Source organism: Acinetobacter sp. ANC 4470, assembly GCF_002135335.1.
Taxonomy (GTDB): Bacteria; Pseudomonadota; Gammaproteobacteria; order Pseudomonadales; family Moraxellaceae; genus Acinetobacter.
Window position 1 is genome coordinate 1 of sequence record NZ_NEGC01000012.1, and the last position, 57671, is coordinate 57671.

Below are 57671 nucleotides of genomic sequence, written 5' to 3' on the forward strand. Positions count from 1 at the left end.
AAAAGCGAAGGCATACACTGAAAAGTGAATAAATAAGACCCAAGCAAGTATCCATAAACAGTTGTGCTGGCGACAATAGCAAGAGTGAACCACCTGATCCCTTCCCGAACTCAGAAGTGAAACCTCTTCGCGCTGATGGTAGTGTGGGGTTACCCATGTGAGAGTAAGTCATCGCCAGCTCATTATTCCTAAAACCCCCTCAGTTAATCAACTGAGGGGGTTTTTTTATGGGGCTAAAGAATAAGTCAAAATAAAAGGCTCTTTTAGAGCCTTTCAATACCCCATTATTAAGAGCTGTAGTGTGTATCCGCTTCTAAAATCTTCTCAGAACATCTTTTAATTGAAAAAAGTAATTGAGGATCGGGGATTTAAAATCTATAGAGGTTTTATATTAAATCTATAATGCACTTTTCAAAGTTTTTCGATGTTGTTGTACTTGATTTGCATATTTTTTACCTTGGTGCTTCATTTTCCAGCTTGAGTGATAGCCCGTTGGACCAACATTATAATAGGCCAATGCTTTAGGCCAATTGCCTGCTTTACTGTTATAAGAGGCTAAGATATATGTACCACAATTAATATTATTATTTTCCTCTATCAGATCTCCAGAACAGATTTGTTGCCAGTAACGAGGAATAATTTGAGTGAGTCCGACGGCACCTGCGGATGAAATAGCGTAGTTTCTATAACTTGATTCTTGTCGAATCATGGCGGCTAAAAGTAATGGATCAACATTATACTTGTCAGCACTTTGAACAATCATAGGCGATACACGCCTTGCTGTATTGGGTTCAACAGAATAAGCTTTTTGTATACCAGCAGATAATTTAGCAGAGCGTTTAGCAATTGAGCCACTACCTAAAGATGAACAACCTGTAAAAGCTAGAGCAATAAGAGTTATAGCTGTGAATTTAAATGTACAGAAATGAGTATTTAATAATTGTGATCGTAAGTGAGATGTAATCAACAAGGTGAGAAACCAAAAGTAAAATTTTATTGAAAGTTATGCTAGTGGCCTCAGTAGCTAGAGTCAATAGTTGATGTTTTGTATTATTTATTCAATTTGTGAAGAATACTGATATTAAAATTATAGGCTGATTTTGAAAAGTAGATTATTTCATATAAATAGAGCATCTTATCATTTTGATGCAACTTATTCGTTAAAGAGTATTTTAACTGTTTAATTCTTTTAAGATGGCTTCATTAAAAGCTGGAATATCATCTGGGCATCGTGACGTAATCAAAGGCCAGTTGTGGGTATTACAACAATGAACATCTTCATCCACCCAGTTTCCGCCAGCATTTTCTAGATCTAATTTGATACTTTTATAAGATGTTAAATTTTTATCTTTAATGCATCCAGCATTGATTAAAACCCAAGGTGCATGACAAATAGTGGCAATAGGTTTTGCATTATCTGTGAAGTATTGAATAATTCTATGTGCATCTTGATTTAGCCTAAGTGTATCAGCATTTATAGTTCCCCCAGGAATGACCAAAATATCATAATCTTGTGCTGAAACTTTAGCTAAAGTGGTTTGTGGGATATAAGCGGTTGTAGATTCTTTACCATTTTTAACCGTATGTACTTCCTTTTGTTCTTCAGCAGCATGAATCACTTCAATGCCTTTTGATTGTAAAAATTCCAGTGGTTTGACCAGTTCATCGTGTTCTATACCCACATTAGAGGTAATAAATAATGCTTTTTTAGACATGTTAATGATCCTGAATCATGTATTAGAATTTTGACATTAACAAAGTGTCTTAGATGGAGTTGTACAAATTTTAGCTTGTTCTTGTTAAAGTTTGAAAAAATTAAGTGAAAAATAAGCCCCATACGTGATGAGGCTTATTTTATATAGATTTCAAATTAGACCATTTTCTTACTTTTATGCATCCTGCTTACGTCGTTTATTATTTTTATTGTTGGAAGCATCCTACTTCCTGATAATTTAAGCATATGTTTTTGGATCTATCTCAACCAGCCGTGATTGCATATTTTTGTTGTAAGCAATCACGGACAGGAATGTAGATAATTAGCCGATAAAGTAAAGTCAAAGGATGACATAATTTTCTATCACTCTAATATTTAAAAGTATATTAAAGCAATTTTTGCATCCAAATTTCACAAGCATGGCTATGTCCAGTATTGCCTTTAGGTTGGTCTAAATATTTAAAACCTAATTTTTCATACAGTTTGACTGCTTGCCACAATTCTTTGGTTGTTTCTAAATAACAAGATTTAAAACCCTGCTGTTGAGTAAATTGAAAACTTTTTTCGAGTATTTGTTTAGCAAAGCCTAAACTGCGAATTTCAGGCAAAAAGTACATTTTTTGAATTTCTAGTATGGTTTTATCACCTGTTAGTTCAGATAAACCGCCACCACCAAATATTTGACCATGTTCATTTTCAATGATCCAGTACTGGCTGTTTTCCTGTGAATATACAGTGTATAAATCATCTAAAATTGGATCAGCTACGGCAAAACCAGATTCAGCAGCAAGTCCGAATTCTTTGGAAACTTCGCGAATAATGTGTGCAATTTCAATATTGTCTGAGGCCTGAATGGGTCTGATGTGATACATAAACTTAAATCAATAACAATAAAAAAAGAGATGGATTTTTATAACAAAAAATCCATCTCTTGTAAGCTCTTTATCGATTAAAAAATCACAAAACTATTTTAATTCACTTGAACTTTTACCTAATTCACGACGTGCAATAATGAGTTGTTGGATTTGTTGTGTACCTTCAAAAATATCGAGAATTTTTGAGTCACGTGCCCATTTTTCTAATAACTCATCTTCGTTATAACCAACGCTTGCAGCCAATTCGACACATTTTAACGTGATTTCATTGCAAATTCGTCCTGCCTTGGCTTTTGAAATAGACGCTTCACGAGAGTTTGGTTTTTTATTATCAGCCATCCACGCGGCTTTCATGGTCAGTAAGCGTGCAGCTTCCCATTCTGCTTCCATCCGATAAATTTGTGCGGCTATATAGGATGTCTGTAAATAGGGGGTAGCATAATTTTCATCTAATTGATCTTTAAAAATTTCTTTAATTTTTTCTAGAGATGCTTTAGCACAGCCGACAGCCATGGCAGCGACCAAAGGGCGAGTGTTATCAAAAGTTTCCATTACACCAGCGAAACCTTTTGCTATGTCAATTTCGGCATGACCCAATAAATTTATACTGGGTACACGACAGTCAATAAAGCTAATTACGGCCGTATCGGATGCTTTAATACCGAGTTTATGTTCCAGACGTTCTACTTTCATTCCCGCAGTTCCTTTCGGAACGACAAAGGATTTAATCGCAGCTCGACCTTGTTTTTTATCTAAGGTTGCCCAAACGACAACAGAGTCAGCACGTTCACCTGAAGTCACGAAAATCTTTTCACCATTTAAAATATAATCATCGCCATCTTTGGTTGCTGTGGTTCGGATCGCGGCGGAATCTGAACCACAGCCAGATTCGGTAATTGCCATTGCTGCCCATGTGCCTTTAAAGCGTTCTAGTTGTTCATCGTTTGCGACAGCGGCTATTGCAGAATTACCTAAACCTTGACGAGGCATACTGAGTAATAATCCAGTATCGCCATAACACATTTCAATTACACCCAGTGCCGTGGACATATTGACACCATTTTTATTTCCGGCTTCTGTGTTGCCACGTTTTCCGACGGCAGCACCTGCATTCATGCCTTCACCACCATCGTTCATTCCATCAAGGATTGAGGCAAACATATCGAGTTCTTTGGGATAGCTATGTTCGGCTTTATCGTATTTACGTGAAATGGGACGTAGTACATTGACAGCAGTTTCATGTGCTTGATCTATCAGTAGCTTAAATTTTTTAGGATTTTGTAAGTTCATGTGCTTTATTCCTTATTTTGATAGTTTAAGCATGTAAGCCTGAATGTAAGATTGCTGTTGCACGTAAATCACGATACCAACGTTCTACGGGGTGTTCTTTGGTAAAGCCATGACCACCTAAAATTTGCACGCCATTCGTTCCAATTTGCATGGATTTTTCTGCACAGAGTAACCGTGCTAAATAGGCTTCGCGATGAAAAGCTTGACCTGCTTCTGCAAGACTTGCAGCATTTAAAATCAACATACGCATAGCATCAATTTCGATCGCCATATCGGCAATCATAAATGCCACACTTTGACGGTGTGAAATAGGTTCACCAAAAGCAGTACGTTCATTGGCATATTGAATACAGTAAGTTTTCACTGCTTCACAAGTGCCGACAGCCATAGCGCACCACATTAAATTACCTAAGTCCAAGAAAGCTGGGTAATTAAAGTCTTCATCACCTAACAATTCGGCAGGAGTTTGATTGAATTTTAAAGTCACAGTTTCGACTGCTTTCATCCCCATAGCTGTGCTTTTTTTGGCGGTAATGCTGTTATCACGTTTTACAATGAAAACCTCTGGCGAGCCATTAAGTTCAGCATTCACTAGCAATAGATCAGCAGTTTCACCTAAGATCACCAAGGTCTTTTCTCCATCAATGGTGTATTTTCCATTGTTTGAAATTGCCTTAGTTTTTAAATTGAATGGATTAAATGCAGGGGTTGCTTCTTGTATCGCAAATGTTGCTTGAATATCGCTATCATTGGCAAAGTTAGGTAAGTAGGTCGATTGAATTTTTTCAGAACCCCATTGTGTAATGGCATTAATGGCACTGAATGTGGAAAGTAAACCCGCAGTTAGTGTGAAATCACCTCTGGCCAAATGTTCAGCAATTAAAATATTACTTAAAATATTTTTTTCTGTTGCCACACCACCTAAGGCTTCAGGAAGCACATAGTAATTTAATCCTAGATCCGTACCATGTTGCCAAAGTACAGTCGGAAATTTTTCATCTTGATCCGCTTGATGTGCCAAAGGATAGAGAACTTCAGATGCGAACTGATCCATCGCATCGCAGGTCATTTGTTGTTCTTCGGTGAGGTTTAGATCGAAGAGTGATTTTTGTTGATTAGGTAACCGCTGCTTATGGATATTTGTATCAGCTTTAAATACCTTCTGGGTTTTACTTAAGGTCTTAAAGCTGATTTTTGAGCCTTGATATAGAGATTTTTCCAGAAATTTACGTAGCTTGAGCTGATCCAGAACATCACTACCTGCAATTTTGGTGATCAGTGAAAGCCCAAATCCTTGTGCTTTGTTTACCATATTGGTCATTATTATCGTCCATCAGTTTTTGATTCTTTGTATTTTTATGCTGACACGTGAACATAGAAAAGACTATGTCATCGCTGACAATTAAAATTGACTTAGATGAATGGTTTTATATTTTTTAAAAGTTCATTAAGTTATTGAATAAGATTTATTTTTTTAGATTTTTATTTTGGGTTTTAAATAGGGGGTTGACTAGAATGACAATAAGTTCATTCTAGTCTAGATCGCTTTATAAGAATTTTTCGACCATTTTACGGACATTGGTTTTTGCATCGATCACCGTCATAAAAGTGTATGCACCAATGAATTTTCGACTAATAAACATAAATTCTTTAGGCGGTACACTGAAATAACGTGATGCCATGGATTTAGATGCACGCTGCATTACCCGACTATGTAACTGGCTTTTTTTCCAATCGTAACGCTGTTGTTCATCCATAACCCCTTCAGGTAAGTCTGGATTGTTTGTGGTTGTACTAAAGGCTTCAGTGGCTAACAAAAAGACTTTCGCCATATCGGGTTTAATGCTTTGTGGAATTGAATCAAAGAATTCATAACCTGTCATCGCATTGATCATTTCATCAATATTATGATGATAACCCGCTTGAATTAAATTACGCGCAACGCTGAGCAAATGCTCATCAAATTGACGAATCGCACCAAAATCTAACAGTACAATTTTATCTTTGTTGTCTACGCCATTGCCCAATCGCACCAAATAATTTCCAAAATTTGGGTCGGTTTGCATTTCACCCCATTCAAAAATCTCACGGACAGCAATTTCTAAAGATGCTTCACCGAGTTGATTACGACGTTCTTGAGGTAGAGATAACATGACAGGGCTATTGATCGGGACACCACGTTCAAAAGTCATACAGAGAATTTGATCTGTGCAGTAATCATCAATAATGTGCGGTACAACATAGCGTGGGTCATCTTTTAAACGGTCTGCAAAACGACGTGTAGTCGCAGCTTCAATTTCATAGTTGACTTCACGATGCAGCATTTCGCGGACTTCATCAAACCATTGATCAAATTCACGAGTTTGCGGCACGATGCGCGTCAGTTTAAGCATATTTTTAAATAAGCTCATATCTGAATCAATAGCATCGGCTACACCGGGATATTGGATTTTTAGGACAATTTCCAAACCATCTGATTTGCGAGTAGCACGATGTACTTGTGCCAATGAAGCCGTGCCTAAAGGTTCATGATCAATTGTTAAATCATGCAATTTAGAACCTAGCTGTTGTTCTAAATGCTGTTTAATGGCTGGCCATGCGAGGGCGATCGTTTGATTGTTTAATGTATTGAGCGCTTGTGTGATTTCTTCAGGCAAAAAATGTTCGCCATACAACGCCATCATTTGACCAATTTTAACGATAGAACCTTTAAGTTTGCCAATTTCAGAAACAAGATAATCTGCTTGCTCTTTCATCGCTTTTTTACGTTTTTTTTCTTTTTCTGCGTCACTGGAAAACATGGTTGTTGCATTAGATGCAGCCCAACGAGTTCCTGCTAGTAAGGATGCTTTAGCGATAGATAAGCGTCGATCCATAGAGGAAGTTTTAAGTTGTTTAAGCTTATCGTTCTGATTTGACATTAAACAAAATCCTTTAATCAGCAAGTCGCAGAATAATTAATTGTAGCGGATATTAACGTGTATTGAAGTATTAAAAAAGTTCAACATGTTGGATAGGGTATGAATATGCTTAATATTTAATTCATTTTTCAATAAAAGCATCTGTTTTACTCAGATAAATCTACATTTTCACGCTGCCAGCTCAATCACGGACTACAGTGCTTTTAAAGAGCGTATATCTCAAAGGATATACATTGATCACTATCTATCTGCGGCTTACATATTGAATTGAATTTTAATGTCACTTTTTTGCTTTAACATCGTTTCATTGTCTTGAATGTGTTGGAAAATCATGGCTTGAACAGCATCATGCTGAAAACCAAGTGAATAACCTTTTACAATGATAATACTTGGTAGGCTAAAGAATAGATATTTGGCATCATCTTCAGTCGTTGTGGTGTAAATACCGTGTTGGATAAGAATCTCTTGGAAAAACTTTTTCTCATGTAAAACTTGAGTGGATAAAGTGTCATTCCAATAGTTTTGACGCATTGCCATTAAATTGTTGTGTTTATAACTCATAATGAAAGATTCGATGTTGAATTGAATGAGGCTTTGTTCAATATAAGGGCATTTGTACCGAATTCAATATGAAAATTGCAGTGATTTTTTGATCTTTAGATTTAAACATGCTGAGATAGGAATCTGTAGATGATTAATGTACTATTCATAAAATAAAAGAATAGAATTTTCAATGAGTCATGTCGACAAGGGGAAGTCATGCGATTCGTATCAGCCATTTTTGTGTGTATAGTTGCTTTGGGTTCGAGTATAGCTTTTGCTGATGGATACTCTAAGGTATATACGCAGTGTTTAAATAATGCTTATGGTGATTTAGAGATCATTAAAAAGTGTGTAAGTACAGAGCAGGAAAAGCAAAATAAGTTACTAAAACAGTATTACGAAAAGATTTTGGAAAATAATGGTCAACACACAGCGAATATTAAACAACAGCGTCAGCTTTGGCAAAATCTGGTTGAACAGCGCTGTTATTCAGCGTTAAAGAGTGATTTTGGGAAAATAAGACAGGCAAAATGCCACTTAGAGATGACCATGAACCAAGTCGGCTATTACAAAAGTAAGCAATTAGGTCTGAGTTAATTGTGCTGAATAGCCATGCAAGCGTTATAAAAACCAGTAAAACAAGGTATCATAAGGCGTTTAAAAATATCGACCTTGGAGAAGCCTTAAGTGGATCAACTGACCATTAGCCCTGAACATTTGCAGGAAGCCGCTGAAAACCTAACCACCATTCGCGATTTTATTCGTTTTGGTGTTTCAGCTCTACGTCAATATGATGCACATTTAGGTCAAGGTACTGAAGACTTTTTTGCTGAAAGTTCGGCTCTAGTGTTGCAAACATTGGCATTGGATTGGAGTGCGAATCCAGAAATTTTAGATGCGAAATTATTGCCAAGTGAAAAAGCAGAATTTATCAGTTTGCTTGAACGTCGCATCAATGAAAAAGTGCCAACTTCTTATTTATTGAATCTTGCTTATTTCTGTGACAAACCTTATTACGTAGATGAGCGTGTGCTTATTCCACGTTCACCGATTGCAGAATTGATTAATCAACGTTTTGCACCATACTGCTTAGATGAAAATGGTCAAGTCCGTGAAGCTCTAAATAACCTGCCTGAGAATGCAAATCCTAAAATGCCACGTCGTATTTTAGATATGTGTACGGGTTCGGGTTGTATCGCGATTGCTTTGTCATATGCATTCCCTGAATCTGAAGTAGATGCGACTGATATTTCTAAAGAAGCTTTAGAAGTTGCTTCTATTAATGCTGAACATCACAATATGCAATATCAAGTTGCATTGATGGAATCAGACCTATTTGCAAAAATTCCTGCTGAAAATCAATATGATTTAATCGTGTCAAATCCTCCATATGTGGATGCTGAAGACATGGCTGATTTGCCTGCTGAATTTTTGCATGAACCAGAGCTTGCACTTGCTGCGGGTCAGGATGGTTTAGATTTAGTGCGTAAAATGTTAGCGCAAGCTGCCGATTACTTAACTGAAGATGGCTTAATCGTGATTGAAGTGGGTAATTCTGAATGGGCAATGAAGCAGAACTTTAATACTGTAGATTTCCATTGGTTAACTTTCCAAAAAGGTGGTTCTGGTATTTTTGCTTTAACAGCAGAACAATGCCGTCAATACCGTGATTTATTTGTAAAATCTGTTCAAGCATAAGGGGTTGTGAACATGGCAGGTAATAGTATTGGACAGCTGTTCCGTGTAACGACTTGTGGTGAATCTCATGGCGTTGGCCTCATGGCAATTGTCGATGGTGTTCCGCCAGGTTTAGAGCTTTCTGAAGCAGATTTGCAACATGATTTAGACCGTCGTAAGCCGGGAACATCTAAATTTGCGACTCAACGTAAAGAACCCGATGAAGTTGAAATTATTTCAGGTGTATTTGAAGGTAAAACCACAGGTACATCGATTGGTTTACTGATTCGTAATACGGATCAGAAATCGAAAGATTATGGCAATATTGCACAAACCTTCCGTCCGGGGCATGCAGATTATACCTATACCCAAAAGTATGGCTTTCGTGATTACCGTGGTGGCGGTCGTTCAAGCGCGCGTGAAACCGCGATGCGTGTAGCGGCAGGTGCAATTGCCAAAAAATATCTTGCTGAAAAATTTGCGATTGATATTCGTGGTCATGTAACGCAAATTGGCACAGAAAAAGCGGAAAAATTGGATTGGGCAGAAGTTCCGAACAATCCTTTTTTCTGTGGTGATGTGGATGCGGTACCTCGTTTTGAAGCTTTAGTGACTTCACTACGTGAACAGGGTACAAGTTGTGGTGCAAAACTTGAAATTGTTGCCGAAAAAGTTCCCGTGGGTTGGGGCGAACCTGTATTTGACCGTTTAGATGCCGATATTGCCCATGCAATGATGAGTATCAATGCGGTTAAAGGCGTTGAAATTGGCGATGGTTTTGCAGTTGCAGAACAGTTTGGTCATGAAACGCGTGATGAGTTAACAAGCGATGGTTTCTTGGCAAATCACGCGGGCGGTATTCTGGGTGGAATTTCATCGGGTCAAACAATTCGTGTGGCAATTGCATTAAAACCCACTGCAAGTATTACCACACCAGGTAAAACCATTAATATTGACCGTGAAAATACCGATGTATTAACCAAAGGTCGTCATGATCCATGTGTGGGGGTACGTGCGACACCGATTGCAGAAGCGATGCTTGCCATTGTATTGATGGATCACTTTATGCGTCATCGTGCACAAAATGCAGATGTTGTTGCGCCGTTTGCACCGATTGAGCCGAAGTGAAGTAAAAAGTGAAGTAAAAATTTTCTTTGCTTGAAGATCAAAAGTGAATCGTTTATCTACATGCTTTGATCAAAAAACCAGACTTTATGTCTGGTTTTTTATTTTTGAATTGGACTCAAAATCTGCTACATTTTAATTCACATTTTGTTAATCCTAGATCAAAATAAGAACAATGAAAAACTTAAGTTTTAGAACAGCAAATTCTTCAGATATTCAAAATTTAATGATTCTTATCAACCAAGCTTATAGAACGAATAATCTTGCAAGTTGGACCAGTGAAGAAGGTATTGTTGCTGGGGCAAGAATTAATGAACAACAACTACTTCATCTTTTGTTGCAGCAGAATGTGCAGCTATTTGTTGCTGATCTTCAGGACAGTGCACAACAGACGTTGCTTGGCTGTATTGGTTTAACTTTTCAACAAGATACAGTGGAAATAGGAACTTTTTGTGTTGCATCTTCTTGGCAAAATCAGGGTGTTGGTCGGCAGTTGCTTGAATATGCAGAAATGAAGGCACAGGAAATATGTGTTAATTTAAAGTGTTATGAGATGTTTGTACTTGATGTCAGATCTGAATTAATTGAATATTATGAACGATGTGGCTATGTTAAAACAGCTTGCATCGAAAATTATCCCATGAATGCAAATGTAGGCAGGCCATTAATTGATTTGAAGTTACAGCAGATGAAAAAGTTGGTCATGCAATAGATCTAAAAATGGTAGGTGAAAGGAGAGATGATTGAAATTTAGGCTCAATTTCTATTCAGATGATAAAACCATTAATTTAAATAGAATTCGGGTTAGTTAATAGTTGAATAATTATAACGTTTCAGAAATTATATGATCCGAAGCTGCAATATGATATTGATTTCGACCATTACTTTTCGCTGCATAGAGTGCATGATCCGCTCGTGAAATAAACTCTGAAAGGCTGTCATTTAAATGGGGAACCATTGTCGCGACACCAACACTAATGGTTACATGTTTGGAAACATTACTTTTAGGGTGAATAATTCCAATATTTTGGACTAATTCCATTAAGCGCTGTACTTGAATAAGTGCTTGATCTTTGTCTGTTATCGAGAACAATAGCAAAAACTCTTCACCACCATAACGTGCGGCTAGATCGCCACTTCGTGAAGAAATCGAACCCAGTAAAATTGCAATACGTCTGAGGCATTGATCTCCTTGAATATGCCCAAGTGTATCGTTATATAGCTTAAAAAAATCTATATCGATCATCATGATTGTTATAGGTAACTCATGACGAATTGCACGTTTCCATTCATTTTCAAGGACTTCATCTAAGTAGCGTCGATTTGCTAAACCCGTCAAAGCATCTTGTTGTGAAAGAATTGAAAGTTGTTGTGCTTGACGCATGAGTTCTAGTCGATTTAATTCGATCATACAATTCTGTAGATAATTTTCTCGATGTTGTCGATCTGTAGCATAAGCTAAAGCCATGCCAAGGAAACTACTAAAAGTATAAGTTCTATTTAAAAAAATCCAATCAATTGAAACATTTAACCATGTGCTTACACCTACGCCAATCAGACCGCCACACCAGCCTGCAATAATTGCAGTATAAAACCTCATGCCAACAAAGCCATAAATAATCACCACTGCATACATCATTGCAGCGTGAAAAAGCACGTTATTTTGACCTTGTTCTAATACGTTAATCAGGGTGAACGTTAGTGCAACTGCGCCTGTAGATCCAAGACCAACATAGTGATCAAACCACTTGTTCATAGTGGGAATGAAGGCAAGTAACCATGCGAAAACAATAATCATACCAACCCAACCATAATATACGATCCACTCAAAACGCATCTCGGTTGGTAAAGTTTGATAAGTACCAAAACTTAAATATAGATATAATCCTAAAATGATAGGTGCACGATAACGGAATTCATATGCAGCTTCATTTTTATACTGATTCTTATAAATAGCTTCTAATTTTTTAGGAAACCAAACTAAGTTTAGCCCGCGAGAAATTAACAAGTCGATTTGTTCTTGCCCCAGTAGATTGGACGCTTTTAATTTCATCTTATCTCTGACCCTCCCAATGTTTTTATAAATGTAAAGATAGGGATTGTTTTTTAACTACGTTACACTGAATTAAATAAAATGTGTATTAGATTATAAAAAAATAATATAATTTTATTATTCAGAGTTTTTCTGCATTCAATATTTAACTAATATAATGATTAAGCTTAATAAAGTGTTATATAAATAAAAACTGTTACAACTTAAATAACAATGATTAGATAACTTGCATAAGTCAAAAAACGTTCAATATTCGAGTTTTTAAAATCAGCACTGCCTCATTTTATTGCTTTAGTTTTTATGCCTTTGCGTAGGCATTATCTCTACTTTTGAAAGGTCAAAAGTAGACAAAAACCTTTTATTTCCCATACACGACGTCCTCGTCGTGATGGGAAACGTGTGGCATCCATGCCACACTCATGAATCCAATACCTGCTAAAGTTTGTTTTTTAACTTTGCTTTACGAAGTACTTGTATTGATCAAAAAATGATTCATGAAAGAAGTCTATTGTGTATTTATTTTATTAAAATACAATCTAAAAAAGCAGCAATCATAGAATATGGTTGAATTAAGTCATACGAAATAGGATGCATCGCAATGACCGCTATGAATCAATATGGAACAAAATTAGAACTTACAGCTCATTCGGAGTGGTCTCAAAAGTTTTGGGATGAACTTTTTCCTGCGAAAGAACGAGTGAGTAAACACCCTTTATTTTTAGATATGGCGAATGGATCATTGAGTCTAGAATGTTTTCGTTCAGCATTACTAAATTTTTATCCTTTAGTTGCTCATTTTCCATCTTATATGGCAGGTACGCTGGCCAAAGCAACATCATTGTCTCTAGAAGGGGTCATAGATACTAGAAATTGGTTAATTCAAAATATTAAAGTTGAAGAACGTCATCTACATTGGTATCAAGATTGGGCTAGAGGTTTTGGTTTGACAGTTGAAATGTTGAATGAAGTTAGACCGCCTGTGGCAATGAATGCAGTGAATCATTTTTTATGGGATATTAATTTTAGAGGTACTTTAGCGGAAAGTATTGCTGCAACAAATTTAGCAATTGAATGGGCAACTGGGGATTGGACGATACAAGTTTACAAAGGAATACAAACATATATAGAGCATCCAGAAGTCAGTATTAATAAGCGATCTTTGGCTTGGTTAAGAGCACATGCTCATTATGATGATTTACATCCGTATGAAGCAATGGAGCTGATAAAACGGTTGTGTGATAAAGATCCTGTATTGCAGAAGAAAGCATTTTTAGCGGCACAAGAAGGTTTGGCATATTATGAATTAGCATTAGATACATGCTACAAATTACGCTAGAAAAATTTAAAAATCATCATTCAGCAGAGAGCTGTGCTAATCGTTAGCTTTGGGAGAAAAGTGTTATTTAATATTAGATAATACTTCATTTCACCAAGGTGGAAATATTAGACAGATGTAGAAGCATATGCTTATATTTTAATTTTGACTACATTATTCTCTTGAGTTTAATCTAATAGAAAAATATTGGCAGTGCTCAAATAAAAAGTAAGATTACTATTATCTCTGGATATTGCTCTTTTTGGATGCTTTATAAATCATTTATGGCCCTTAAAGTGTTTTTGGCTATGTTGAATATAAGTGAAGGAATGTAATCTATTTAAATACAATGATGTGCTTTTAAATCTTTAATTGTCTGATATATAGGTATTTTTACTAAAATAAAAGTGGTTAACAAATATAATTAATTTAGTTCTCGCGAATGGTATGAAAATTGCTCATATTGAGATAAGTAATTATTGCAGGAGAGATGTTCTTCTGTGAACACGCCGAAGGAGCAACGACCCCGGAAACTCTCAGGCAAAAGGACTGTAATAATTTTAGAAATCTGGAGAGAAGCATATAAAATATGCTCACCGAAGGGGATGGTCAGCGTTGAAATTTTTAGCGTTAGGATCGAAGCTCTCAGGTACCAATGACAGATGGGGCTCATAGAAATGTCAACACATTTCCAGGGAGTGTCGTATGTGTCATATTGTTGTAATTGGATTGGGAATTACCGGTGTTACTTCTGCCTATGAATTGGCGAAATTGGGCTATAAAGTTACTGTTATTGATAAACATTTATATCCTGCTATGGAAACTTCTTTTGCCAATGGTGGGCAACTTTCAGCGTGTAATGCAGAGGTTTGGAATCAAAAATCTACGGTGCTAAAAGGCATGAAGTGGATGTTTAATAAGAATGCACCTTTGCTGCTTAATCCTTCATTTGACTTACATAAATATGCTTGGTTAATAGAATTCCTCGGTAATATTAAACATTATGAAGCCAATACGCGTGATACCGTAAAAATGGCATTATTGGCACGTGAGCGTTTATTCACCGTGGCTAAAGAAGAGGATATTCAGTTCGATTTAGAGAAACGGGGAATTCTTCATTTTTATCACACTAAATTGGATTATGAAGTAGCAACTCAGGTGAATGCTTTACTGCGTAAAGGAGGACTAGAAAGAAATGCGGTTACTCCAGAAGAAATTAAAAGTATAGAGCCGAGTTTAAAGGGCGAATATTATGGTGGTTTTTATTGTCCAGGGGATGCAACAGGCGATATTCATAAATTTACAGTAGGTTTGGCTAAAGCTTCTGAAAAATATGGCGTTAAGTATTTGTTTGGTCGGGAAGTCACTGATGTAAAGCATCATCCCAAAGGTCTTACGGTGCTTTATCATGCGAGTAACGAAAATATGCTGTTGGATGCTGCTACAGAGGAATCACTAGAGGCAGATGCTATTGTGGTTTGTGCGGGTGTTGGAAGCTACCATTTGGCAAATTTATTAGGCGATCGAGTCAATATTTATCCAGTGAAGGGTTATTCGATTACGCTCAATTTAAATGATGAGGATAGTGTAAAGCATGCACCATGGGTGAGTCTGCTTGATGAAAGTGCCAAAATTGTGACTTCGCGCTTAGGCGCAGACCGTTTAAGGGTAGCAGGAACAGCGGAATTTAATGGTTACAACCTCGATATTCGAGCAGATCGTATTCAACCACTGATAGACTGGGTGAATAAAAACTTTAATATTAGCACTGAAAATATTGTACCTTGGGCGGGTTTACGCCCGATGATGCCAAATATGATGCCGACTGTCCGACGTGGTAAACGTGAACGAGTGTTTTACAATACAGGGCATGGTCATTTAGGCTGGACGTTATCTGCTGCAACAGCAGTGATGATTAGTCAGGAAGTGGCATCACAACATCCAGTTTAATTGCGTAGAAACTAAAAAAGTGCGACGTGATGTGTTGCACTTTTTTTTAAGTTCAATATATGATTATCAAGAGATTTTACTGAGATGCAAAATAATGAACAAAGTCTGTCCAGTGATTCTACGAAAAAACAATAATATATCGGAAATCTTGCTTTTTAAACATCCGATAGCAGGTATTCAACTTGTTAAAGGCACGATTGAAAAATCAGAACAAATTTTTCATGCTGCTATACGTGAATTGTATGAAGAATCGGGCATTGTTGTGGGGGAACAGCAATGTTATGATTGGGGGACACATCAAATAAGCAATCAAACATGGCACTTTGTTTTTTGTGATACGTCAAATCAAGATTTAGAGGACCAATGGTGTTATGACACATTAGATGATTATGGGCATTGTTTTGAGTTTTTTTGGGAAAATATGAATACATATAACGTTCTAGATTTACATTCCAAGTATGTACAAGCCCTAGATTTGATCAGGCAGAAAATGAATCTTTATTTGCTTTAAAATGTCGCTCAATTTCGAAAAAAGAACAATGAATGCATTCAATCAAATTAGTCATACACTCGATACACACCGACAAAACGCTCACAGCCTTTCTGTTTTGTTTTGACCGATAAAATTGCTTTATTGAAATCGAACTGATATTTGCAATCATGTTCATTATCGACAATTTCATTTTTCTTTTCTGTTGTTGTATAAGCCAAGAATGGAATGGCTTGGGTTTCTAATTTATTGTTCGGGTTGCGGTAGGCAATACCTTCAATTTTAATTTTATCTTTGGTGAGTTGATGTACTTGTAAATGTACAGGTTGACTGGCAATTTTGCCATTTTCAAATTTTAAATAATGATTGGTTAAACTCTGATTCAGTGATGTGTAAAAATTAAGATCCTCAATGCGTAATTCAAATTGTTGTTTATAACAATCTAAACTTTTACATTGCTGTAAACGCTTAAACCATAAAGTATGCGTATCTTCTAATAAATGAACAGGTGCATCACTGACTAAAAAAGCAGTTATATAATGATTGCTTAATTTCTTTCGATATTCTGAAAAACCTTCAGCGCAAATATTTTTCATTGACGATGTATTTGGGCGAGAGCAGTCAATTTCTTGAGCATAAGTCATGGTTGAGCACAAACAGCCAATACTGAATAATGTGCTTAATGTTTTAATGAGATTAATATCGGTATTCACCAGCATGATCGCTTATAATTTCACTATGTTGCGCTGATGTAACTATAGCGAAATAGAAAGCGTGAATACAACATTTTCAATCATTTATTTCTTAAGGATGCTAAAAGTGGTCGCACAAATTCGAATTGGTCAGGGAATGGATGTACATGCCTTTGAAGAAGGTGATTTTGTAACTTTAGCAGGTATTAAAATTCCACATACTCAAGGCTTAAAAGCACATTCAGATGGCGATGTTGTACTACATGCTTTATGTGATGCTTTATTGGGGGCGTTGGCGTTGGGGGATATCGGACAGCATTTTCCTGACACTGATGCAAAATTTAAAGGTGCTGACAGCCGAGTTCTACTTAAGTCTGTTTATCAACTTATTTTAGATCGAGGTTATGTATTAAATAATGCTGATATTACGGTCGCGTGTGAACGTCCGAAATTAGCCAAACATAATTTAGCAATGCGTCAAAGTATTGCTGATGTCTTAGATGTGCATGTCACACAAATTAGTATTAAAGCCACAACCACCGAACAATTAGGTTTTACTGGACGTCAGGAAGGAATTTTGGCAACGGCAACAGTTTTGATTTCACATCAAGCAAAATGATCTGGATGGATGAGCGCCTGTTGTAATTCTTTGGTGGCTTTACGACCTTGTAGTTGTAAAGCGACCGCATGGATTAAGCCTGTCCATGTGTCATTTGGTTCCCAAATGCTATGCATCAGCTCTTGCGCCGTAGGCATGTCCATATCCATATAATATTGACGATATAAATACATCAAACAACTGACATGATAATTTTGACTACAGTGAACCCAAACCATTTGTTCTTGGACTAAATGAGCAAGCATGTCTAATATCAGTAAACATTGGTCATCAGATGGGGTTTCAGTAGAAATGGGTAGTTGAATATAATTTAAGCCTAAATCTAAACAAATTTTATCTTCATGAGCTAAATGCTGCTCTGCATTAGACAATCCCAAGTTTACAATTGTCGTTACACCATATTCTTTAATCAGCTTTAACTGTTCAGCAGAGGGCTGAGCAGATGTGAATAGGTGTTCGTGAATAAACTGGAAATTTTCAATGTGGCTTAATGCATTTTCAATTTCATTCATAAGATAAAAATTTTCCTAAGGTTAAAGTAGAAACGCCATCAATCAAGATGGCGTTTTAAATCTCTTAGCGATTTGGCAAAACGTCTTTGAGTGCTTCATGCATATCAAGTAGGGCTTTTTCAGTGGTTTCCCAATCAATACAACCATCAGTCACTGATTGACCATATTCAAGATCATCTAGATTTTCAGGAATATCTTGACGACCACCTTTGAGATGGCTTTCAACCATCAGACCAACAATCGACTTGTTACCATCTAAAATTTGTTCTGTGATGTTTTTCAATACAAGTGGTTGTAAATACGGGTCTTTGTTTGAATTGGCATGACTGGCATCAATCATGATTTTATTGCTTACTTTCGCTTTGGCTAAAGCATTTTCAGCTTCTGCAACAGAACCTGCGTCATAGTTTGGTTTGCCATTACCACCACGTAATACAACGTGTGCGTATGGATTGCCACTGGTGCGAATCACAGAAACTTGACCTTGGTCATTTAAACCGAGGAAGCTATGACCATGTTTAACCGATTGCATCGCATTGGTTGCAACTGTTAAGCCGCCGTCTGTACCATTTTTAAAGCCAACAGGAGAAGATAAGCCTGAAGACATTTCACGGTGTGTTTGGCTTTCTGTGGTGCGTGCGCCAATGGCTGACCATGAAATAAGGTCTTGATAATATTGTGGTGAGTTTGGATCGAGTGCTTCAGTGGCACATGGCAAACCTTTATTATTGAGTTCAACTAAAAGTTGACGACCAATACGAAGACCTTTTTCAATATTGAAAGAATCATTCATGTCAGGGTCATTAACTAAACCTTTCCAACCCACAGTCGTCCGCGGTTTTTCAAAATAAACACGCATCACGATATAAAGCGTATCTTTAATTTTTTCGCTTAAAACTTTTAAACGATCTGCATACTCATGTGCAGCAACCGTGTCATGAATTGAGCAAGGACCAATGACCACAAATAGACGCTTGTCTTTACCATCAAGAATATTGCGAATGGTTTCTCGACCTTTTAAGACAGTTTGGTAGGCATGTTCAGTTAAAGGTAACTCTTTTTTTAATTCAGCAGGAGTTACCAGAGGCTGAATGCTTTGTACATTCACGTCATCGATGTCAGATTGTGTAATAGGATTTGACTGTAGTGTATTCATTGCCGTCACTGGTTTGATTATACAAGAGTTTTTTTAGTAGCCTGAATATAACACGATTTAAGTGGTGAGTTGCTATACAAAACATCAATAAATCCGTGAAAAAAACCAATTAATCGCATAGATAGTTTAACCGTTGTTCGAATTTTCAACAGTTAAAATCATAGCAGTTGTGGGTTTTTCAACAGGTTTTACTTTTACTGGATGAAGGATGAAGTTAATACCTAATGCGAATAAGGTAATGCCTAAAATTTTACGGATAATTTTTTCTGGTAAGCGTGAACTAATTAAAGTGCCTATTACAATGGCTGGAATTGAGCCGACCAATAGCCAACCAAGCAAGTGTAAATCTACATTACCCGAACTCATATGTCCTAAACCTGCAACTAAAGTTAAAAGTACAGCGTGTACTACGTCAGATCCAATAATACGAATCATGGGTAAATTCGGGAACATGAGTACCAATGCCATAATGCCAAATGCACCTGCACCGACTGATGATAAAGTGACAAACACGCCCAGTACAATGCCCATAATCACAATATAGGCACGTTTATTTTTAGCCTGAAAATTAACCTTTTCGAGGTCTTGAGTCATATCCAAAGGTTCATTTTTACGAAGCTTGTTAAAAAAGCGTTCGATATGCCCACGGAAAATGATAGAAACACCTGTTAAAGTCAACATAAAACCTAAAACAGTGGTTAGAACTGCTTTATAACTTGTAGACTGACTTAAATAATTTTCTAAAACCCAGTGTGTGGCAAGTGAAGCAGGAATACTGCCGACAGCCAGCCAAATCACAATGGGCCAGACAATATTCATTTTTTTAGCATGGACCATTGAGCCGCAAAATTTAGAGATTGCGGCATAAAGTAAGTCAGTACCAATGGCAATGTGTGGCTCAATTCGAAACAAACTAATTAAAATAGGCGTCATGAGTGAACCACCGCCAACACCTGTAATACCGACACAGAAGCCGACTAAAACACCTGCTAAAATAAATTCAATTGGACCAAACATGGTTATATGCCAAATATCAAAAAACGTGCATATGTTATGACTATTTAAGATAAGTCGTTGTCTTGATTATTGATTTACTTATTCCAAAAAACGCTAAAGTAAATTCAATAGATCCTAAATTTTCTAGCACTTATTTTAAACGGTGAATGATGGTTATCTATATAGCTACTTTTGTTTGGGTTTTAGCTCATTTATATACAGAATAAAAATAAAAATCAGAGGACTGGAAAAGACCCAGAAGCTAATAAAACCAATACTTGAACCAGTTTGTTGTATCAATAATAACGTTGAGATAAACATGAACAGAAAAGAAATAGCTTTGGTTATTTGCGGATAATGGGCCAAGAAAGACCATTTAGATTGCAGCGTCCTCTTCATTTGTTTTTCACTGATCTGGTATAGACCATAGACAGCACATAGAATAAAAAGGAAGCTGAACACAATATTCATGGGACGCTTTCCTCACTGTTCGCCTGAGTATTTTTTTCAAGCTTATTCCTTATTTTTGTTTGGGCTTTGAGTTGAATAGGTTGAATGTTTCTGTATAGAAATACTGCCAATAAGCCAAAAATGAGCATGAATAAGTCGATTCTAAAGAAAGTCCAAAACTCGGTGAAACCGTGAAGACTATTTAGTTGTAGTAGAAAAATAAGATTAAACACGGGTAAGAAAAATGCTAAGGCTATAAAAATACTCAATTGAAATTTCCAGAGATGTTGTTTTTTAATACATAAACTTATGGCAAAGATGGCTAACCACATGGCAAAAAAAGTTATCACTTCATAATTTTGAGTACTCTGCGTGAGTAAACCAATTCGATTTGCATAAAAGTAACTAAGAACTGCAATAGGTAAGCCAATAATAGCTGTGACATTCAGTCTTTGAACGAGGTAATACCCTAAGTGGAATTGTTCAGTTTTTGTTTGCAGTTGTCGCTTTAGACTCCAAAGTAATAGTCCTGAAGCAATCATCGCGCAGCCCAGTAAGCCTGAAAAAAATAAGGCTAAGCGGAGTAGCGGTTGAGCAAAAGTTGCCATATGTAATCCGTATACACCTGCATTCAGCGTTGCAATAGCGCTATCGTTCTTCGTATTGCATAATTTTTCTCCCGTGACTGCATTCAAGGTAATTTGCGCTGGATTACGAGTAATTGAGTGGTCTTTAGCTTCGATAAAAGTGATTTGTGCTTGTTGGGTATTGGGACTTTTTATATTAATAGCGCTGTATTCTGTTTTGCCCCATTCTTTTATAACGGGCTGCATTAAGCTGTGAATAGATAACATATTAGCGGGAGAGTTATTTTCAATTTTGGGGATTGTTTTGGAATTAATTTCTTCAAAATATTGGTAATTATTTTCAGGATAGAGTTTTTGCATGCCCCAAGGTAAATATAAATAGAAGAAAATAGCCAACCCTGTGAAAGTAACAGTGAGAAAGAAGGGTAAAGCAATAACAGAGCTGACATTGTGGAAATCTAAATATGAACGTTGTCCTTTAAAGGCACGTAAAGTAAAGAAATCGGTCAGAATTTTTTTATGAGTAATAATGCCTGAAACTAGCGCAATCAGCATAATAAATGCTGCGAGTGAAACGATTAATCTGCCTATTAAATAGGGCATACCAAACAATTGAAAGTGGAATAGATAGAAAAAATCTCCCCCCTGTGTTTGTGTCAAAGTTAACTCTTTTCCTGTATTTGGATTTAATGTTTTGCTTTCATAAGCAGCATCTGCTTTTTGCCAATAGAGTTGGTTGACTGGTTTTTGTTCATTTGCGAGATTGATCATCCATGTTTTAGCATCTGGTGCATTTTGTTCTAAATATTGGTATGCAGTATGTATCGCTGTATCTTGATTAACTTGTATTTGGGCAAGCGGTGGTTGCATCCATAGACTTATGTCATGACGATAATAAGACAGAGAGCCCATCATAAAAATGGCGAACAATAACCAGCCAAAAATTAAACCTGTCCAAGAGTGTAGCCATGCCATAGATTGACGTATTGATTTTTGCATGACTTAACCCAGTACCCAGTAGAGCGCATAAAAACAAGCAGTTAAACCCATACTCATCAAGCTTAATTTACGTAAAGAGTAGATACAAAAACTGCTAATCACAAAGCCAACAAAAAATAAAATACTCATAAATGCAGCTAAGTAAATAGATTCTGCTTTTGGAAGTGAATGATGAAAAAGTATTGTCAGATTATTCATTAATAAAGAAGTGCAAGCGTAACCAAATATAAAGGCAATGATAAAGCGATAGAGCACTGTCATTCGATAAGAAAAAGATAGGGAAGATGTTTTACTCATAAGGGAAGATCACTGTGCTCATCAAAAACCAAGCCTGAGTATTCAGACTTGGTGGGGGAGTTAGTATTTGAATTTTACTGCAACTGTATAGTTAGCAGGCTCTCCATAAAAAGCTTGTCCATCTGGGAAGCTATTTAAGTACTTTTTAGCGGTCACATTTTTAGCATTTGCTTGTAGCAGAATATGGTCATTGACTTCATAACTGGCCATTAAGTTGACGAGCGCATAAGCATCCTGAGTGATGGTGCTATTTAAGGTCGAGTCATACAGTTTGATATTGTCTTGCCATTGCAGTCCAGCACCAATTTTAAGTTTAGGTAAGGTGGGTACAGTATAAGTCGCTAACAAATTGATGGTTTGATTTGGATTATAAGTACGTGCCGCACCGCCATTTTTCATATCTTTCAGGCTAAATTGGGTGTAACCAAAAGCTAAATTAATATCATCATTAATTTGCCCTGCTAGGCCAACTTCTACGCCTTGAGAAAGTAAATCACTGGTCTTAGAAGTACGATTTAATGGGTTACCATCTGAATTACGTAATGGATAATTATTTTGCTCAGTTCTAAACACGCTGATTGAACCCGTTAATTGATCATCTAACCATGAACTTTTAATACCCATTTCATAACTTTCACCTTCAACGGGTTTTAAAGCTTGGCGCGTCGTTTCTTCAATGCCTGTTTGTGGACGGAAAATAGAGGTATAGCTCATGTAGCCTGTATATTCAGGTGTGAAGTTATAGGTTAAGCCTGCATATGGCGATAACTTACTTTCATCATAGTCCATTGGAGAGCCATAACTGCTGCCACGACTTGTCGCCTGAACGTAATTTCCACCTAAGATGAATTTTAAGTCATCGGTTAAATGAAGACGTGTTGCTGCGTAGTATGAGTTAATTTTTTGTCTATAGTCGGCTGCATCACTAAAGTCAGACCACGTTACCGATTGCGGTGTCCAGCTCGCCCAATCTGTTGTGGATTGAGTAATATAAGGAACACCATTATAAGTGTTCGTGACATTGTTAATATTACTGTCATTAATAAAACCACTAGATTGTTGGTCGTACTGATGCGTTTGAATACGACTGTATCCCAAAGTCGCTTCATGTTCTTGATTAAATAAGTTGTAAGTTCCTTGGAAATTTAAATCAGCAAAGTGTTTACGGAGTTGTTCTTTGCCACCCCAAGCTGTAAGCGAAACGCCTGAACCATCTGCTTGCGGGTTGCCATAGTAATAAAGCAAGCGGCTATCGTGTTCAGTATCGCTATAGTTGTAGGTGAGTTTAGCCGTCCATTTTTTGCCAAGTTTCTGTTGTAGTTCTAGGAAAGCATCTTGGGAGGTATTGTCCCAATGAGTCCAATCTGGATTTGGATTATAATTGCGGTCGTAAGAAAGTTGTTTGCCATCTGCACCGAGTAGGGGTAAAGCACCCCAGTTATTGGCATTTGGTTTATTTTGATTTTGACTATAACCGACAGTTAATAATGTTGAGTCAGTAATATCTGCTTCTAATATGCCTGCAAAACCATTTTTTTCAGAAGAATATCGGTCAAGATGCGAATCTCCTGTTTGCTCATAACCCATGAGACGACCACGTACACGTCCATCTGGAGAAAGTGAACCAGAAACGTCTGCTTCATAGCGCTGGGTATCCCAAGAACCATAACTTAGTCCCGCACTTGCCTGTAATTCTTTGGTCGGACGTTTACGAATATTATTAATGGTCGCACTTGGGTCACCAAAAGCATTGGATAGAGCATCGGCTCCTTTTACGACTTCGACACGGTCATAAAAGTAAGTGTCTGGATTGGTATTGTTATAGTTATAACTGCTTAAAGGGAAGCCTACGCCGTCAGTAAGAATATTTGAAATTTCAAAACCACGCGCCATGTAAGTGGTACGTTCTGTTTCTTGACTCAGAACCGTGACTCCGGGCGTATTTTTTAAGATTTCACGTGTTGAATTTAAACCAAAATCTTCGATCTGCTGACGCGTCACCACATTAACTGTTTGAGGTGTTTCTTTCACGGCAATGTTGAGCTTTGATGCACTGCTACTATTTTTTACTGTGTACGCTTTGGTTTTTTCGGAGCTTTCATTTGCATGGTCTGATTGAGCTTGTAGTTGAATGGTGGATAAGGTTTGAACCTGATTTTCTGTAGAATTTTCTGCAAAACTATACTGGACACTTAGAATTGCAAAACTGAGCAAAGACAATTTAAAGCCGTTTGAAAGCATAGGAGAGATGGATTGCATTTCGTAATCTAAATGAAAATAATTATCGTTTATGTTATTGTTTGATGGGTTAAAACGCAATGTAATAACCATTGATATTTTGAATAAAATAATGATGTAGAAATGATAATTTAAATAAAAAATTAAATACATTCGTGCTTATTTGCTCCGTGTTAAAGTCTAGCTAGGATTTCAAATATATGAGTATGCTAAAATAGCCATCATTCTAAAGAGGATAAAAGTCTTGCAAAATCGGAAGCTTAAAATAGGAATAGTCGTAGGCGAGGTATCTGGTGACACACTTGGTGCCAAACTGATTCGTAGTTTTCGTGAGCAAGGCATTGATGCAGAGTTTGAAGGGATCGGTGGCCCTCAAATGATTGCTGAAGGTTTCAAAAGTTATTATCCGATGGATATTTTATCGGTTATGGGCATTGTTGAAGTTTTAAAAGATATTAAAAAACTGTTTGCTGTACGCGATGGTTTAGTTGCTACTTGGACTCAAGATCCCGTCGATATCTTTATTGGTATTGATGCGCCAGACTTTAATTTACGCTTATCGAAAAGCTTAAAACAAAAAAATCTACCGATTAAAACCGTGCAATATGTCAGTCCCTCTGTATGGGCATGGCGACAGGGACGAGTACATGGGATTAAAGCCAGTATTGATTTAGTGCTATGTTTATTTCCGTTTGAAAAAGCTTTTTATCATAAATTTGATGTGCCTGCTGCTTTTGTTGGGCATCCATTGGCGAGTCAATTGCCACTGAAAAATCCTCTGATTGAGGCGAAACAAGAGCTTGGTCTAAATGTAGAGCAGAAGCATATTGCACTATTACCAGGCAGTCGCCGTGGTGAAATTGAACGACTTGGCCCATTGGTACTCGATGCAGCGAAAATTATTAGCCAAAAGCATCCTGACTATATATTTTTAATTCCTGCGATTAATGATGCACGTCAGCAGCAGATTGTAGAATTATTAAAGAATTATCCAAGTGATTTTGTTGCGAAAGTTAAATTGATGGAAAATACAGATACCGAATCTAAAATTGGTCGTCAAGTGATGAATGCTGCAAATATTGTGGCATTGGCATCAGGAACGGCAACCTTGGAAGCGATGTTGTTGCACCGTCCGATGGTGACTTTTTATAAGCTCAATTGGTTGACTTATGTTGTCGTTAAATTTCTGATCAAAATTCCGTATTACTCATTGCCGAATATTATTGCGGGTAAAAAAGTTATTCGGGAACTGATTCAAAATGATGCGACAGCAGAAAAGTTAGCAGCTGAAATTGAAAAACTGATGAATGTTGAAACTGCACAAATTCAAGTCATGCAATTGATTACGATGCATAAAAAATTATTGGCAGGCAATAGTGAAGATCCTGTTCAAGCAATTTTGGCGACGTTAACGGTAGAATAATTTACTGAAATTTTTGGCGATACTGACTTGGGGTTAAATCAAAAAGTCGTTTAAAAGTTTGGCTAAATGCAGTTTCCGAAGAATAACCGACCCGATGGGCAATTTGTTGAATAGACAATTGTCCTTCACGTAAATGCTGAGATGCCAAACGGAAGCGATATTGCTGTAGATAAGCCAACGGTGTTTCACCGACAATCGTGCTAAATAAAGTCGCAAACTTGGAGCGAGACATGCAGCATTGTTCCGCTAGCATTTCAACTGTCCAAGCCAGTTCAGGTTTTCCATGAATAGCGGCTAAAGCACTTGCCAGTTCGGTATGGGATAAGGCCCTCAGCCAATTATTGCAATCTTGGAGCTGGGTAATATAGTCACGAACACATTCAATAAAAAGAATACTGACCAAATGGTCGAGAATTTTGTCGCGACCCGGTCGAATTGGGTAGGCTTCAACTGCTAGAAAATGCAGACCAATTTGCAGCCATTCCGGTGCATTACTACCAGTAATATGGTGAATATGAATATAGTTGGGTAGGGCGTTAAGTAAAGGACGCGCCATGATGGTATCAATATGGCAGCGTATGGCTAAAATTAAAGCAGGCTCACCACTTTGGCTGCCAAACGCGATGGTTTCTTGTCTTTTTTGATCAAAAAGAGGCGTGATGTTAAGTGCTTCAACTAAATTATTTTTGTTATTGCTCAGACAAGTATGATTTTGCCCAGACGGAATCAGAACTAAATCACCCGCTTCAACCTGAAGTTGGGTTTGCGAGTCAAGTTGAATCGTCATATTGCCCATGAGTACTACATAGCCAATCATGGCACCTTGTTCTTGATAGGCATATGCCCAGTCACCTTGGGGTTTTAAATAAATATATTCAGATTTATTGAGATGAATATCATCAAAAATTTTACTTAAAGCATCCATGTATTATCGTTCTTTTATCATCGAATAAAATTATAAAAAGCTTAGAGTCATTCAAGCATGTGTTTTTAGGTCAAATATTGGCTATAGATGCCAAGGACGTTTGCATAGGTTTTTTGGACGTTTACAACTGTTCTTGATGGCCCCTTTCTAGAAATATAACGGTAGAGCAAAAAATAGGGAAGTCGCCAGTATGAATGCACCAGTAAATTTAAATCAAACAACAATTCAAACCCTACCAACGGCTACAGGTTTAGCACTGGATAAAAAACGCTATTGGTGGTTATTAAGCCCTAGTTTACCTGTCATTGGGATGGGGGTTTTAGCAGGTTATCAGTTTGGACCTAAAGCAACGAAAAAAATCTTTGCTTTAGGTGGGCCGTTATTATTGCATGTGATTATTCCCAGTCTTGATGCCATTGTTGGAGCGGACAATAACAACCCGAGTGATGACCAAATTTCATCTTTGGTTGCTGATCCTTATTATGACCGTATTGTAAAATTATTTATTCCGTTACAAATGGCAGCCAATGTCTTTGCAGGTTATGTGGTAAGCCGAAAAACGACCTCGTTGCTTGATCAAATTCTATTGGGGGTTTCGATGGGGGCAATTAATGGTATTGGGGTTAATACTGCACATGAGTTATCACATAGACCCCATAAAAAAGACCATTATCTTTCACACGCAACTTTAATGCCGTTGTTTTATAATCATTTTCGTATTGAACATCCGTATGGACACCATAAGCGTGCTGCAACACCTGAAGATCCTGCATCTTCAAAAATGGGGGAAACCTTTTATGAGTTTTGGCCAAGGACTGTATTTGGCGGGCTTAAATCTGCTGTTGAAATTGAAAAAAACCGTTTAAAACGTAAAGGTTTATCTTTTTTTAGTCCTCAAAATGAACTGTTTCAAGGTTGGGCAATGAGTACTGGTTTTCATGCCACTATGTTGAAATTATTTGGTAAAGACATTATTCCATATTTGGCGACACAGGCTTTTTATGGGGTGAGTTTATTTGAAATTATTAACTATATTGAGCATTACGGTTTAATGCGTGATCAAAAAGAAGATGGCTCTTATGCACGGACAATGCCAGAACATAGTTGGAATAATAACAACATTACCACCAATTTATTTTTGTATCAGTTACAGCGCCATTCGGATCATCATGCTTATCCGACACGTCCATTTCAAGCGTTACGTCATTTTGAGCAAGCGCCTGAATTGCCAAGCGGTTATGCAACCATGTTATTGCCAGCTTTAGTTCCATCATTATGGTTTAAGATGATGGACAAACGAGTATTTGATCATTACGAAGGTGATTTAAATAAAGCTAATATTCATTCAAAACGCCGTGCAAAAGTCTTTAAAAAATTTGGTGTGGTTGATCGATTATTGAATAAAGTATAGATGCGGTTTACTTAAAATATAATATTCGTGGAATATGGTAAATCCTTTAAAAAAACCCAGAGACGTACTTCTGGGCTTATGGATATTAAGCTTTAGTAATTTTAAAAATTTTATTTGTATTAGATAACTTGCATAAGTCAAAAAATGTTTAATATTCGAGTCTTTAGAATCAGCACTGCCTCATTTTATTGCTTCAGTTTTTATGCCTTTGCATAGGCATTATCTCTACTTTTGAAAGGTCAAAAGTAGACAAAAACCTTTTATTTCCCATACACGACGTCCTTGTCGTGATGGGAAACGTGTGGCATCCATGCCACACTCATGAATCCAATACCTGCTAATTTTTTTTTTAACTTTACTTTACGAAGTACTTGTATTGATCAAAAAATGATTTATGAAAGAAGTCTATTTTGTATAGTATTATTATTTCTAATAACAACTTAGATTGACTGTTTTGATAAGTATCTGCATTTCACTATGAGTATCAATCTAAGCCTATTGTATTTTCCGACCGACATTAGTCATAGCTATAGTTGATAACTAAAGGGTAATTAATTGATAAATAATACGTTAAGAATAGCTTTAGTATGGGGGATGGTATGTTTTCTATTGCTTTACCGTACATTTCCCTCCGATGTCGTTATATTGGGGCAAGTGTCACAACAATATGGCATACCTATTTGGCAACCTGTAGTAACTTTTATGGCAAATATACTGCTAGCTTTAGTGCCTTTAGGTTGTTTTTTATTATTAGTACACAAAACTAATGTTAGCAAGTTTTATACCATTACAATACCCTTTATAGTATGGTTCATCAGCCAGTTTTTTCTTATGATAATAGTATTAATTATTACATTCAAAATGAGTAAAGAACCACTATATACAGGTGAGTTGCAAAATATTATTACCAATCAACTTGTGAACATGCATTGGTTTTCCAACATACTGATTTCTGCTTTGATAATTATGGTCTGCGGCTATGCTTTTTGGCGTGAACGTAAAACGAAATCTTTTTAATATAAAATTATTAAAAACCAATAATCCCTTAAGCTTTTTATTTGAAAAATAATAAGATCTGTTGATATTTACGGTGCAAAAAAATACTGAGTCAGTAAAACTCAATTATCAAACCAAAGTTACTGCTCGCTTTGAAGCATTTTAGCGGGATTGCAACCCCTTATGATAAGCTAAAATAGAACAATGAAAACTCCGTTGTTCTAACTAGTGTTTTTATTTTGTTGCTATTATGACATGTCACCAGACTTTAATTAAACGTGTGAAATATTGGTTAAATAATGAGTATGTAACGTCGTAAATTATTACAAAAGCCCATTCGAGAGTGAATGGGTGACTGTTAAGTTCTTAAAATTTTGATTTATATAAAAATAAAAGTTAAATTTCGAATAAACTGTATTGGGTTGATTTTGGAAAAACCTAATGTCCCTAAATTAGTTTAAAGCATTCCAATTCAAAGCTTATTTACTATTTAATACATTAAAGACTTCATATGCTGCCTTTATTCGCTCTTGATTTGGTATCTTTTTATTCATCAACATGACCAATCCAAATTTTGCTTCAGGAATAAAGATAACATAGGTACCAAAACCATTGGTAGAACCCGTTTTATGAAAAACTTTAGACTTTGTCTGAGTCGTATTTTTTTTAACATAATTTGATTGCATAACAACTTTTTCAGAATTACTTTCTTGTAAAATCTCTAAAGTTGTAGGATAAGAAAAAGTCTCCCACCCAAGTGCTTGTGTCATGTTTCCAAGCTTAAAATATCCTTTATGTGTTTCTAAAATAGCTTTCTTAAAATCAGAGTTAGATTTTTCTGGATTCAAATTTACATTTAAAAACTTAAGCATATCTGGGAGTGAAGATTTAACACCATATGCTTGAGCATCTAAAGCGCCGGGGCTAACTCTAATAGGGTGGTTCATCTGATCATAACCAAAAGCATAATGTTCTTTTTGTGCTTCAGGAACATTGACATAAGTATGATTCAAGTTGAATTTTGGAAAAATTACATTTTCTAATAATGATGTAAAAGGAACTTTCATTGATCTTGCTGTTATTTCGCCAAACAATCCTATACTTGGATTTGAATATTGACGATATTGACCAGGGGGATTCTTGATATGCCAATTTTGGAAATATTCTAAAACTTGCTCATCTGTTTTTACATTATCTGGAAATTGTAATGGTAAGTTACCACTCGTATAAGTTACTAATTCTAGTAAGCTAACTTTGTTAATCTCTGATTTTTGTAATTCAGGCCAATATTTACTTGGATGATCTTGGAAAGATAGTTTACCTTGGCTCTTGGCATAAGCACCTGCTGTTGCAGTAAAAATTTTACTTACAGAACCTAATTCAAAAATAGTCTGGCTATCAACCGCTTTATTATCGATATCAGATTGAATACCATAGTATTGTTCATGATTTTCCCCCTTATAAATAACGCCTACTGCCATTCCTAACACGCCATATTTTTCCATAAGTGGCTTAAATGACTGATTGATTGTTGTCTCAATATTGTCCTTATTTTTTTCCACATCATAGGCATTAGAATAGGTGCTCAATCCTATAGCCAAAGTAAAGAGGCTAAGTCTAAAACCTTTCGTAGTTACAGATAACATTCCTATTATTTCCATCAATTCTACAAGTCGCTATCTTGCCATCTATCTAGAATCTACTCTTTAGTAATTATATTAATTTCCATCCCAATTTAACATAATGGTGCTTATACGAAATGGGTTGGTAAACCAAAGTAGAAATGTTCACTTTTCGAATAATTAATTAGAGATTAATTTAGGCACAAATAGCCTAAGCAAACTAAACATTAACTTTAAAAAAGCATATAATTTAGCAAACCAACTATTTACATCATCAAAAAATGACACCTGCTTGCAAAGTTTTAAAATCAAATAAAATTGAATTTTCTATCCATGAATATGAGCATGATACAAATGCTAAAAGTTTTGGACTAGAAGCTGCCAAAAAACTCAATTTAGAAGTACATGAAGTCTTTAAAACTTTATTGGTAACAGATAGCAAGAATTACTATGTGGCGGTTTTACCTGTTGCACATCAGTTAAGTTTAAAGAAAATTGCGGTGGCAGTTGGCGCTAAAAAATTACAGATGGCAGACCCTAAAGATGCCGAGCGATTAACAGGCTATTTGGTGGGTGGAATTAGTCCAGTAGGGCAGAAAAAGCGTTTAAAAACGGTTGTTGATCGTTCGGCAGAAGTATTGAACAAAATTTATGTCAGTGGCGGTAAACGAGGTTTAGATATTGGGGTTAAACCACAAGATTTAGTCCAGGTTTTGGGTGCGCAGTTTGCAGATGTTTTAGATCAAGATTAGGATGGCTCATAAAGCGAGTCAAAAAATATCTTTATATATGTCATCAGGTTGCTATTTTTTATTCTGAATTTTGATAAAAAATAAATCATGAATGAGGTGTTAACATGTGGATGAAGTAATTTAATCTGATAAAAGCTGAATATAATTCACTACTGGCGGAATATTCCTAAATCAACAGATTAAGCAAGTAAACAACATCCATGCTTTAATAACAAGGTTGAATTTAAAGTGATTGACGCGTGTTTTTAAAACCATCTACACCAGTTGTTCCTACACTTGCAGGGGATTATCCTGAATGGCACCGTGGTCGTGAGAATTTTTCATTGTGGTACATCGAAATTGAGCATCCAGAATTATTAGATTATTTAAATCAACTACGTGCAGATTTTTCCAATTTTTTATATACGCCGAATAATCGCCAATTTCATATTACTTTATTTGTGTGTGGTTTTATAACTGAACAAAATCCAGTTTTGGATGATGATTTTGGCATTGAAAAACTGCATCAACACATTCAAGATTTAACCTATCGTTTTCCCAAGAAAATTCAATTAAAAACTGGTCGTATCAATAGCTTTGAGAGTGCTTTATTTGTCGAAATTATTGATGAAGACAATGTACTTTTAAAAGTGCGTAATATACTTGGACAAAGTTGCCAAGAAATAGCACCTCTTGATTATTGTCCACATCTGACTTTAGGTTTGTATCGTCAAAATTTTAATAGTGATTCAGTTTTTAATCATATTAAAAGCATAGAACAAAAAAGCTTTGAATTTTCAGTGGATCAACTGACATTTGGTACATATCAGGCAAAAATATTACAAGGTCAGCTCTATTCATTTCAGCAATTTAAATTGGAAAATGCATGATGCAACTTATTCTAGGTGGTGCGCGTTCGGGTAAAAGTCGCTTTGCAGAACAAACAGCAAAAGATTCAAATCTCAACGTGACGTATATTGCAACGGCACAGGCATCCGATCGTGAAATGCAGGCGCGTATTGATCACCATCAAGCGCAACGACCAAAACATTGGACTGTGATTGAAGAGCCTTTATATCTAGCCGATTGTTTAATCGAGCTTGATCAACCCAATCAAGTGATTCTTGTCGATTGTCTCACTTTGTGGATGAGCAATTTGTTGATGCATGAAAATGCTGAACTACAAATGCAGGAATGTCTCAAATTATTAAATATTATTCCGATATTACAGTCAGAGCTTATTTTAGTCAGTAATGAAACGGGTTTAGGTATCATTCCGATGGGTGAAATTAGCCGTAGGTTTGTTGATGAATCTGGGCGTTTGCATCAACAGTTGGGGGAAATTGCCGAGAAAGTTGTATTTTGTGTTGCGGGTTTTCCCATGATTTTAAAAGGAGAGAAATAATGAACTGGTGGTTGGATGCGTGTAAAAAGCCAAGTGCGGAAGCAAAACAATTGGCGGAAGAACGTCAATTACAACTGACCAAACCAACAGGTTCATTATCTGAACTTGAAAATACCGCGGTGCAATTGGCAAGTTTACAAGATAATCCACGTCCAAATGTAGATCGACCTTGGATCACCATTTTTGCAGGTGATCATGGTGTGATGGAAGAAAATATTTCTGCCTATCCACAAGCGGTAACACGCCAAATGCTACAAAATTTCACTACTGGCGGTGCGTGTATTAGTGTGATTGCCAAAGAATATCATGCAAAACTGCAAGTGATTGACTGCGGTTCAGTGGGTGATGTCTATGAATATGTAGGCGTAGAACGTCATTGCATTATTTCGGGCACAGCGAACTTTGCTAAACAGGTTGCTATGACAGAGGAGCAATGTATAGCAGCGATGGATCTGGGGCGTAAAAGTGTTGAAGCTGCTGTGGCTTATGGTGCGTCTATTTATGTCGCAGGGGAAATGGGCATTGGCAATACCTGTTCAGCTTCAACAGTTGCATGTTTTTTATTGAATGAACCTGCGGAGCAATTAACAGGTGTTGGAACGGGTATTCGTGAAGAACAGCTCATTCATAAGAAAAATGTGATTAATCAGGCTTTGGCTTTGCATCAAGACTATGTTGCGCAAGATGCCTTTAAAGCATTGTGCGCAGTTGGTGGCTTGGAAATAGCTGCCATGACAGGTGCTTATATCCGCTGTGCCCAACTTGGGCTCCCTATAGTGGTTGATGGTTTTATTACTACGGTTTCAGCACTGGTGGCAGTCCGTTTAAATCCAGCAGTTCGTGAGTGGATGTTGTTTGGACACCAATCAGCAGAATATGGTCATCGTCGATTATTAGAAGAACTTCAGGCAAATCCATTACTCAAATTGAACCTACGTTTGGGAGAAGGCAGTGGTGCAGGGGCTTCCTTAGGGCTGATTAAACTGGCATGTAGTCTTCATAATCATATGGCAACTTTTGCAGAAGCTGCTGTGGTTGGTGAAAAAGTTTAACTACAGAATGATTCCATAGGATATTGCAGATGTTAAAGATTGATCTATTACGTCATGGTGAAACGACTTTAAGTCATACCTTGCGGGGTTCTACAGATGATGACTTAACCGAATTAGGTTGGTCGCAGATGCAGAAAACCATAGATCAGTCTTTACAGGCTTCTATACAACAACAGGCAGAATGGGATGTGATTTTTAGTTCCCCCTTAAAACGCTGCCGTTTATTTGCCGAAACTGTCGCAGTACAACAACACAAACCGATTATTTATGATGCAGATTTACAAGAAATGCATTTTGGCGATTGGGAAGCACTGCCGACTCAAGTCATTTATGAAAATGAACCTGAATTACTGGCAAATTTTTGGCAACAACCGACTGTATTTACGCCGCCCAATGCAGAAAATATGCAAAATTTTCATCAGCGAATCGCTAAAAGCATGATCAATATGCAACAACAGATGTTGGAAAATGGTTGGCAACATGCTTTGGTGGTAACGCATGGCGGCGTGATTAAGCTGCTTAAATGCATCGCTTTGAATCATAGATTAGATGATATTCTCAAAATGAGCGCAGAATTGGGACAACTCAATTCCTTTGAAGTTCATGAAGATACTTCAATTCATTTGCTCAAGGAATAATAATGACACCATTTTTGATTGCTTTACAGTTTCTGACGACATTTCCGATTCAGTTAAAAGAAATGCCAAGCAAACAGCAAAATGCTCAATCTTTGCTGTTTTATCCCCTGATTGGTTTGATTATTGGTGCAATCTTATTTGTCATAGCTTCGTTATTACATGTACTACCCATTATTTTACTCAGTAGTTTAATTTTAGTGGTTTGGATTTGGCTAACAGGCGGCTTACATCTAGATGGACTGGCGGATACAGCAGATGCCTGGGTCGGTGGTTTTGGCGACAAAGAACGTACTTTAGCAATCATGAAAGATCCAAGCTGTGGACCAATTGGGGTACTCAGTTTAATTATTTTATGTTTGATTAAATGGTCGGCCATTTATGTACTGATTGAACAACAAAACTATAGTGCCTTGATCCTTTTTCCAATATTAGGCCGTTTAGCACCACTATTTTTATTTTTAACCACGCAATACGTGCGTGAAAAAGGTTTAGGTTCTTCGATTGCAGAATTTATTCCTAAAACTACGGCTGTAATGATTTTTGCACTGTGTTTACTGGCTGCAGCTTATTTCTCTTTAGCAGGTATTTTTACGGCAATGGTTTTTATAGTGACCTTGGTTTATTTACGTCGTAAATTTATGCAGCGGATTGGCGGTATTACTGGAGATACAGTAGGCGCAAGTATTGAAATTTGTGAAACTGTTAGTGTATTGGGTTTTGTATTATTAAGTTTTTATTTGCCTTTAAGTTGGGTATAAGTTTTTACTGAATTAAGCGTAATTAAACTAGATAAAATTACGCCTATATTTAAAACTGAATATTCCATTATAAGTAAGTTACAGTAAATTGAATGATTATCGGGCCGAGTAAAACCATAAAAATACCCGCCAAGACCATGGTTAAACAAGCCACTACGCCTTCTTCGCGGTGGCGCATAAAGGCTTTATTAGTCCCAAAACCATGTGCAGAATTCCCCAATGAAGCACCTTGGGCAAATCGTGAATTAAGCTTTAGGCCAAGCAAAATAAGATCGCCTATAGCAACACCAACAATGCCCGTAATCATGGTAAATAAAATTACCAGTTCAACCGATCCACCAATATTTGAAGTCAGTTCCATTGCAAAAGGTGTGGAAATAGAACGTGCCATTAAGCTGTAGGATGTTTCTTGGTTAAAACTAAATAACTTTGCCAAATAAAATGAACTCATCACACCAGCAAGCATTCCAATGATAATCCCCAAACTGATTGCAAGAGCATGTTCTTTAATCACTTGCCGATATTCATAAATAGGAATAGCAAATGCAATTGTTGCAGGACCGAGCATCCATATAATCCATTGGCTTTCAATCATGTAAGTCTCGTAGGAAATATGAAACATCAGCATAAATACAATGATAATAAAGGGTACAAAAATCCCTGGAGCTAAAAGCATATAGGGGTGTTTTTTATGGAGCTTTTTAACCAATACATAGCAAAGGAATGTGCCAATAAAGCATAGAATTGCAATTAAATTCATTTTATTTTTCCTACTTCATAGGTGAATTAGGATGAAATTTTTGTTTTAACAAAGCTTCTAATTTAAAACCGAAATACACGCTATATGCGGTCGCAACCATCACGCAGATTGTGCCTATAGAGAGAGCCAGAACCAGTTGCCACCCTTGAGTGAGAAAAAGATCTTTATATTTAATAATGCCAACCACACATGGAATAAATAATAGAACCAATTCTCCCAAAATGAAATCCGAGCCATTTTTGATCCATTGCAACTTAAATATGCCACTTAACAACGCCAATAAAACCAATAAAAGACCAATAACACCAGCCGATACAGGTAAATTGAGTTTGTGCTGTATAACAGATGCGATCCACCAAATGACCATAAGTAAACTCAGTTGTAGAACCACTTGAACGAGATGGCGCAATTTTGGAGGAAGTACAGAAGTAGACATATTTAGTAGATCTAAAAGCTTGGGATTATTTTAGATTTGACCAGACCACTATATTATGAATAATAAAAAAAAGATTATGCCTAAATGGAATGTGTTGTGGATATTAAAAGTCTCACTATGTTTGTAAAAATTGTGCAGCTACAGAGTTTCACACGGACAGCAGAAGAAATGTGTGTCACTCAACCGACCATTAGCAAAGCCATCCATAATTTAGAACAAGAAATGGGGGTAGCACTCTTTCATAAAGGTGAGGCAGGGCGAAAAAGAGATGTGCTTCTGACCTATATGGGCGAGCAAGTTTATCAACATGCCTTAGTCATACTTGAAGAACAACAACGCATATTTGAAACCGTGGCTCAAGTTCGTCACCTTAAACAAGGCAAATTAATACTTGGATTACCACCTTTAGGTTCGGTATTGCTGAGTAATTTAATTGCCAAATTTCATAAGCAATATCCAAATATAGAACTTAGTTTTTTAGAAGTTGGCGCGACTGGTATTGAAGATGCTATTTTGGCGAAAACCATTGATGTCGGTATTTTATTGGGTCACTTAAAGCCCATTTTAAGTGGCATTCCTATTATGGATTCACCCTTATGTTTACTTTCACGTAAAGAAACCCAATGGAAAAATAGAGCCACAGTATCTTTGATTGAGTTAAAAGAAGAATCTTTTCTGCTTTATGCCGATACCTTTAGCTTAAATCATATGATTATACACGCTGCAAATGATGTCGGTTTTGAACCGAAGGTAGTGTGTAAAAGCAGTCAATGGGACTTTATTGCAAAAATGGTTGAATCTGATGTTGGAATAGCAGTACTACCGAAAATTTATTGTGAACAGTTGGATCAGGACAAATATAATATCGGTGTATTGGAAAACCCGAATTTAAACTGGACGCTAAGTATGGCTTGGAATACAACAGTTGCAATGAGTCCTGCTACACGGGCATGGTTGAAAATAATTGAAGAAAATCAGGCTCAAATTCACTTTTAATTATACTTTACTGAAATAATGAAAATACAGTCGTATCTATTAAAGCCTCCCAAATCTAAAATAAAATTTATAAACAATTCGGAGGTTTTGGGATACCTGCTAAACGGCTTAAATGACGCGCCACTAAACCAGTTTTAAATTGGTCTTGTAACACTGCATTATTGATGTCAGCACTTACCGTTTTCATGAGGAATTTAATTAGTGGGCGAGTCGCTGGTGAATGACCAAACTGGGCGTAAAATTGGCGTACTGCATATAATATTTCAAAATGCCATGTTGTAAGTTCTATACTTAGGGTATTTGCTAATTCTTGTGCTACAGCTTCATTCCAAATCGTATAATCGACTAAGTGACCATCTTGATCGAGTTCTAAATTCATCATTAATCTCAAATTAGTTCAAACGAATACAACGGGTATGATTTAAGCAAATATCTGCAAATTCAGCATAAGAAATAATCTGCATATTCTTTACTTTTTGACCCGCTAAAATTTCTGCATCAGTATCGAGGACGTAAACACAATTCAATTGTTGCAAAAAAGGCTGCTCAAATTGCAAAACAGATTCGCCCATTAAAATTACGGTGTCTTCAGGGCTATAGACTTGTTCTAATTTTACTAGCACAGCAGGCGTCGCTGAAAAACTACTTTGCAGCAAATATAAGCTTTTATTCGACATGATTATTTCACTCCTTTACCAATACAGCACAAAATCAAAACTTTGAATGAACTCACTATTGAGCTCAATAAACTCGATATCCTGTTGAGTTTGAGTCACAAAGTAAGCCTCTTTATGCTGATTTTCAACTAAAACTGGAGTGAGGTCGTAAAACTCAAAGCTATCGACCATATTTGATGCGATTTTAAATGCATGTTTTATTTGTTCAAATTGTAATTCTGAATTTAATAAACTTAAAGCCGCATCTTGGAGTAAGACTTTGACTTCACAACCAAAAGTAGCCAGAACCATGGTTGCTGATAGGCTTTCATGCACGTGTAAGTTGACTAAATTGGCTTGAGTTAGAATAACGAGTACAGATTTCACACAATTAACCTTTTAAAAGCAACAAATTCAAAAAAATAACATCTTAGAATTGAATAAGACGTTGTGTTGATTGCACTGCATCAGCAAGTTCGCCTAACCCGACCAATTCAAAACCTTGAGCAAGGTTGTGTTGGCTAATCTGATGTCGTTTTGCATTTTCTTGATCGCTAGTACCGCGAGCCAATGCAGCGCTGACACAAACAGGTAAGCGAATGGCTAATTTTTGCCATTCTTGGGTCAAGTTACGTTGGTCATCAGGAACCCACTGTAAAGCATTCGCTACGGAAACGCCGTCTTGATAGAAAAACACGCGGAATACTTGGTTTTTAGCCTGTAAAGCCTGTGCTAATCCAAGAGCATGCCAAGCATAGATCGAGGTTGGTGCGGAGGTAATTAGTAATAAGGTACTCATCGAAATTCACTTTAGGAATGCTCAATCTAATGTTGATGCATCCAAACTTCATAAGAAAAAGGTAGTATACAATGATTTTAGTCACTGGTGGTTTAGGCTTTATAGGTTCGCATATTGCTTTAAGCCTAATGGCTCATGGGCAAGAAGTCATTATTGTTGATAATTTATCCAATGCAAATTTACAAACATTAGAACGACTCGAATATATTTCAGGTAGATATGTGCCCTTTGTCAAAATTGATATTAGAAATACACCTGCGTTAAATAAAATTTTTGAACAATATTCTATAGAAGCAGTCATTCATGCTGCGGGTTTTAAATCGATAGAAGAATCTGCGCTTAAGCCACTTGAGTATTATAACGATAATGTCAGTTGTATTATGAGCTTACTGCGTGCTATGCAACGTACTGGCATTCGAACATTGATTCATTTATCTAGTTTGGCCGTTTATGGGCAATCAAGTTTAACCCTGTCAGAAGATACACCTTTTAAATATGCTTATCCCAATCCGTATATCAAGTCACAACAAATGGCTGAAGAAATTATACGGGATACAGCACTGACCGATAATGAGTGGAAAATTGCAATTTTAAGATTAAGTAATATTGCAGGTGCATTTGAACATGCTGTCCTAGGTGAATTTGTTGCACCTTTACCTAAAAATATTATTCCTTTGGCATTACAAGTTGCAGCGGGGCAACGCGAATATATTGAACTGCGTCAGCAAGCCCAAACCATAGATCATACGGTTGAACGGAGTTTTTTACATGTGTTAGATAGTTGTGATGCCATTTTTGCAGCGTTAGAGTGGTTAAGAGGTCAACAATACGTATGTGAAGCCTTTAATATTTCAGGACAAGGTATCTCAATTGCTGCCTTGCTAAAGGAAATTTCTAAAGTCACTCAAGTCGAAATTAAAACCATCGAGGCGCAATTTTATCCCGCTGCTGAACTGGATCAGATTGGTGCAACATCAGAAAAAGCACATCAAATTTTAAAATGGCAACCTCAACGCGACTTGAGTAAAATCATAGAAGATGCTTGGCGATTTTATCAACAAACATTAATAGGACGTTAGAACGATTCAGATGTTAGAATCACTATGTAAATAATAATCATTTATAGTTGTGATTTGTTTGATTAAGATATTTAAATGTGTCAAAACATAATGAAAGAGCAAAGCTATAAATTTACAGGGCAATGAGGTTAATCATGCAAACACGTATTGAACATGACACTATGGGCGATGTTGAAGTTCCGAGTGAGGCAATGTGGGGTGCGCAAACACAGCGTAGTTTGCAAAATTTTAAAATTGGACAAGAGCGCTTACCACGCCCGATGATTCGAGCGATGGGCTTAGTCAAGAAAGCTGCTGCTATGACCAATGCTGAATTGGAGCAAATTCCTCATGAGTTGTCACATTATATTGTGGATGCAGCAGAAGAAGTAATTTCGGGTCATTGGGATGCACAGTTCCCATTGGTGGTCTGGCAAACAGGTTCTGGTACGCAAAGTAATATGAACTGTAATGAAGTGATTGCCAATATTGCCAATCAAAAACTGGGAAATCCTTTGGGCTCGCAAAAACCCGTACATCCCAACGACCATGTGAACCGCGCACAATCAACCAATGATTCATTTCCAACTGCTATTCATGTGGCAGCCAGTTTACAAATCAATGAATTGTTGATTCCAGCAGTCACACGTTTACGCGATACTTTGGCTGCTAAATCTCAAGCATTTGCTGATATTGTTAAAATAGGTCGTACCCATTTACAAGATGCAACGCCATTAACACTGGGTCAGGAATTTAGTGGCTATGTTTCTCAGCTTGATCATGGTTTAAAACGTTTAGATTATGCCTTATTGGATTTGTATGAGTTACCTTTAGGCGGTACCGCCGTTGGAACAGGGTTAAATGCTCATCCTGATTATGCAGTAAAAGCAGCAGCACAGTTGGCAACATTAACAGGTTTAGCTTTTGTGACTGCACCGAATAAGTTTGAAGCTTTAGCAGGGCGTGATGCCGCAGTTTTTGCTTCAGGTGCTTTAAAAACTTTAGCTGCAAGCCTAAATAAAATTGCCAATGATATTCGTTGGTTAGCCAGCGGCCCACGTTGTGGCTTTGGTGAGATTCGTATTCCTGAAAATGAACCAGGTTCAAGCATTATGCCGGGTAAAGTGAATCCAACCCAAAGTGAAGCCATGACCATGGTGGTTGCCCAAGTATTGGGTAATGATACGACCATTAATGTCGCTGGAGCTTCGGGTAACTTCGAGCTAAATGTCTTTATGCCAGTCATTGCATTTAATTTATTACAATCCATTCAATTGTTGGGTGATGCGTGTAATAGTTTCAATGATCATTGCGCTGAAGGGATTGAACCCAACCGTGAAAAAATTGATTATTTCCTACATAACTCACTCATGCTGGTCACTGCTTTAAACCCTGTTATTGGTTATGAAAATGCCGCGAAAGTAGCAAAAACAGCGTATAAAGAAGGTAAAACCTTGAAACAAGTTGCTGTTGAATTGAACTTAGTAACCGAAGAACAGTTTGATGCCGTGGTGATTCCTGAAAATATGGTTTCACCTAACAGCAAATAATCACTTGATTACTTACTGTTTTATCAATTGATCATCAGTGGTTTTTATCTCATTCATAAGTGCGTACAATATACGTTGAAATTAAAACTACTGATGATTGATTATGCTTGATGTTTATTTAACAGATGTTCAGAAAAAGGTGCAATTTAAGGATTATCCGGGTGAGCATCCTGTTAAATTTATTTTGAATTTTAAAAAGATTTTTCCAAGTATTATGGAATTACTTCTTCCTGTTCTTCCGAATGATGAAAATTTGGATGAAATGACTTGGGAATCAACTACAGAAGATTTTGAGTTGTTCAAATTATTATTAACGGGCTGGGGCGTAATTGAATTACGTTTAAGTGCTATTTCTAAATTTAAAAATAAGAATTACGCAGATCAATTGGTTAAAACTGCGCAACAAAAGCGTAAGGCATTTGCTAAAACCAATAAAAAATTGAAAACAGTAGAATTGGATTATTTATTTATGCACGAAATTCATGCATTGCTTGATGCAGAGTTGGTTGAAATTGGTGAGAAATTCTATTTACCTATTTTGCGTGATCTTTGGAAGAATAAAGTATCGCAAAGCATTTTGAATGCGAAATTCTAAAATTCAATAAAATGTTGTAAAAATCCTCCAAAATCGGAGGATTTTTTAATGTTATTTCACTGCTGATCAAGATATTTAAATTATGTAGAATGTTTTATATAAAAAATTAAAGATTTAATTATCAATAAAATGTACTAGATATTGGAATTATTATTGCATATGGTATGACTACAACACATTTGCATGTGCACTATTATTAAAGTTGATATTTCACATTTTTTTAATAGTGTTTGCAGGTTGTTTAAAATCTTTCCGAGGAAATATCACAGGATTTCATTAAATGTCGAATCAATTTTTAGATTTAATTAATAAACGCCGTACAATTTATGCAGTGGGTAAAAATGTAGAACAAAGCACAGAACATTTAACTGATTTGATTCAACATGCCATTAAGCAAAGTCCATCATCGTTTAATTCACAGTCGTCACGTGCCGTCATTTTATTTAATACTGAGCATGAAAAATTTTGGGGCTTTGTTAAGGAAAAGCTTAAGTCTTATGCAAAAGATGCTGAAGCTGCGGCAAAAACCGATGCCAAAATGGATAGCTTTGCAGCAGGTGTGGGTACGGTTTTATTTTTTGAAGATCTAGATGTGATTAAAGGCTTGCAAGAACAGTTCCCATCTTATGCAGATAATTTCCCAGTGTGGGCAGAACATTCAACTGCAATTGCTCAATTTGCCACTTGGACTGCATTACATACGGATGGTTTAGGTGCCTCACTTCAACATTACAACCCAATTGTCGATGAACAAGTACATGCAGAATGGGGTATTCCTGCAAACTGGAAACTTCGTGCTCAGTTGGTTTTTGGTTCTATTGAAGGTGAAGCTAAAGACAAAGATTATATAGATGATACTGTGCGCTTTAAGGTCTTTAAATAATTTTAGTGTTTAACCCTAAAATAAGGATTGAGCTATTTTAATCAAACGCCTGATGTCTTTCATCGGGCGTTTGATATTTTAAGGAGAGGTAAGGCTTGCGCCGATTATAAATGTCTATTGATTCATAAACCATCTGTGATGCTTTGATCATTCAGCCTCTGAATCCTTATTTTCTTTGTTTACGATAGACACTTGGACGCATAGGACGACTATTTTTCCATAAGCCTTTTTTCTGTTTTTTGGCTTTGTCTTGCAGTGACATCATATAGTGCAGGTGTTTTTTATCTTTGATGTATTCTTCATACACCCAAGCTGCACCACGTTTGACCATTTCTTCATTCATGTTTTTACGATAGCGGTAAATGACCCCCCACGCAGCGCCCATAACGGTCAATATCGGTAATTTTTATCCGTACCCATTTTTGGTGCACCATACTTTTAATTAGACGTGCTGACTCTTTACCATAAGTCTGGCTCGATTCTGGTGCATCGACGTAGGCAAAACGTAATTTGGTTTCTGAGCGTCGTAAGTTTAAACGATGACAGGTAAGGGTATCGCCATCACTAATGGCTGTAACACGGCAATAATAACTTTTTCCCTTTTTAAAAGGCTTAAAAAAAGCGCTTAGAAATATATAAATTTTATGGAAAATAAATAAAAAAATTAGACAACAGATGAAGCCTAAAACCATAAGACAAACAGGGGAGAGATTTGCCAGCATAAAAGAAAACTTTGTTGAATTTAGTTTGAAATATTCAGTTTAAATTCAGCAATAAAAATAGAGATATAAAGTATTAGTTTAATTGAAATAGCAAAAATTAAAGGCTTAATAAATAGGCAAATAGTACTGCAAGCATGGTTACATCAACACTTCGCTTATTTAAACAACAAATTAAATATGAAATAAAGCTAAAGGATAAATAAACAAAAGAATGAATAATTGTAATACAAAATAGCCTAAGCAAAAATTTTTAAAATTTCGCTTCGCAAAAATTGATGTCTCAAATTTTCTTCTACATCTTTATGCCAAAAAATCCCTATATTTATATTCGGTAAATCCACAGGTACCTCAAATATATTTAAACATTTTGCCATTTGTAAATGAACAAGCATATTTTTAGGAATTGTCAAAATGACAGCAGCTTGTTGCTCTAAAACTTGTAAAGCAGTTGAATAATGTTGACAGCGTAAAAAAATCTGCCGAGAAAACTGCTTGCGATTTAAATAAATATCTTCAACGAGTACACCGGTACGTCGGGAAGAAACACCAATGTGTGGTGAGGCAAGATAAATTTCAGCCGTCATACTCTGCTGTTGGGTACACACTACAAATTGGTCTTGTACCAATTTTTTAAATTGAATTTTTTCAGTAAAATTTTGTTCTAAATCAATTACAAAATCTATTTGTTGCGTGGCTAAATCGGTGACTACATTTTTACGGTCTAACTTGATACTGAAAAATTGCACCTCTAAATTGAGTTGATGAAAATGTTCAACCAATTTTGGAAAAATAATCGGTTCAATTTCATCATGAATAGCAATTTTAAGAGTTTGTACCATACTGGGGTCAAAACTTTGCTTTTGTATGGAAATGCCTTGAATAGCAAATAATGCATTTTTAATCACAGGATAAATTTGTTCAGCAAATGGTGTAGGCAACATTTGACTACCAGTACGAACAAATAAATCATCATGTAAATGTTGTCGTAGTCGTTGCAGGGCATGACTGGCTGCGGACTGACTAATACAGAGTAATTGTGCAGATTTAGAAATACTTTTTTGTTCAAAAATAGCAATGAACAATGGATATAAATTGATGTCAATTTTATGAAAAACAGCCATGTCTAAAACATTGTCATGATGAATTTTGTTCATAGTGAAGTATTGAATTAAATCATTTTGTTCATAATAGTTTTCAAGTTATGTTGTTGTAAAGCGAAGTTAGCATAATATTTTGAGGGATCACCAGATGTTTGAATTATCAGCACGTGCGCAAGACTATATTGAACGGACTAAAGCCTTTATAAAAAATGAAATTGAACCGATTGAAACAGATTTTTGGAATGAAGTTCATGAGCTAAACCAAGGTGGTGATTGGACCAAATGGCAATGGCCAACACAATTAGAAGTCCTAAAAAGTAAAGCTAAAGCAGCAGGGCTTTGGAATATGTTTTTGCCTGATCCTGTTTTAGGTCAAGGCTTATCTGTTCAAGAATATGCACATATTGCTGAACTGACAGGACGTAGCTTAATTGCTCCAACTGTATTTAATTGTAATGCACCTGATAGTGGCAATATGGAAGTACTTTGGCGTTATGGCAGCGAAGCACACAAACAGCAGTGGTTAACACCATTACTAGATGGGAAAATCCGTTCAGTATTCTGTATGACTGAACCTGCTGTAGCTTCTAGTGATGCAACGAATATGCAAGCAATGGCAGTCGTCGTTGGCGATGAAATTGTGTTAAATGGTCGTAAATGGTGGTCGTCAGGTTTAGGCGATCCAAATGCAAAAATCATTATTTTTATGGCACATACGCCAGACGAAAGCAAAGATCGTCATCATCAACATTCTATGGTTTTGGTTCCTATTGAAACAGCAGGTGTCAAAATTGAACGTATGTTGCCTGTATTTGGCGATTACGATGCACCACATGGTCACGGCGAAATTAGCTTCGATAACGTTCGTGTACCTGTGGCAAACTTTATTAGTGGTGCAGGTCAAGGTTTCGAAATTGCTCAAGGACGCTTAGGACCTGGACGTATTCACCATTGCATGCGTTGTATTGGTGCTGCGGAAAAATCGTTAGAGCTGATGATTGACCGTGGGATGAGCCGTACTGCTTTTGGTAAAGAAATTCTTAAATTGGGTGGTAATTTAGAACGTGTTGCCGAAGCGCGTGTTGCGATTGATCAAGCTCGTCTTTTAACTTTGTATGCCGCTTATAAAATGGATACTTTAGGTAATATGGCAGCTTTAACCGAAATTTCGGCGATTAAAGTCGTTGCGCCAAGTGTACTGGAAAAAGTGGTCGATATGGCGATTCAAATTCACGGTGGTGCAGGGGTTTCACGCGATACACCATTAACTGGTTTCTTTGCTCAAGCACGTAGCCTACGTTTAGCAGATGGCCCAGATGAAGTGCACAAAGGCATGATTGCTAAACTTGAATTGGCAAAACGTGGTTATGGATCAGGTCGTAAGTAAGATTAAAAATATAAATTATAATAGAGGAGACCTCTTACAATTTTCCTTATTTTTTCTGTTTATGCACGAAAATTAAAAAGGTATAAATAAAGTAAGACGTCTTTTTAAAATTGAAGATTTAGGGAAAGAATAATGTCAGTCATTGATGTTGGTGGAAATGTCCGTGAAGGCGAAGAACTGGATATCGTTGCGGTAGAAAATTGGCTCAAAGCACAAAGTGTTGACTTACAAGGTCAAGTTGAAGTAACTCAATATTCAGGAGGGGCTTCCAATTGGACGTATCGTTTAAAATATGACAATACTGATTTAATTCTACGTCGCCCACCGAAAGGGACGAAAGCGAAATCTGCCCATGACATGGCACGTGAGTATCATGTACAAAAAAATCTGGCACCTTTTTATTCGGCACTGCCTGAAATGGTTGCACTGTGTCAGGACGAGTCCGTTATTGGCTGCGATTTCTACGTAATGAAACGCATCAAAGGCATTATTCCTCGTGCCAAATTACCGCCTGAATTGCAATTTGATGAAGCAGACGTACATCAGCTTTGTATTAATGTTATTGATAAACTGATTGAATTACATCAAGTCCCTTATCAAGGGACTGAACTTGAAAAATTAGGCAAAGGTGACGGTTATTGTCGTCGTCAGGTTGAAGGTTGGGATGCCCGCTATGAAAAAGCCCATACCATTAATGTGCCTTCATTTAAGTTCGTACGGAAATGGCTACATGAAAATATTCCGGCAGATTCTAAAACCTGCATTATTCATAATGATTGGCGTTTTGATAATGTGATTTTAGATCCCAAAAATCCAACTGAAGTGATTGGCGTGTTGGATTGGGAAATGGCGACTTTAGGTGATCCATTGATGGATTTAGGTTCTGCTTTGGCCTATTGGGTAGCAGAAACAGACAATCACATTTTTAAGTCTACACGTCGTCAACCAACAAATTTAAAAGGTATGTTTACGCGTAAAGAAGTGGTTGAATATTATTTAGATAAAACAGGATTACAAACTGAAAATTGGACCTTTTACGAAGTGTTTGGTATTTTCCGTTTAGCCGTTATTGCGCAGCAAATTTACTATCGTTACTATCATAAGCAAACCAATAATCCTGCATTTAAGGACTTTTGGATTGTAATTCATGCCTTACATATTCGTGCCTTAAAACTTATTGGCAAACAAAAATTTGAAGCCAATGAAATGGCACAAAAATACATGTCCAAACTACAGGAAATTTTAGCCAAATGACCACAATTTATCTGATTCGTCACGGGCAAGCTTCTTTTGGTGCAGAAAGTTATGACAAACTTTCTCCGAATGGTGAATTACAGGCAAAATTATTAGGTCAGTATTTTAATAAAATTTTGAAAGAAGAACCGTATGTTGTGGCGGGTTCAATGCAGCGACATCAACAAACGGCAAATCTGGCTTTGGCTGAATGTTTTCCCGAAGCCAATATCATGACTGACCATGCTTGGAATGAATTTAATCATCAGCAAGTTTTTGCTCAGTATGAGCCACGTTTTAATGAACCACATTTACTTAAAGCAGATGTGGACAAAGAAACCAATCCACGAGAGTATTTAGCCAAAATTTTTGAGGGTGCGATTGGACGCTGGACAGGGGGGGATTATCATCATGAATATGATGAGTCTTGGCCCGATTTTAAAAATCGTGTGGAAACAGCACTGCAAAATTTAAGTGATGAACTCGTAAAAACCAAACCTCGTTATGCGGTGGTCTTTACATCGGGTGGCGTGATTTCAGTGGCAGCAGGTAAGTTACTTGAGTTAAGCGCAAATCGTACTTTTGCTTTAAATTGGGCCATTACCAACGCCAGTATGACCACATTACGTTTGGTTGGAAATGAACCCCAACTGCTGAGCTTAAATGAACATCATTTTATAAAAGCTGAAGACTCTCAACTACTCACATGGATTTAATTTTAGAAAAATAGGAAAGAAATACACCATGGCAAAAACGATTTTAATTACTGGTGCAAGTTCTGGTATTGGTGCAGGTATGGCACGTGAATTTGCACAAAAAGGCTATAACCTTGCGATTTGTGCACGTCGTTTAGAGCGTCTTGAAACTTTAAAGCAAGAACTTGAAAGCAAATACGGCATTAAAGTTATCGCAAAAACTTTAGATGTGACTCATTACGATCAAGTTTTTGAAGTGTTTAAAGCATTCAAAGCAGAATTTGGCACAATTGACCGAATTATTGTCAATGCAGGTGTTGGGAATGGTCGTCGTATTGGGAATGGTAACTTTGCAATTAATAAAGCCACTGTTGAAACCAATTTCATTTCTGCACTTGCTCAATGTGAAGCTGCGGTCGAAATTTTCCGTGCACAAAATTCAGGTCATTTGGTGATGATTTCATCGATGAGTGCAATGCGTGGCATGCCAAAACATTTAACTGCTTATGGTGCAAGTAAAGCAGCGGTTGCACATTTAGCAGAAGGCATTCGTGCAGAGCTGATGAATACACCCATTAAAGTCTCCACGATTTTCCCTGGTTATATTCGAACAGAACTAAATGAAGGTGCGAAAAAACTGCCTTTTGAAGTGGATGAAAAAACTGGGTCACACTTACTTGCTAAAGCCATTGAGAAAGAACCTGTTAAGGCTTATGTCCCACAATGGCCATGGTTACCACTTGGTTTGGCAATGAAAATATTGCCATTAAAGTTAGTGAATAAATTAGGCTGATTTTTAACTAACATAAAAGGCTCATTCAGAGCCTTTTTATTTTCAAATGAATAATGATTTTCACAGCTTAAAATCGTATATTCATTGTATATTTCTGAGACTTTCAACAGCTATGTTTTTAAAAATATCGACCATAGTGTTAATTCCAGCACTGTTGATACAAGGCTATGCCGTCAAAAAAAATACATTACGTTTGCCTGAACCGGATGGTAATCGCCAGGGAACGATCGGCACAGGAAACCCATTGTCAATTTTGATTCTAGGCGATTCAGCTGCGGCAGGTGTAGGCGTACAAATACAGGAAGATGCCTTGCTTGGTTCAGTATTGAATCAGCTAAAAAATGACTATGAAATTCGTTATATGTTAGAGGCTACAACGGGCTATAGCAGCGCACAGGTTATAGAAACAGCTCAAAATATACTTCATCAGCATTTTGATGTCGTTATTACCTCTGTTGGGGTAAATGATATTACCAAACTCACACAGCCTAAAGACTGGATAAAACTGCAACAAGAACTTTATCACGAGATCAATCAGAAGTTTACACCGCATATTATTATTGCATCTGGTGTTCCACCCATGAATTTATTTCCAGCTTTGCCTAATCCCTTAGCATGGTTATTTGGCCGATATGCCAAAAAAATGAATCAGGCACTTGGGCAATTTGTGCAAAAACAACAGAATATGCAATGGATTGAATACGATTTGGTTCGTTTTAAAACATTAAATTTAGAAATGGCGGCAGATGGTTTTCATCCTAGCAAAGAAATATATGTACTTTGGGCTGAACAAGTGGCAGAAAAAATTCGAAAAATGTTTTAAATTAATCAGAATCCTTTGAAATAGCTTGTTATGTCGACTGAACCAGAAATTGAAACGCATCCACTTCAGCCATTCCTTCCCGAAAATGCTCAATTGTTAATGTTGGGAAGTTTTCCACCACCTAAAACACGATGGAAAATGGATTTTTATTATCCAAATTATCAAAACGATATGTGGAAAATTTTTGGTTTAGTATTTTTTCAAAATAAAGAACACTTTTTAGATGTGACAAATAAAAATTTTAAAGAACCCCTCATTCGTGATTTTTTAACTGAAAATGGCATTGCAATCTTTGATACGGCGTATCAGATCATTCGATTAAAAGGTAATGCGTCCGATAAATTCTTACAAATAACAAAGCCGACTGATTTAGCGCAACTTTTACAACAAATTCCTCTATGTCACAATATGATGACAACTGGAGATAAAGCCACAGATACTTTAATGCTTTCTATGCCAGAAGGGACTGAAAAACCTCAAATTGGACAGTCTTCAAAAACATATTTCGCTAAACGTGACATGACTTTATACCGTATGCCTTCATCTTCACGTGCCTATCCTTTGCCCATTGAAAAGAAAGCTGAAGCCTATGCTCAATTATTTAATGAAATAGGCTTACTTTAAGAAAGTTTATTAATGAAAAATCCAGATCCTCATTTTTTACCAATCTATATAATTGAATCATGTCATTTTTAAATGGATGAACATGGTTGCATTCAGCTCAGCTTTAAAAGTTGGCTGAGTATTTACAGCAAATATATCTCTTTAGATATTGAATAAACGATATTAAGTTTCAAGACTCAGTCAGTATTTTCATTTTAGGCGAATTTTTTTGCACATATTACGCAAATAATGACAGCAATAGAGACCAAAACCATATTAAAACTGACTGTTTCATTCAAGATAATTGCGCAAAGCATTAATCCAAAAAATGGCTGTATTAATTGTATTTGCCCAACTTTAGCAATACCGCCCATAGCCAATCCTTTATACCAAAAGAAAAAACCAATCAGCATGCTGAAAGTGGAAACGTAAAATAGCCCAGCATATGCTGAATAAGAAATATCGCCCCAATTATGCGGAATATAGTAAAGACTAAAGATGAGCATGAAAGGTAAAGCAAGGCTCAGTGCCCAGCAGATCACTTGCCATCCACCTAATGTTTTAGATAAATATCCGCCTTCAGCATAGCCAAAACCACATGCAATAATCGCAGCAATCATATAGAGATCACCCTGCGATATTAAATTTGTACTGTCATTATTGAGCATAAAAATAATGACAAAACTGCTGCCGAGTAAGGTAAATAACCAAAATTTTAAACTCGGGTTTTCTCCCGCTCTTAAAACGCTAAATATTGCTGTACAAAGTGGTAATAATGCCACAAAGACCAATGATCTTGCTGCACTAATACTTTGTAATGCAAATGCTGTTAATAATGGAAAGCCAATAACCACAGTAAGGGCAACAATAAGCAATGATTTATACTGATGAGGGCGAGGAAGTTGTTGTTTAAGCATAATAAGACAGATCAAACCGAATATTGCTGCAATTGTTGCTCGTGCTCCTGTTAAAAATTCAGGACTAAAATCCGCGACTGCCAGACGCGTAGCGGGCATAGAACCTGCAAAAATGATGACACCAATTAATCCATTGATCCAGCCAATATTTATTTTGTTCATTATAAATTGCTCATTAAATTTATGCTAATTTAGCTTAAACGGGCTGGGCCTTTATATGCACAAAGCAATACAGTTTATAATAACTGTTATGCTAAATTAATCAGTACAGTTGAATTGTTGTGGTAAATAAATGAGCAAAACTAAAATTGAAATCACGATTCAAATTATAAAAGAAAAAATAGCCACTAAAAACTTGATCGCTGGTTCACGATTACCTTCGGTACGACAATATGCGCAACAATTAAACTATTCTGTTTCCACAATTGTTGAAGCCTATGCACGATTGATCGCAGAAGGCATGATCGAAGCAAGAGCCGGTGCAGGGTATTATGTGGTTGGTAGACCTGTACAAATTTTCAATGTTGAACAAAACATTCAGTATGATAGAGAAATTGATCCATTATGGATTTCAAGACAATCTTTAGAAGCGAATAATCAGGTTCTTAAACCCAGCTGTGGTTGGTTACCTGCGAGTTGGATGCCAGAACAAGCACTTCGAAAAGCTTTAAAGTCAGTTGCAAAATTGGACAGTTCAATTTTAATTGATTATGCACTTCCACATGGACATCTGGCATTAAGACAGCTGCTGAGCAGAAAAAAAGAAGCATATGAGCTAAACATTCATCCCAATCAAATTTTAATTACCGACTCAGCAACTCAGTCGATTGATTTGATTTTTAGGGTATTGCTTGAACCGGGCGATATAGTATTGATTGATGATCCTTGTTATTTCAATTTCCAAGCACTCATTAAAGCTCATCATTTAAAGGCTGTCGCAATTCCATTTACTGAACATGGTCCTGATGTTGAATATTTTGCACAGGCAATTAATCTAAAACCTAAAATTTATCTGACTAATTCAGGAATTCATAACCCAACTGGGGCAAGCCTTTCATTACAGACAGCCTATCAAATTGCTAGAGTCGTGGAACAAGCGAATATGATCATCATTGAAGATGAAATTTTAGCTGATTTTGAATATTCCCCAGCACCAAGATATGCAGCTTTAATCGGTATTTCGCATGTCATTCAAATAGGTAGTTATACCAAAACACTTTCTGCTGCTATTCGCTGTGGTTATATCATTAGTGATTTAGCAAAAATTGAAAGATTGATTGATTTAAAAATTGCGACGAGTTTTAGTAATAGTAATTTGAACGCAGAAATTATCTATCAGTCCTTGATTGATAGCAGTTATCCAAAGCATCTAGATGGGCTGAAAAAACACTTAGTCAAAGCAACCAATGAGGTCATTGATAAATTAGCACAGCTTAATATCCATCCTTGGATTACGCCTAAAGCCGGACTTTTTTTATGGTGTACCTTACCCCGTCATATTGAGGCATCAAGACTATCCAAAATATGTTTGAAGCAAGGCGTTATTTTGGCACCCGGTAATTCATTCAGTCAGTCAGAGCATGCTGGTCAATTCATGCGTTTTAATGTTGCTCAATGTCTAGACAAAAAAGTATTTGATGTACTGTCGGATGCGATTGAACATTACCAAAATGACAGTTTAATATGATGGCTCAATATAAGAATATTGACTGCTCATATTATTGATTAAGCTTAATTGTCATACTCGACATAATCCCACAGATTTAAGCGTGCTTTAATTTCTGTACGGATTTTTGGCAACATTGGGAGGAGCGTGCCATCTAGCCACAAACTTAAAGCTTGTGCAGAAATTTTATTCTGTTCTATATCAAAAATATGAGCCCCTTTGACAAAGAGTAACGTTTCTTCATTAGTTTCGGTTTCAATACCTTTAAATAAAACCTGAAGTTCAAATCCTGTATCTAAAATAAGCCATTCCAGTTCAATTTGAATATTTTCATTCGACTTTAAAACGACTTGACCTTCTAAAAGATCACTTTCAGATAAACAGTTATGTTCTACTCGAACTTTAGACAAAAACCATTCTTGGCGACCTAAATCATCGAGGGTTTTATAAGGCAATAAAATATCATTTAAATTAAATTGACGGCTTAAATCAAAAAATTGCATGGGAGAGTCACGATCAGGAGAAAAAGAGTTAAATACTCGAAAAGTGAAATGTTAAAGCAAAGGAGCAGATGAGTAAAACCTTTGCATAGATTGATTGAATTTATGTATAAATATAAATCAAAACCTTATAAGTTCTAAAAAACAATGTTAATAAAAGACGTTGCTAGCCCTATTAATTTAAGAAAACCTGAAGATGCAGTGCAATGGGTCGAGCCACTCAACACATACGATGTCATCATTATGCATCAAGCTTTGCACGAGCTACGCCATAAATCATATGCTTTGGATTTTCACAAAATAGTAAAAACCCAGCTACTCAAAGCACAGTCTACCTATCTAATTTGTGATCATTTATTTGCTGAAAGTGCCATGACCAATAATGAAATTTATATGTCAAAACAAGAGCATTTAGTCCGTTTACAGCAGGCAGGGTTTACACAAATTGAAATTCCACTGGAAATAAAAGGCTTATGTATATTTGAATGTCATTAATTTGTCATTACATCATCCATTCAATGGGTAGATAGGACACCGCTTTCATAGCAAAGCGCTGAAATCTCGTCGTTTCTGGGTCATGCTTATATTCTACGATCGAGCCATCTTTATGCTGATCCAGCCAAATGATTTCGCCTTGTGGATTCAGTTTTAATTCGTAGGCAATTTGCGGTAAATATTGATCAAGTGATCTGGAAATTTGATTTTGTAGAACATCAGATTCAACCACCAGTCCGACTTCACTGTTTAAATTGGCTGAACGAGGATCGAAATTAAATGAACCAATAAAGACCATGCCATCTATATCAAAAAATTTGGCATGTAAGCTAGAGGTATTTTTACCTTTGGCAGGAATTACATTTCCTGTGACCACTTCATACCAAGTCCGTTTATTACGTTCAATATAGGGCTTAAATTCATAAAGTTGAATGCCATTTTGAAGTAAATCATGACGATATTTTTGATAAAAGGCGTGTACCACTGCAACATCATTGGCAAGAAATGAGTTGGTTAAAATTCTAACCTTTACATCATTTTTAGTCAGATTAACTAAATAGTCTGTACCTTTACGCGTAGGCACAAAATAGGCTGAAACTAACTCAAGATGCTGCTTCGGTTCTCCCATAATATTGAGCATTTGACGATAAATAAGCTGATCATTGGTCGCCTCACCACGAATTTTATCGGGTGAATCTGCGATAAAATGAGCTTTTGCCCAATTAACGGGGCGATCTTTTAAGTGTTTGCTGATTTGTTTTTCGGCTAATTCAATTCGTCTTTTTAACTGATCTTTTTGTAAAGCAGTGAGTTCATAATACTTACGCAATTTAGAAAGTTGCTCTGGATTGCTATCGCCCAAAAGTTGTGGCACTGAATAACTTAAGTCGTCATTCCAAAATTCATGGAAGACTTCATTGGCATGCTGAACAGCAGTGCCGTAGAACAAAATATCCATATCGGTAAATTGAAAATTGTCACTCGCATCAAAATATTCACGGCTTATATTACGCCCACCAGTAACCGCAATTGCGCCATCGGCAATAATGAGTTTATTGTGCATACGATGGTTAATATGCTTTAAACGAAATGCATAATCAATAACCCGTAGTTTTCTAAATTTATAGGGATTAAACAGTTTAATTTCAAAGTTAGGATGTTGTGCCAGTTGTTTTAAGGTGGCATCAAGTTTAGTCCCATTTTGATCATCAATGAGTAAACGAACCTTTACCCCGCGATCTGCTGCTTTTAAAAGTTCAGCCAGCATGAGATGCCCAATCGAATCATCTTCCCAAATGTAATACTGTAAATCGATATTATATTTTGCTTTATCAATTAGATGTAATCTTGATGCAATGCTGCTAAAAGCATCATCCAAAGCCAAATAAGCGGTTAAGCCTTGCGATATTTGCGTGTCGACATTTGAACCGTTTAACCAGTGTTCCGCATGAGTTTGAATAGGCGGTTGTTTATTTGATTGGTTCATAGGCAAACTACACCCCGTCAACGTAATGAGAGCTAAAGAAAACATGACAGTATGGGTAAATGATTTAATCAGCATAATTATTATGGAGTCATCAAGTTATAAGCACATATTATCATCATGTTAAAGGTTGAATCTGATAATAAAAAGCGGTTACTGTAGCTCATCTGTTAAAGAACTAAATAAAGGATAGCTCTCTTATGAAATCACGTGCTGCAGTCGCATTTGGTCCAGGCGAACCGCTTCAAATTGTCGAGCTGGATGTTGCTCCACCAAAAGCGGGTGAAGTTCTAGTTAAAATCACCCATACAGGTGTGTGTCATACCGATGCGTTTACTTTGTCGGGGGATGATCCTGAAGGCGTCTTTCCAGCGGTACTTGGTCATGAAGGTGCAGGTATTGTGATTGAAGTGGGTGAAGGTGTGACCAGTGTCAAACCAGGTGATCATGTAATTCCACTTTATACGGCTGAATGCGGCGAGTGTCTATTCTGTAAATCTGGGAAAACTAATCTTTGCGTGGCTGTTCGTGCGACTCAAGGTAAAGGCGTAATGCCAGATGGTACGACACGTTTTTCTTATAACGGTCAGCCCATTTATCACTATATGGGTTGTTCAACTTTTAGTGAATATACTGTAGTTGCTGAAGTGTCTTTGGCGAAAATTCATCCTGATGCAAATCCTGAACATGTCTGTTTGTTGGGTTGTGGTGTAACAACAGGTATTGGTGCAGTTCATAATACTGCCAAAGTGCAAGAGGGCGATTCAGTCGCAGTCTTCGGTCTAGGTGGTATTGGTCTTGCTGTGGTACAAGGTGCTCGCCAAGCCAAAGCAGGGCGTATTATTGTCGTCGATACCAATCCAGATAAATTCAAATTGGCTGAAGAATTTGGTGCAACTGATTTCTTAAATCCAAAAGATTATGACAAGCCGATTCAACAAGTGATTGTGGAAATGACAGATTGGGGCGTAGACCATTCATTTGAATGTATTGGTAATGTTAATGTGATGCGTTCAGCACTTGAATGTGCACACCGTGGCTGGGGACAATCCGTGATTATTGGCGTAGCAGGTGCAGGTCAGGAAATTTCGACCCGTCCATTCCAACTGGTCACTGGTCGTACGTGGAAAGGTACTGCATTTGGTGGTGTAAAAGGTCGTTCTCAACTTCCAGGCATGGTTGAAGATGCAATGAAAGGTGACATTCAACTTGAACCTTTTGTCACGCATACCATGGGGTTAGATCAAATTAATGAAGCTTTTGATTTGATGCATGAAGGTAAATCTATTCGTTCAGTGGTGCATTTTCAAGATTAATTCATTTTGCGCAACATAAAAAACGGGCAGATTGCCTAATGCCAGTCGGTTAAGAAATGGACTGGCATTTTCTTTTTTAATTCATGATATTATTCGATACGCGGAAACGTCATCCGCAACTTGAGCAATAAATAAAGCACGGCTTTATTTTGCAGCGCAAGGCAAGACTACTTTAAAAAAGTAAGGTTTCTGCGATGAATTGATCAATAACAGGTATTTGACGAGTTTTGCGGTGAGGCGCACTGCGCCGCAAGATGCCTTTCTTGCGAACTCAAAATATATTTTGAGGCTTCTCATTTGGGCTTATCCAAAGTAATAAATGAGCTCCTAGTATTTGATTTAAAAATATAAGACTCCGTCGTGAATAACTAAAAAGCTAAGGAGTTAATTGTAAACCCTCTTAGCTGATTAGCATTAAGCAGATTGCCCATTTTTTTAGCAGCGGATTTTAAGCCGTTGCTTTAATCACTTCTGCAATAGATTCAGCAACATAATCAATATTATTTAAGTTCAAACCTGCGGCGCACATACGACCACTACGCACCAAATAGATTGCATATTTGTCTTTTAAAATATCCACTTGTTCAGCCGTTAAACCCGTGTAGCTAAACATACCTTGTTGTTTAACCAAATAGCTAAAGTCATGTTCAGGTAAAGCTTGGCTTAATTTTTCATTTAAAAGTTGACGCATTTTAATAATACGTTCACGCATTTCTTTCAGCTCTGCTTGCCACTGGGCAGTGAG

At 36.8% G+C, this 57671-nt stretch carries 57 protein-coding genes, 1 rRNA gene, 2 pseudogenes and 1 riboswitch (1 of these 61 running past the window's edge); of the genes and pseudogenes, 31 read left to right on the forward strand and 29 right to left on the reverse strand.

Annotated features, from left to right (window positions below):
• Positions 1–65: 65 nt before the first annotated feature.
• A 5S ribosomal RNA gene (gene rrf / locus B9T25_RS13600) occupies positions 66–180 on the forward strand.
• A gap of 217 nt (positions 181–397) precedes the next feature.
• Here rrf and B9T25_RS13605 read toward each other — a convergent pair.
• The 7 genes from B9T25_RS13605 to B9T25_RS13635 all read right to left on the reverse strand — a co-directional run bounded on the left by B9T25_RS13605 (position 398) and on the right by B9T25_RS13635 (position 7361).
• Positions 398–901 carry a lytic transglycosylase domain-containing protein gene (locus B9T25_RS13605; RefSeq protein ID WP_086189010.1) on the reverse strand — a complete coding sequence of 168 codons (504 nt, stop codon included), beginning with the start codon at positions 899–901 and terminating at the stop codon, positions 398–400.
• A gap of 271 nt (positions 902–1172) precedes the next feature.
• Complete coding sequence (locus B9T25_RS13610; protein WP_086188950.1) at positions 1173–1715, reverse strand: type 1 glutamine amidotransferase domain-containing protein; 543 nt, start codon at positions 1713–1715, stop codon at positions 1173–1175.
• Between the two features lie 385 nt (positions 1716–2100).
• A complete protein-coding gene (locus tag B9T25_RS13615) occupies positions 2101–2586 on the reverse strand; it encodes a GNAT family N-acetyltransferase (RefSeq protein WP_086188951.1) in 486 nt (161 codons plus the stop codon).
• Between the two features lie 93 nt (positions 2587–2679).
• Positions 2680–3879, reverse strand: a complete 1200-nt coding sequence (locus tag B9T25_RS13620; RefSeq protein ID WP_086188952.1) for an acyl-CoA dehydrogenase family protein — start codon at positions 3877–3879, stop codon at positions 2680–2682.
• Between the two features lie 25 nt (positions 3880–3904).
• Positions 3905–5191, reverse strand: a complete 1287-nt coding sequence (locus B9T25_RS13625; RefSeq protein WP_171262797.1) for an acyl-CoA dehydrogenase family protein — start codon at positions 5189–5191, stop codon at positions 3905–3907.
• A 235-nt stretch (positions 5192–5426) separates the two neighbouring features.
• Complete coding sequence (locus B9T25_RS13630) at positions 5427–6800, reverse strand: ABC1 kinase family protein (RefSeq protein ID WP_086188954.1); 1374 nt, start codon at positions 6798–6800, stop codon at positions 5427–5429.
• Positions 6801–7055: 255 nt separating this feature from the next.
• The gene (locus tag B9T25_RS13635; protein WP_086188955.1) at positions 7056–7361 is read right to left on the reverse strand and encodes a hypothetical protein; all 306 of its coding nucleotides are present in this window, start codon (positions 7359–7361) and stop codon (positions 7056–7058) included.
• 198 nt (positions 7362–7559) lie between these two features.
• Here B9T25_RS13635 and B9T25_RS13640 point away from each other — a divergent pair, with 198 nt between their 5' ends.
• The 4 genes from B9T25_RS13640 (at position 7560) to B9T25_RS13655 (ending at position 10857) form a co-directional block, all read left to right on the forward strand.
• On the forward strand, positions 7560–7940 hold the full coding sequence (locus B9T25_RS13640; protein WP_086188956.1) for a lysozyme inhibitor LprI family protein: 381 nt from the start codon (positions 7560–7562) through the stop codon (positions 7938–7940).
• A 90-nt stretch (positions 7941–8030) separates the two neighbouring features.
• Complete coding sequence (prmB, locus tag B9T25_RS13645; RefSeq protein ID WP_086188957.1) at positions 8031–9041, forward strand: 50S ribosomal protein L3 N(5)-glutamine methyltransferase; 1011 nt, start codon at positions 8031–8033, stop codon at positions 9039–9041.
• Between the two features lie 12 nt (positions 9042–9053).
• Entirely contained in the window at positions 9054–10148 is a 1095-nt protein-coding gene (aroC, locus tag B9T25_RS13650) for a chorismate synthase (RefSeq protein ID WP_086188958.1), read from the forward strand.
• Between the two features lie 172 nt (positions 10149–10320).
• Complete coding sequence (locus B9T25_RS13655) at positions 10321–10857, forward strand: GNAT family N-acetyltransferase (protein WP_086188959.1); 537 nt, start codon at positions 10321–10323, stop codon at positions 10855–10857.
• A 111-nt stretch (positions 10858–10968) separates the two neighbouring features.
• Here B9T25_RS13655 and B9T25_RS13660 read toward each other — a convergent pair whose 3' ends face one another.
• Entirely contained in the window at positions 10969–12198 is a 1230-nt protein-coding gene (locus tag B9T25_RS13660; protein ID WP_086188960.1) for a GGDEF domain-containing protein, read from the reverse strand.
• Positions 12199–12796: 598 nt separating this feature from the next.
• Between B9T25_RS13660 and B9T25_RS13665 the strand changes: the two genes are divergently transcribed.
• The 3 genes from B9T25_RS13665 (at position 12797) to B9T25_RS13675 (ending at position 15974) form a co-directional block, all read left to right on the forward strand.
• Positions 12797–13534, forward strand: a complete 738-nt coding sequence (locus B9T25_RS13665; protein WP_086188961.1) for a TenA family transcriptional regulator — start codon at positions 12797–12799, stop codon at positions 13532–13534.
• A gap of 451 nt (positions 13535–13985) precedes the next feature.
• A riboswitch (glycine riboswitch) is annotated at positions 13986–14075 on the forward strand.
• A 143-nt stretch (positions 14076–14218) separates the two neighbouring features.
• Complete coding sequence (locus B9T25_RS13670; RefSeq protein ID WP_086188962.1) at positions 14219–15463, forward strand: D-amino acid dehydrogenase; 1245 nt, start codon at positions 14219–14221, stop codon at positions 15461–15463.
• 19 nt (positions 15464–15482) lie between these two features.
• Positions 15483–15974, forward strand: a complete 492-nt coding sequence (locus tag B9T25_RS13675) for an NUDIX domain-containing protein (RefSeq protein WP_143222481.1) — start codon at positions 15483–15485, stop codon at positions 15972–15974.
• Positions 15975–16021: 47 nt separating this feature from the next.
• On the opposite strand, the gene B9T25_RS13680 is transcribed toward B9T25_RS13675, so the two are convergent.
• On the reverse strand, positions 16022–16672 hold the full coding sequence (locus tag B9T25_RS13680) for a hypothetical protein (protein ID WP_086188964.1): 651 nt from the start codon (positions 16670–16672) through the stop codon (positions 16022–16024).
• Positions 16673–16772: 100 nt separating this feature from the next.
• On the opposite strand from B9T25_RS13680, the gene ispF reads away from it, so the two are divergent.
• Positions 16773–17264, forward strand: coding sequence for a 2-C-methyl-D-erythritol 2,4-cyclodiphosphate synthase (gene ispF / locus B9T25_RS13685; protein ID WP_086188965.1), 492 nt, complete (start codon positions 16773–16775; stop codon positions 17262–17264).
• Here the strand turns inward: ispF and B9T25_RS13690 are convergent.
• The 6 genes from B9T25_RS13690 to B9T25_RS13720 all read right to left on the reverse strand — a co-directional run bounded on the left by B9T25_RS13690 (position 17252) and on the right by B9T25_RS13720 (position 24502).
• A complete protein-coding gene (locus B9T25_RS13690; RefSeq protein ID WP_086188966.1) occupies positions 17252–17776 on the reverse strand; it encodes a protein tyrosine phosphatase family protein in 525 nt (174 codons plus the stop codon). The two genes, ispF and B9T25_RS13690, sit on opposite strands and share 13 nt — an antisense overlap.
• Positions 17777–17840: 64 nt before the next feature.
• Positions 17841–18932, reverse strand: a complete 1092-nt coding sequence (locus B9T25_RS13695) for a 3-deoxy-7-phosphoheptulonate synthase (RefSeq protein ID WP_086188967.1) — start codon at positions 18930–18932, stop codon at positions 17841–17843.
• Positions 18933–19058: 126 nt separating this feature from the next.
• Positions 19059–19949 (reverse strand): sulfite exporter TauE/SafE family protein, encoded by an 891-nt coding sequence (locus tag B9T25_RS13700; RefSeq protein WP_086188968.1) that lies wholly within the window; start codon positions 19947–19949, stop codon positions 19059–19061.
• 446 nt (positions 19950–20395) lie between these two features.
• On the reverse strand, positions 20396–21964 hold the full coding sequence (locus B9T25_RS13710; RefSeq protein WP_086188970.1) for a PepSY-associated TM helix domain-containing protein: 1569 nt from the start codon (positions 21962–21964) through the stop codon (positions 20396–20398).
• A gap of 3 nt (positions 21965–21967) precedes the next feature.
• Positions 21968–22261: a hypothetical protein gene (locus B9T25_RS13715; RefSeq protein ID WP_086188971.1), complete on the reverse strand. Its 294-nt coding sequence runs from the start codon at positions 22259–22261 to the stop codon at positions 21968–21970.
• Between the two features lie 60 nt (positions 22262–22321).
• Positions 22322–24502, reverse strand: a complete 2181-nt coding sequence (locus B9T25_RS13720) for a TonB-dependent siderophore receptor (RefSeq protein ID WP_086189011.1) — start codon at positions 24500–24502, stop codon at positions 22322–22324.
• A 241-nt stretch (positions 24503–24743) separates the two neighbouring features.
• Here B9T25_RS13720 and lpxB point away from each other — a divergent pair, with 241 nt between their 5' ends.
• Positions 24744–25922 (forward strand): lipid-A-disaccharide synthase, encoded by a 1179-nt coding sequence (gene lpxB / locus B9T25_RS13725; RefSeq protein ID WP_086188972.1) that lies wholly within the window; start codon positions 24744–24746, stop codon positions 25920–25922.
• A 1-nt stretch (position 25923) separates the two neighbouring features.
• On the opposite strand, the gene B9T25_RS13730 is transcribed toward lpxB, so the two are convergent.
• Complete coding sequence (locus tag B9T25_RS13730) at positions 25924–26847, reverse strand: AraC family transcriptional regulator (RefSeq protein WP_086188973.1); 924 nt, start codon at positions 26845–26847, stop codon at positions 25924–25926.
• 190 nt (positions 26848–27037) lie between these two features.
• On the opposite strand from B9T25_RS13730, the gene B9T25_RS13735 reads away from it, so the two are divergent.
• Positions 27038–28258, forward strand: a complete 1221-nt coding sequence (locus B9T25_RS13735) for an alkane 1-monooxygenase (protein ID WP_086188974.1) — start codon at positions 27038–27040, stop codon at positions 28256–28258.
• A 1475-nt stretch (positions 28259–29733) separates the two neighbouring features.
• Here the strand turns inward: B9T25_RS13735 and ampC are convergent.
• The gene (gene ampC / locus B9T25_RS13745; protein ID WP_086188976.1) at positions 29734–30900 is read right to left on the reverse strand and encodes a class C beta-lactamase; all 1167 of its coding nucleotides are present in this window, start codon (positions 30898–30900) and stop codon (positions 29734–29736) included.
• A 257-nt stretch (positions 30901–31157) separates the two neighbouring features.
• Here ampC and ybaK point away from each other — a divergent pair, with 257 nt between their 5' ends.
• The 6 genes from ybaK to B9T25_RS13775 all read left to right on the forward strand — a co-directional run bounded on the left by ybaK (position 31158) and on the right by B9T25_RS13775 (position 35460).
• Positions 31158–31628, forward strand: a complete 471-nt coding sequence (gene ybaK, locus B9T25_RS13750; protein WP_086188977.1) for a Cys-tRNA(Pro) deacylase — start codon at positions 31158–31160, stop codon at positions 31626–31628.
• A gap of 239 nt (positions 31629–31867) precedes the next feature.
• A complete protein-coding gene (locus B9T25_RS13755) occupies positions 31868–32497 on the forward strand; it encodes a 2'-5' RNA ligase family protein (protein ID WP_086188978.1) in 630 nt (209 codons plus the stop codon).
• Positions 32494–33012, forward strand: a complete 519-nt coding sequence (gene cobU, locus B9T25_RS13760; RefSeq protein ID WP_086188979.1) for a bifunctional adenosylcobinamide kinase/adenosylcobinamide-phosphate guanylyltransferase — start codon at positions 32494–32496, stop codon at positions 33010–33012. The genes B9T25_RS13755 and cobU overlap by 4 nt, the downstream gene beginning before the upstream one ends.
• Entirely contained in the window at positions 33012–34064 is a 1053-nt protein-coding gene (gene cobT, locus B9T25_RS13765) for a nicotinate-nucleotide--dimethylbenzimidazole phosphoribosyltransferase (protein ID WP_086188980.1), read from the forward strand. The genes cobU and cobT overlap by 1 nt, the downstream gene beginning before the upstream one ends.
• Positions 34065–34093: 29 nt before the next feature.
• Positions 34094–34702 carry a histidine phosphatase family protein gene (locus tag B9T25_RS13770; protein ID WP_086188981.1) on the forward strand — a complete coding sequence of 203 codons (609 nt, stop codon included), beginning with the start codon at positions 34094–34096 and terminating at the stop codon, positions 34700–34702.
• A gap of 2 nt (positions 34703–34704) precedes the next feature.
• Positions 34705–35460 (forward strand): adenosylcobinamide-GDP ribazoletransferase, encoded by a 756-nt coding sequence (locus B9T25_RS13775; RefSeq protein WP_086188982.1) that lies wholly within the window; start codon positions 34705–34707, stop codon positions 35458–35460.
• A gap of 67 nt (positions 35461–35527) precedes the next feature.
• Here the strand turns inward: B9T25_RS13775 and B9T25_RS13780 are convergent, their stop codons facing one another.
• Complete coding sequence (locus B9T25_RS13780) at positions 35528–36220, reverse strand: LrgB family protein (RefSeq protein ID WP_086188983.1); 693 nt, start codon at positions 36218–36220, stop codon at positions 35528–35530.
• A 10-nt stretch (positions 36221–36230) separates the two neighbouring features.
• Positions 36231–36656, reverse strand: coding sequence for a CidA/LrgA family protein (locus tag B9T25_RS13785; protein ID WP_086188984.1), 426 nt, complete (start codon positions 36654–36656; stop codon positions 36231–36233).
• A 96-nt stretch (positions 36657–36752) separates the two neighbouring features.
• Here B9T25_RS13785 and B9T25_RS13790 point away from each other — a divergent pair, with 96 nt between their 5' ends.
• Positions 36753–37652 (forward strand): LysR family transcriptional regulator, encoded by a 900-nt coding sequence (locus B9T25_RS13790; protein ID WP_086189012.1) that lies wholly within the window; start codon positions 36753–36755, stop codon positions 37650–37652.
• A 67-nt stretch (positions 37653–37719) separates the two neighbouring features.
• Here B9T25_RS13790 and B9T25_RS13795 read toward each other — a convergent pair whose 3' ends face one another.
• Genes B9T25_RS13795 through tusD form a run of 4 tightly spaced genes read right to left on the reverse strand, consistent with a single transcriptional unit; the run spans position 37720 to position 39107 of the window.
• A complete protein-coding gene (locus B9T25_RS13795) occupies positions 37720–38031 on the reverse strand; it encodes a TusE/DsrC/DsvC family sulfur relay protein (protein WP_086188985.1) in 312 nt (103 codons plus the stop codon).
• 13 nt (positions 38032–38044) lie between these two features.
• Positions 38045–38329 carry a hypothetical protein gene (locus B9T25_RS13800; protein WP_086188986.1) on the reverse strand — a complete coding sequence of 95 codons (285 nt, stop codon included), beginning with the start codon at positions 38327–38329 and terminating at the stop codon, positions 38045–38047.
• Between the two features lie 15 nt (positions 38330–38344).
• Positions 38345–38695 carry a hypothetical protein gene (locus B9T25_RS13805; RefSeq protein WP_086188987.1) on the reverse strand — a complete coding sequence of 117 codons (351 nt, stop codon included), beginning with the start codon at positions 38693–38695 and terminating at the stop codon, positions 38345–38347.
• 43 nt (positions 38696–38738) lie between these two features.
• Positions 38739–39107 carry a sulfurtransferase complex subunit TusD gene (gene tusD / locus B9T25_RS13810; RefSeq protein WP_086188988.1) on the reverse strand — a complete coding sequence of 123 codons (369 nt, stop codon included), beginning with the start codon at positions 39105–39107 and terminating at the stop codon, positions 38739–38741.
• A 71-nt stretch (positions 39108–39178) separates the two neighbouring features.
• On the opposite strand from tusD, the gene B9T25_RS13815 reads away from it, so the two are divergent.
• The 4 genes from B9T25_RS13815 to B9T25_RS13830 all read left to right on the forward strand — a co-directional run bounded on the left by B9T25_RS13815 (position 39179) and on the right by B9T25_RS13830 (position 43193).
• The gene (locus B9T25_RS13815) at positions 39179–40186 is read left to right on the forward strand and encodes an NAD-dependent epimerase/dehydratase family protein (RefSeq protein ID WP_086188989.1); all 1008 of its coding nucleotides are present in this window, start codon (positions 39179–39181) and stop codon (positions 40184–40186) included.
• 134 nt (positions 40187–40320) lie between these two features.
• On the forward strand, positions 40321–41715 hold the full coding sequence (gene fumC, locus B9T25_RS13820; protein WP_086188990.1) for a class II fumarate hydratase: 1395 nt from the start codon (positions 40321–40323) through the stop codon (positions 41713–41715).
• Positions 41716–41818: 103 nt separating this feature from the next.
• Positions 41819–42310: a hypothetical protein gene (locus tag B9T25_RS13825; RefSeq protein ID WP_086188991.1), complete on the forward strand. Its 492-nt coding sequence runs from the start codon at positions 41819–41821 to the stop codon at positions 42308–42310.
• A gap of 280 nt (positions 42311–42590) precedes the next feature.
• Entirely contained in the window at positions 42591–43193 is a 603-nt protein-coding gene (locus B9T25_RS13830) for a nitroreductase family protein (RefSeq protein ID WP_086188992.1), read from the forward strand.
• Between the two features lie 166 nt (positions 43194–43359).
• Here the strand turns inward: B9T25_RS13830 and B9T25_RS13835 are convergent.
• Positions 43360–43915 (reverse strand): annotated as a pseudogene (locus B9T25_RS13835) (thermonuclease family protein).
• Between the two features lie 236 nt (positions 43916–44151).
• Complete coding sequence (locus tag B9T25_RS13840) at positions 44152–45069, reverse strand: LysR family transcriptional regulator (protein WP_086188993.1); 918 nt, start codon at positions 45067–45069, stop codon at positions 44152–44154.
• A 94-nt stretch (positions 45070–45163) separates the two neighbouring features.
• Here B9T25_RS13840 and B9T25_RS13845 point away from each other — a divergent pair, with 94 nt between their 5' ends.
• The 6 genes from B9T25_RS13845 to B9T25_RS13870 all read left to right on the forward strand — a co-directional run bounded on the left by B9T25_RS13845 (position 45164) and on the right by B9T25_RS13870 (position 50570).
• On the forward strand, positions 45164–46402 hold the full coding sequence (locus B9T25_RS13845; RefSeq protein ID WP_086188994.1) for an acyl-CoA dehydrogenase family protein: 1239 nt from the start codon (positions 45164–45166) through the stop codon (positions 46400–46402).
• A gap of 132 nt (positions 46403–46534) precedes the next feature.
• Positions 46535–47656, forward strand: a complete 1122-nt coding sequence (locus tag B9T25_RS13850; protein WP_086188995.1) for a phosphotransferase family protein — start codon at positions 46535–46537, stop codon at positions 47654–47656.
• Positions 47653–48351 carry a histidine phosphatase family protein gene (locus B9T25_RS13855; protein WP_086188996.1) on the forward strand — a complete coding sequence of 233 codons (699 nt, stop codon included), beginning with the start codon at positions 47653–47655 and terminating at the stop codon, positions 48349–48351. The genes B9T25_RS13850 and B9T25_RS13855 overlap by 4 nt, the downstream gene beginning before the upstream one ends.
• 28 nt (positions 48352–48379) lie before the next feature.
• The gene (locus B9T25_RS13860) at positions 48380–49123 is read left to right on the forward strand and encodes an SDR family oxidoreductase (protein WP_086188997.1); all 744 of its coding nucleotides are present in this window, start codon (positions 48380–48382) and stop codon (positions 49121–49123) included.
• Between the two features lie 112 nt (positions 49124–49235).
• Positions 49236–49946, forward strand: coding sequence for an SGNH/GDSL hydrolase family protein (locus B9T25_RS13865; RefSeq protein WP_086188998.1), 711 nt, complete (start codon positions 49236–49238; stop codon positions 49944–49946).
• A gap of 30 nt (positions 49947–49976) precedes the next feature.
• On the forward strand, positions 49977–50570 hold the full coding sequence (locus B9T25_RS13870) for a uracil-DNA glycosylase family protein (RefSeq protein WP_086188999.1): 594 nt from the start codon (positions 49977–49979) through the stop codon (positions 50568–50570).
• A gap of 194 nt (positions 50571–50764) precedes the next feature.
• On the opposite strand, the gene B9T25_RS13875 is transcribed toward B9T25_RS13870, so the two are convergent.
• Positions 50765–51628 carry a DMT family transporter gene (locus tag B9T25_RS13875; RefSeq protein ID WP_086189000.1) on the reverse strand — a complete coding sequence of 288 codons (864 nt, stop codon included), beginning with the start codon at positions 51626–51628 and terminating at the stop codon, positions 50765–50767.
• Between the two features lie 130 nt (positions 51629–51758).
• Here B9T25_RS13875 and B9T25_RS13880 point away from each other — a divergent pair, with 130 nt between their 5' ends.
• On the forward strand, positions 51759–53153 hold the full coding sequence (locus tag B9T25_RS13880; protein ID WP_086189001.1) for a PLP-dependent aminotransferase family protein: 1395 nt from the start codon (positions 51759–51761) through the stop codon (positions 53151–53153).
• A 44-nt stretch (positions 53154–53197) separates the two neighbouring features.
• Here B9T25_RS13880 and B9T25_RS13885 read toward each other — a convergent pair whose 3' ends face one another.
• Entirely contained in the window at positions 53198–53635 is a 438-nt protein-coding gene (locus tag B9T25_RS13885) for a hypothetical protein (protein ID WP_086189002.1), read from the reverse strand.
• A 225-nt stretch (positions 53636–53860) separates the two neighbouring features.
• On the opposite strand from B9T25_RS13885, the pseudogene B9T25_RS13890 reads away from it, so the two are divergent.
• Positions 53861–54127, forward strand: a pseudogene (locus B9T25_RS13890) (SAM-dependent methyltransferase); the annotation flags it as partial.
• A gap of 7 nt (positions 54128–54134) precedes the next feature.
• Here the strand turns inward: B9T25_RS13890 and B9T25_RS13895 are convergent.
• Positions 54135–55688 (reverse strand): phospholipase D family protein, encoded by a 1554-nt coding sequence (locus tag B9T25_RS13895; protein WP_086189004.1) that lies wholly within the window; start codon positions 55686–55688, stop codon positions 54135–54137.
• Positions 55689–55810: 122 nt separating this feature from the next.
• On the opposite strand from B9T25_RS13895, the gene B9T25_RS13900 reads away from it, so the two are divergent.
• The gene (locus B9T25_RS13900) at positions 55811–56926 is read left to right on the forward strand and encodes an S-(hydroxymethyl)glutathione dehydrogenase/class III alcohol dehydrogenase (protein ID WP_086189005.1); all 1116 of its coding nucleotides are present in this window, start codon (positions 55811–55813) and stop codon (positions 56924–56926) included.
• A gap of 448 nt (positions 56927–57374) precedes the next feature.
• Here B9T25_RS13900 and B9T25_RS13905 read toward each other — a convergent pair whose 3' ends face one another.
• Positions 57375–57671: the 3' portion of an aromatic amino acid transaminase gene (locus B9T25_RS13905; RefSeq protein ID WP_086189006.1), read on the reverse strand. It continues 909 nt past the right edge of the window; 297 of the gene's 1206 nt are visible here — the last part of the coding sequence; its start codon lies off the right edge, out of view; it ends in the stop codon at positions 57375–57377.

Coding starts and splice junctions, on each gene's coding strand:
- B9T25_RS13610 (WP_086188950.1), bottom strand. CDS start 1,715: ATGTCTAAAAAAGCATTATTTATTACCTCTAATGTGGGTATAGAACAC.
- B9T25_RS13615 (WP_086188951.1), bottom strand. CDS start 2,586: ATGTATCACATCAGACCCATTCAGGCCTCAGACAATATTGAAATTGCA.
- B9T25_RS13620 (WP_086188952.1), bottom strand. CDS start 3,879: ATGAACTTACAAAATCCTAAAAAATTTAAGCTACTGATAGATCAAGCA.
- B9T25_RS13625 (WP_171262797.1), bottom strand. CDS start 5,191: ATGGTAAACAAAGCACAAGGATTTGGGCTTTCACTGATCACCAAAATT.
- B9T25_RS13630 (WP_086188954.1), bottom strand. CDS start 6,800: ATGTCAAATCAGAACGATAAGCTTAAACAACTTAAAACTTCCTCTATG.
- B9T25_RS13635 (WP_086188955.1), bottom strand. CDS start 7,361: ATGAGTTATAAACACAACAATTTAATGGCAATGCGTCAAAACTATTGG.
- B9T25_RS13640 (WP_086188956.1), top strand. CDS start 7,560: ATGCGATTCGTATCAGCCATTTTTGTGTGTATAGTTGCTTTGGGTTCG.
- aroC (WP_086188958.1), top strand. CDS start 9,054: ATGGCAGGTAATAGTATTGGACAGCTGTTCCGTGTAACGACTTGTGGT.
- B9T25_RS13655 (WP_086188959.1), top strand. CDS start 10,321: ATGAAAAACTTAAGTTTTAGAACAGCAAATTCTTCAGATATTCAAAAT.
- B9T25_RS13660 (WP_086188960.1), bottom strand. CDS start 12,198: ATGAAATTAAAAGCGTCCAATCTACTGGGGCAAGAACAAATCGACTTG.
- B9T25_RS13665 (WP_086188961.1), top strand. CDS start 12,797: ATGACCGCTATGAATCAATATGGAACAAAATTAGAACTTACAGCTCAT.
- B9T25_RS13670 (WP_086188962.1), top strand. CDS start 14,219: ATGTGTCATATTGTTGTAATTGGATTGGGAATTACCGGTGTTACTTCT.
- B9T25_RS13680 (WP_086188964.1), bottom strand. CDS start 16,672: ATGCTGGTGAATACCGATATTAATCTCATTAAAACATTAAGCACATTA.
- B9T25_RS13690 (WP_086188966.1), bottom strand. CDS start 17,776: ATGAATGAAATTGAAAATGCATTAAGCCACATTGAAAATTTCCAGTTT.
- B9T25_RS13695 (WP_086188967.1), bottom strand. CDS start 18,932: ATGAATACACTACAGTCAAATCCTATTACACAATCTGACATCGATGAC.
- B9T25_RS13700 (WP_086188968.1), bottom strand. CDS start 19,949: ATGTTTGGTCCAATTGAATTTATTTTAGCAGGTGTTTTAGTCGGCTTC.
- B9T25_RS13710 (WP_086188970.1), bottom strand. CDS start 21,964: ATGCAAAAATCAATACGTCAATCTATGGCATGGCTACACTCTTGGACA.
- B9T25_RS13715 (WP_086188971.1), bottom strand. CDS start 22,261: ATGAGTAAAACATCTTCCCTATCTTTTTCTTATCGAATGACAGTGCTC.
- B9T25_RS13720 (WP_086189011.1), bottom strand. CDS start 24,502: ATGCTTTCAAACGGCTTTAAATTGTCTTTGCTCAGTTTTGCAATTCTA.
- B9T25_RS13730 (WP_086188973.1), bottom strand. CDS start 26,847: ATGGATGCTTTAAGTAAAATTTTTGATGATATTCATCTCAATAAATCT.
- B9T25_RS13735 (WP_086188974.1), top strand. CDS start 27,038: ATGAATGCACCAGTAAATTTAAATCAAACAACAATTCAAACCCTACCA.
- ampC (WP_086188976.1), bottom strand. CDS start 30,900: ATGTTATCTGTAACTACGAAAGGTTTTAGACTTAGCCTCTTTACTTTG.
- ybaK (WP_086188977.1), top strand. CDS start 31,158: ATGACACCTGCTTGCAAAGTTTTAAAATCAAATAAAATTGAATTTTCT.
- cobU (WP_086188979.1), top strand. CDS start 32,494: ATGATGCAACTTATTCTAGGTGGTGCGCGTTCGGGTAAAAGTCGCTTT.
- cobT (WP_086188980.1), top strand. CDS start 33,012: ATGAACTGGTGGTTGGATGCGTGTAAAAAGCCAAGTGCGGAAGCAAAA.
- B9T25_RS13770 (WP_086188981.1), top strand. CDS start 34,094: ATGTTAAAGATTGATCTATTACGTCATGGTGAAACGACTTTAAGTCAT.
- B9T25_RS13775 (WP_086188982.1), top strand. CDS start 34,705: ATGACACCATTTTTGATTGCTTTACAGTTTCTGACGACATTTCCGATT.
- B9T25_RS13780 (WP_086188983.1), bottom strand. CDS start 36,220: ATGAATTTAATTGCAATTCTATGCTTTATTGGCACATTCCTTTGCTAT.
- B9T25_RS13785 (WP_086188984.1), bottom strand. CDS start 36,656: ATGTCTACTTCTGTACTTCCTCCAAAATTGCGCCATCTCGTTCAAGTG.
- B9T25_RS13795 (WP_086188985.1), bottom strand. CDS start 38,031: ATGAATTTAGAACTCGATCAAGATGGTCACTTAGTCGATTATACGATT.
- B9T25_RS13800 (WP_086188986.1), bottom strand. CDS start 38,329: ATGTCGAATAAAAGCTTATATTTGCTGCAAAGTAGTTTTTCAGCGACG.
- tusD (WP_086188988.1), bottom strand. CDS start 39,107: ATGAGTACCTTATTACTAATTACCTCCGCACCAACCTCGATCTATGCT.
- B9T25_RS13815 (WP_086188989.1), top strand. CDS start 39,179: ATGATTTTAGTCACTGGTGGTTTAGGCTTTATAGGTTCGCATATTGCT.
- fumC (WP_086188990.1), top strand. CDS start 40,321: ATGCAAACACGTATTGAACATGACACTATGGGCGATGTTGAAGTTCCG.
- B9T25_RS13825 (WP_086188991.1), top strand. CDS start 41,819: ATGCTTGATGTTTATTTAACAGATGTTCAGAAAAAGGTGCAATTTAAG.
- B9T25_RS13830 (WP_086188992.1), top strand. CDS start 42,591: ATGTCGAATCAATTTTTAGATTTAATTAATAAACGCCGTACAATTTAT.
- B9T25_RS13840 (WP_086188993.1), bottom strand. CDS start 45,069: ATGAACAAAATTCATCATGACAATGTTTTAGACATGGCTGTTTTTCAT.
- B9T25_RS13845 (WP_086188994.1), top strand. CDS start 45,164: ATGTTTGAATTATCAGCACGTGCGCAAGACTATATTGAACGGACTAAA.
- B9T25_RS13850 (WP_086188995.1), top strand. CDS start 46,535: ATGTCAGTCATTGATGTTGGTGGAAATGTCCGTGAAGGCGAAGAACTG.
- B9T25_RS13855 (WP_086188996.1), top strand. CDS start 47,653: ATGACCACAATTTATCTGATTCGTCACGGGCAAGCTTCTTTTGGTGCA.
- B9T25_RS13860 (WP_086188997.1), top strand. CDS start 48,380: ATGGCAAAAACGATTTTAATTACTGGTGCAAGTTCTGGTATTGGTGCA.
- B9T25_RS13865 (WP_086188998.1), top strand. CDS start 49,236: ATGTTTTTAAAAATATCGACCATAGTGTTAATTCCAGCACTGTTGATA.
- B9T25_RS13870 (WP_086188999.1), top strand. CDS start 49,977: ATGTCGACTGAACCAGAAATTGAAACGCATCCACTTCAGCCATTCCTT.
- B9T25_RS13875 (WP_086189000.1), bottom strand. CDS start 51,628: ATGAACAAAATAAATATTGGCTGGATCAATGGATTAATTGGTGTCATC.
- B9T25_RS13880 (WP_086189001.1), top strand. CDS start 51,759: ATGAGCAAAACTAAAATTGAAATCACGATTCAAATTATAAAAGAAAAA.
- B9T25_RS13885 (WP_086189002.1), bottom strand. CDS start 53,635: ATGCAATTTTTTGATTTAAGCCGTCAATTTAATTTAAATGATATTTTA.
- B9T25_RS13895 (WP_086189004.1), bottom strand. CDS start 55,688: ATGCTGATTAAATCATTTACCCATACTGTCATGTTTTCTTTAGCTCTC.
- B9T25_RS13900 (WP_086189005.1), top strand. CDS start 55,811: ATGAAATCACGTGCTGCAGTCGCATTTGGTCCAGGCGAACCGCTTCAA.